Raw genomic sequence first — 41,096 nt, 5'->3', positions numbered from 1 at the left:
CTACCAGCTGAGCTAGTGTCGCGTCATACGAATCTAGTAATTATTAGAATTCGTTAACCTGAACGTCTTCCGTTGTTCAGGGCTGCGAATTATAAGAGCATTTTTTTTTGATGCAAGTGTTAGTTTGCAAAAAAATCAAAATAACGAGTTAATTGATTGAAAAAGAAACACGTAAGCTCTTACATCCACAAATACGTTAAATTTTGAACACTGAAGAACGGTAATATTTCAGTTCAGCGATCGATTCACGAATATCATCTAAAGCTAAATGACTGCCTGCTTTTGAAAATCCGTTCAATAATTCTGGCTGCCAACGACGAGTTAACTCTTTAATCGTACTCACATCAACATAACGATAATGGAAATACTCTTCTAAAGTCGGCATGTGCTTGTACAAGAATCGACGATCTTGACCAATGCTATTGCCACAAATCGGTGATTTTCCCTTAGGTACCCATTTTTCAAGAAAAGCGATGGTTTGAGCAACTGCCTCATCTTCTGAAATTGTACTGTCTTGCACTCGCTTAACCAAGCCACTATGAGTATGAGTATTGGTACACCAATCATCCATTTTAGCCAGTTCTTCTTCTGATTGATGAATGGCTAACACAGGCCCTTCTGCCAGGATATTCAATTCACTATCCGTCACAATAGACGCAATTTCGATGATTTTATGGGTTTCAGGATCAAGCCCTGTCATTTCTAAATCGACCCAAATAAGGTTTTGGTCATTGAAAGACGCATTTAATGACATAGATCTTTGCCTTTTTTATCCAGAAAAGAGGTATCATACTCTGCTAACATACTCTTTGTGAATTTAAAGTATCTTCAATAGGGAATAAGTATAACCTGTGGCAAAAAAGCAAAAACTCACTAAAGGCCAAGTTCGCCGAGTTCGAACCAATCAAAAGAAACGTTTAACCCAAGAAGATTCCATTCAATGGGATGAAAACATGCTAGGCAGCATGCAAAAAGGGTTAGTCATTTCTCGCTTTGGCCAACATGCCGATATTGAAGATTTAGAAAGCGGTGAGATCCAACGCTGTAATTTACGTCGTGGCATTGAAAGTTTGGTATCTGGTGACCGCGTTATTTGGCGACCAGGCCTTGAATCAATGGCTGGTATTTCTGGTGTCGTGGAAGCGGTTGAAACTCGCACTTCTGTTCTCGTTCGTCCAGATTATTATGATGGAGTAAAACCCGTCGCGGCTAATGTGAATCAAATGGTGATCGTCTCTTCTGTTTTACCTGAATTATCATTAAACATTATTGATCGTTATCTTATTGCCGCTGAAACCTTACATATTGCACCTTTGATTGTACTCAATAAAACCGACCTGATTCCGGATGGTGAACAAGAACAGTATCGACAAGCACTAAGTCATTATAAAACCATTGGTTATGATGTGTTGTTCGTTAGTCGAGAAACTGAAGATGGCTTAACTGAACTGCAAGACACATTAAAAGATCGCTTAAGTATTTTCGTCGGGCAATCAGGGGTGGGTAAATCAAGCTTAGTCAATGCATTAATGCCTGAAGTAAAAGTGTTAGAAGGCGATGTGTCCGAAAACTCTGGTTTAGGTCAACACACCACGACCACTGCTCGCTTATATCACTTCCCTAAAGGTGGTGATTTAATTGATTCTCCTGGAGTTCGAGAGTTTGGCTTATGGCACTTAGAAGCCGATGAGGTCACTCAAGCTTTCGCTGAGTTCCGCCCTTACTTAGGTGGTTGTAAGTTCCGAGATTGCAAACATAATGATGATCCTGGCTGTTTAATTCGTGAAGCGGTCGAAAAAGGTGATATTCCTCGAGTGCGCTTTGAAAATTACCATCGCATTATAGAAAGTATGGGTGAAAATAAAGCGAATCGACAATTTTCTAAGAATAAGAAAGATTTATAGCCTTATATTCAACTAACTTGTAACTTGGCAACACTCATTCAACTGCTGACAAGATATTATCTTTTAAGTAAAATCGGCTACCCTTTCCGTAAGACTCTACGGAATGTTTAACAAAAACGGATACTCACGTGATAGATAAAATTAAAGTGACTCTGCAATATTGGATCCCACAACACGGCTTAACGCGTTTAATGGGAAAACTGGCCTCAGCCAAAATGGGCAGCCTCACTACCGCGGTTATTCGCTGGTTCATCAAGCAATATAACGTCAATATGGATGATGCTGTTCATTCTGACCCAGCTTACTTCAATAGCTTTAACGAATTTTTTGTTCGTGAATTAAAAGCTGGAATTCGCCCTATTGCAGAAGGCAACAGCGTGATTGTTCACCCTGCGGATGCTCGCACCAGCCAATTTGGTCCAATCGAAAATGGCCGTTTAATTCAAGCGAAAGGCCATGATTTCTCCGCTCAAGAATTGCTCGGTGGCGATAAAGCCTTAGCCGATGAATTCATTGATGGTGAATTTGCTACTTTATACCTTTCTCCACGCGATTATCACCGTGTTCATATGCCATGTGATGGTGTGCTTCGCCAGATGATTTATGTACCTGGCGATCTATTTTCAGTGAATCCATTAACCGCTGCTAACGTGCCAAATCTTTTTGCACGTAACGAGCGTGTGGTATGTATTTTTGATACTGAATTTGGTCCCATGGCTCAAGTACTTGTTGGTGCGACTATTGTTGGTAGCATTGAAGTTGTGTGGGGGGGAACGATTACACCACCTACTGGTTCTTCGGTTCACCGTTGGAACTATGAAACTGAAGGTGAGAAGGCGATTCGATTCAAAAAAGGTGAAGAAATGGGTCGTTTTAAACTTGGCTCAACCGTTATTAACCTATTTGCTAAAGATCAAATTCGTTTCGATTCAAGTATGGCAGAAGGTGAAGTCACAGTACTTGGTACGCCTTATGCACATCAGTTAGAAGCTAAAAGCACTGCATCAGATAACTCTGAAACAGAGATTCCATCTAACAATCAATAATAACCTTCTCGCTCATTAAATTTTGAAGGGTGGCTATCAATGATGGTCACCCTTTTTTATACCTTTCTTACTTGAAGGTACTTGGGTATATTAAAAATATCTCACTAGCCAAACCATAACCACTTCCACTACTATCGAATTTTAAAGACTTTAAAGAGTGATTTATTATGTTGATCATTGCTCACCGTGGCGCTCGCTCCACCCATCCTGAAAATACACTCATTGCGATCCAAGCAGCAATCGATATGGGCGTTCAAGCAATCGAAATCGATGTGCATGAACATGATGGTCAATTCTGGGTGATCCATGATAAGTGGCTTAATCGCACCACCGATCACATTGGAAAACTTCACTGGTTAAGTGCCGAGAAACTCAAGCAAGTCAAAATCGCCAAAACAGAAAACATTCCGACTTTAATTGAGGTTTTGAAGTTAGTGGATGGTCAATGCGCTTTGAATATAGAGCTTAAAGGTATTAGCCACCATGATTTGCTCTATCAACATTTGAATTTTGCATTAGAGAATTGCCACTTTCAGTTAGAACAATTAATTGTTTCTTCATTTAACCATGATTGGTTAAAGCAGTTAAAAGAAGAGCAATCTCAATGGTTGATTGGCGCATTATCTGCATCAAAAGGCACAGATAAAGCTTCATTTGCAAACAAGATTGGGGCCACCAGCATTAATTTAGACCTAGATGTGATCGATGAAGAGTATGTTCAGCATGCTAAACAATTAGGTTTAGCTGTATATGTCTATACCGTCAATCAACCAGAAGATTGGCAATGGTTGAACGAAATCGGCGTAGATGGTGTGTTTTGTGACTGCCCTGCTAAGGCAATTGAGCACTACCCTCAACCAACGCAATTTATGTGGCAATAACACCGTCCTTTATATTCAAAGAGTAGAACACCATGACCTACGAATGGTTTGCCTTAGCCGCTGCCGCTTTATGGGCAATTTCCAGTTTAATATCAGTAACTCCTGCGCGTCATTTAGGGTCATTTGCTTATAGCCGTTGGCGCATGGGTTGTACTGCGATCATGCTGACTAGCATGGCATGGTTTATGGGAGGATGGGCAACCGTAGAATCTAACCATGTGATCCCTATGGCGTTGTCGGGATTAATTGGCATCTTTATCGGTGATACAGCTCTATTTGCTTGTATGAATCGCATGGGCCCTCGTATGGCAGGCTTACTCTTCTCTTGCCATGCTGTTTTTTCTGCTTTACTCGGCTATTGGCTCTTTCATGAAACATTAAATGGCATTGAGTTATTTGGGGCTATTCTGGTTTTCTCTGGTGTGGTCATCGCCATTTTCTTTGGACGTAAACAAACTAACCAACATACTTGGGAAACCGTACAGGGAAAACTGCATATTGCGATTAGTTTAGGGCTATTGGCCGCATTTTGCCAAGCAATGGGCGGCATCATAGCCAAACCCATCATGCAAACTTCGGTTGATCCGATTGCGGCATCGGCGATACGTATGATTGCCGCGTTTACCGCTCATCTAACCTTAAGAGCCACTGGCGCTAAGATCGCAAAACCATTGCAGCGAATTAATTGGAAAATTTTAGGGGTAACTGCCATTAATGGTTTTCTGGCAATGGCGGTAGGGATGACATTAATTCTCTACGCGCTACAAAAAGGCAATGTCGGTATGGTGGCATTATTATCAGCCACCACACCGATTATGATTTTGCCGCTACTTTGGCTCTACACCAAACAACGCCCCTCTCCTTTTGCTTGGGTTGGTGCATTGCTTGCGGTAATTGGCACCGGTGTTTTAGTGAATGTGTAAATAAAAGATTAAGCTCTAGGAAACGGAAAAGCCGTCACTTGATCAATATGATCACAGCCGATCGCCAGCATAATCAAGCGATCAATTCCTAAGGCCACACCGGCACATTGCGGTAAACCCGCTTCTAATGCCGCAATCAAATGATAGTCAATCGGTTGAGGGGATAATCCCATCTCAACTCGTTGCTGATTATCTCTTTCAAAACGGGATAACTGCTCTTTCGAGTTATCCAACTCATGAAAGCCATTGGCAAGTTCGAGCCCTTTAAAATACACTTCAAACCGGTCTGCAACTCGTGGGTCAGTTTGATTGATTTTGGCGAGTGCTGCTTGTGAGGCAGGAAAATCATAAACCATCACTGGAACTTGTTGCCCAATATTCGCTTCGATGCCAATGCTAAATAACAATTGTAATAACGTATCTCGGTCTTGTTCAGGCTCGGCAATATCAGCCAATCCCAATGTGGCCGCAACTTGTTTTAGCTGCTGCATACTCCCCTCTAGAGGGCATACCTTTAATACCTGCAAAAAAGCATCTTGATAGGTCATTTTTTCGCACGGCTGGCAATCTAATACCTGTTGCAGCAACGCATCCATTTCAGCCATCAGATCATGATGGTCAAAACCAACTCGATACCATTCAAGCATAGTGAATTCTGGGTTGTGATATCGGCCGTTTTCTTCATTACGAAACGCTTTATTTATTTGATAAATAGAACCACTGCCCGCCGCCAATAAACGCTTCATGTGAAATTCGGGGCTGGTCATCAAATACACTTGTTTTCCATGCGCAAAATCAGGGCCAATAAATTCTGTTTTAAAGGTATGAAGATGAATATCCGTCACTGTGGCATGGCTCATCGCAGGCGTATCAACTTCAAGCACCTCTCTTTCTGCAAAAAATTGACGAATAGAAGCAATGAGTTGTGCACGTTGTCGTAATTGAAGAATAGAAGCAGAAGGCTGCCAAGTTTGCATCAAAAGTTCTCACAGAAATGAACGAGGTATGATAATAAAACGGCAATGGTATCAATTAAACTGATATTTATAACCGATGCCTATTTTCTGATCATCGCCATAACTATTGTGTTGAATTTTAGCGTGGATCCCTAGAGATTGATTTTTCGTAATATGGTAACCAGCACCACCACCATACACATACCCAGAGTAGTCATCCGAACCACGCGAATAAGCGGTTGCTGCGATGAGAGTCCAATCTTTATTAAGAGGCTTCATCGCTTTCACTCCCACATAGCCACCAAATGAGGTTGTGGGGATCAAAGCATATTCATCATCAAAGTCCGATCCAACCTCAGCACAATCGTCTTTATTGACTTCACACGCTGCATCACCATCGTTGTAACTCACGCCCCCCATGACAAACATTTGCCAGCCAAACGGTTCAATATCAAAATAACTAAGAGGGATAAATGAACCCACACTATAATTGGTCTGCTCAGCATCATGATCCAGTTGATGCTTACCAAACTTAAAATTCACGATACCAATATCAAATAGCCACGAGCCCCCTAAACGCCATTCACTGCCATCTTTATTTATCCCTGCGTTTAATTTATTTGATTTGCCCAAACTCACCGATCCCATGAGATGCACCGTTCCAGAATAATTAATCCCAGCTTGTGTCACGATTTTGGTTGGGTCTTCCGGTAGTTTGTCTTTTTCAGCAACGACTTCAGCTTGAGCCGAATAAGGCAATAGCGCTAAAGATAATGATAAAGGCGTACCTAAGATGAATGTAAATTTAAGGTTGAGTTTAGACATTAGCTTTAAATATTGACTGGAATATAGGCAGCATACAAGCCTCAGAGAATATCGCCTAGTTTATAGGACGTAAAAAAGTGTAAAGCTTAAATATTTATAGGCTTATATCACTGAGTCAACAAAGTTATTAATACAAAATTAATGCAGTTGTATTAATTAAATTGATACTTATAAGAAATACCTAACTGTTCATCATGCCCATAATTATTATCTTGCAAGAATCCATAAGCCGCTACAGATTGACGTTTGGTTATACTATAACCAGCACCTAACGCAAAAAGATAACCATGGTAATCATTCGAACCAAGAGAGCCTGCCGCAACACTAATGATACGAACTTTTTCTGTAATAGGTTTTAATGCAAAAAAACCAGCATAACCTGCAGAACTAGTACTAGGAACAAAAGCGACGGTACCATTCATATCATTGATATCAAAATCATTACCACATAGCTGTTCTGAAGTATCACAAGCCACTTCACCATCGTTATAGGTGTAGCCTGCCATGGCAAAAACTTGCGTTCCCCAAGGTTCAAATCCAAAGAAACTCAAAGGCATAAAAGTACCAATACTGTAGTTATTCTGGTTAGAGTCATCATCGAACTCCTTTTTCCCAAAATTAACATTCACAATGCCTACATCAAATAACCAAGAGCCACCGAGTCGCCATTCTGAGCCATCAGCATCAACAGAAGCATTAATTTTATTGACTGGACCTAATCCAATTGATCCTGAGAACTTTAGCTGATCACCGCCATAACTTGCGCCTAATTGAGTCACGACTTTAGTTGGGTCTTCTGCCAACTTGTTTTTTTCTTTTTCTATCTCTTGTTGCTTGGTGTTTTCGAGTTGACCATTTTTCTGCTGCTCATTCACTTGAGTGCTATCGGCTGCATAAGCGGAGGACAAAGTCATACTGAGTAGCATACCCGCTAACACTCTATGGCTATCTTTAATTTTCATGTTTCAATCCTTGATGAATAACCTCCTTACTATAACGATTTATGATATTTAATAATAGACATGTCAATCTCATGATTATTACACCATTCACTGTGATCGCTTCTCACAATGTAGCCACGTCCAGATAAACTACCTCTTTAGAGGCATCTATCTTCACTTTTACCCCTTTCAGATCAATTTATTAAAGCGTGTAATTTCCTACACTACAACCAGCAAAACAATTACTCACTTTCCAACCGTGCTCGTGAAACAAAACTCTAATGAGCACACCTACTCTGGAGAATAACTGTGAAAGTCATCACCACAGATATCGCAGTCATCGGCGCTGGCGGCGCTGGTTTACGTACTGCAATCGCGGCAGCAGAAGCAAACCCGGAACTTGAAGTCGCTCTGATTTCAAAAGTGTACCCAATGCGTTCACACACGGTTGCTGCCGAAGGCGGTTCAGCGGCAGTTATCAAGGAAGAAGACAGCTTAGACAATCACTTCAACGACACCGTTGGCGGTGGGGATTGGCTATGTGAACAGGATGTTGTTGAATATTTCGTCGCAAACTCAACCCGTGAAATGATCCAAATGGAGCAATGGGGTTGCCCTTGGAGTCGTAAAGAAAATGGCGATGTCAACGTTCGTCGTTTTGGTGGCATGAAAATCGAACGCACTTGGTTTGCCGCTGATAAGACTGGCTTTCACATGCTGCATACCCTTTTCCAAACATCAATGAAGTACCCTAACATCAAACGCTTTGATGAGTATTTCGTGGTCGATCTACTCGTTAATGAAGAAGCCGACGGTGAAGGTGCTGATTCGAAAGGAAATAGCAAAGAAGCACAAGGTATAATCGCCATTCACATGTCTGAAGGTGAGTTAGTCGCCATCAAAGCCAAATCTGTAGTGCTTGCCACTGGCGGGGCTGGCCGTGTTTATCACACCAATACCAATGGCGGTATCGTCACCGGTGATGGCATGGCAATGGCTTATCGTCATGGTGTACCACTTCGTGATATGGAATTTGTTCAATACCACCCAACCGGCCTACCTGGTACTGGCATCTTGATGACCGAAGGGTGTCGTGGTGAAGGCGGTATCATCGTCAATAAAAATGGCTACCGTTACTTACAAGATTACGGCATGGGCCCTGAAACCCCTGTTGGTGAACCAAAAAACAAATACATGGAACTCGGACCTCGCGACAAAGTCTCTCAAGCCTTCTGGCATGAACAACAAAAAGGCAACACCATTAAACACCCACTGGGCGATGTGGTGATGCTGGATTTACGTCACTTAGGTGAAGAATACCTTAATGAACGTCTACCGTTTATTTGTGAGCTAGCCAAAGCATACGTCAATGTTGACCCAGCCAAAGAGCCAATCCCAATTCGTCCAACCGTGCACTACACCATGGGCGGTATTGAAACCAATGGTCAATGTGAAACCCGCATTAAAGGTTTATTTGCTGTCGGTGAATGTGCCTCTGTTGGCCTGCATGGCGCAAACCGTTTAGGCTCGAATTCCTTAGCTGAGTTCGTGGTATTTGGTCGTGTCGCTGGTGAACATGCTGCAGAGCGCGCCAAAGCATTCAAAGGCTGGAATGACGCGTCAATTGAGGCGCAAATTCAAGCAACTCAAGATCGTATTCAAGCACTTCTCAATCAAGAAGGTGATGAAAGCTGGTCAGATATTCGCACTGAAATGGGTCACTCCATGGAAGCAGGTTGTGGCATCTACCGTCAACAAGATTTGATGCAAGCAACCATCGATAAGCTCACGGAGCTAAAAGCGCGTTATAAGAAAATCAGCATTCAAGATAAAGGCAAAGTGTTTAACACCGATCTACTGTATGCCATTGAAATCGGCTACGGCTTAGATGTCGCAGAAGCGATGGCGCAATCAGCGATTCGTCGCACTGAATCTCGTGGCGCACACCAGCGTTTAGACGACGGTTGCACCACTCGTGATGATGAGAACTTCTTGAAACACACGCTTTCTTTCTATCAAGAAGATGCCGCGCCAATCATCGATTACAGCGCAGTAAAAATCACCAAGTCTCAACCTAAAGCTCGTCTATATGGCGCGGCTGCGGAAGAAGCTGCTGCCAAAGAAGCCGCAGAACAAGCGGCTTCCACTCACTCAGAGCAGGAGAGCAAATAATGTCTGCCAGTATTTCACAATCTACCCATATACAAAAAGTACACATGTCACGCTACAACCCAGAAGTGGATGACTCACCATACTTGCAAACCTTTGAAGTCCCTTGCGATGACACCACATCAGTTTTAGATGCGATTGGTTACATCAAAGATCACCTAGATAAAAACCTGTCTTACCGTTGGTCTTGTCGTATGGCGATCTGTGGTTCATGCGGCATCATGGTCGATAACGTGCCAAAGCTGGCGTGCAAAAGCTTCATGCGTGATTACCCAACCGGTGTCACCATTGAGCCTTTAGCCAACTTCCCTATCGAGAAAGACTTAATCGTCGATATGACGCCGTTCATTGAGCGTCTTGAAGCGATTAAACCTTACATCATTGGTAACGATCGCAAAGTAGAAGATGGCCCGAACAAGCAAACCCCAGCGCAGATGGAAAAATACAAACAATTTGCCAACTGTATTAACTGTGGTCTTTGCTACGCAGCTTGTCCTCAATTCGGTTTAAACCCAGAGTTCATCGGCCCTGCGGCTTTAACACTGGCGCATCGTTATAACCTAGATAACCGTGATAATGGTAAGGCCGAGCGTATGAAGCTGATCAACAGTGAAAACGGTGCTTGGGGTTGTACTTTTGTTGGCTTTTGCTCAAAAGTCTGCCCTAAACACGTCGATCCAGCCGCCGCGGTTAACCAAGGGAAAGTGGAATCTTCAATGGATTTCGTGATCTCTATGTTCAAATCACAGGAGTTCTAGAATGAGCAATCGTAAACCTTACGTTCGTCCTATGAATCGAACTTGGTGGAGCAAACATCCGTTCTACCGCTTTTACATGCTACGTGAAGCAACCGTGTTACCACTGATCTTGTTCACCTTATTTATGTTGTGTGGATTAGCCAGTTTAGTCAAAGGCCCGCAAGCATGGGTAGAATGGCAACACTTTATGCAAAACCCATTAGTGATCGCGATTAATATTGTTGCACTAGCCGGTAGCCTATTTCACGCCGCAACCTTTTTTAACATGATGCCTCAAGTAATGCCTATCCGAGTGAAAGGAAAACTGCTGGCACCGAAGATGATTATTGCCACACAATGGGCCGCCGTTGCGGTGATCTCATTAATTGTACTGATATTGGTGTAGGAGCTAGATATGATTAATCCAAACCCAAGACGTTCTGATGAACCAATTTGGTGGTCTTTATTCGGCGCAGGAGGTACTTGGTTTGCTATGATCACCCCTGTCACCATTTTGGTGCTTGGCATCTTAATGCCACTCGGTGTGTTCGATATCGGCACTTTTAACTTTATACGTGCTCATATGTTTGCAAGTAGCTTTATTGGTGGCTTATTTATTATCGCCAGTATTGCCTTGCCAATGTGGCATGCCATGCACCGTGTTCATCACGGCATGCACGACCTTAAATTCCACACTGGAATTCTTGGGAAAATTACTTGTTATGCATTTGCCGCAATCATGACGGTATTAGCCATTGCGTATGTTTTCCTACTATAAAGTCAACAACCTGCATAATGGGGCGCAGTAATGATGCCTCATTATAGTAGAAAGATTAAAAAAACGGGCCGCTGAATAATCAGCGGCCCGTTCGTTATTTGTTTTACTTTTTCTTCAGATACGAAGAAGATTATTTAACACGACCAACATATTCGCCAGTACGTGTATCGACTTTTACCACTTCGCCAATCGCAATAAATAGTGGTACACGCACGACAGCGCCAGTGCTTAAAGTCGCAGGTTTTCCGCCAGTACCTTGAGTATCACCTTTCAGGCCTGGATCGGTTTCTGTTACTTCAATTTCAACAAAATTTGGCGGAGTAACAGTGATAGGGGTATCATTCCACAACGTTAGAGTACAAACGTCATTTTCAACTAACCATTTAGCCATGTCGCCGACTGCTTTGACATCAGCAGCAATTTGCTCGAAGGTTTCGTTGTTCATGAAATGGTAGAATTCACCATCATTGTATAGGTAGCCTAGTTCAACATCGACTACGTCAGCCAGTTCAAAGCTTTCACCAGACTTGAACGTTTTCTCTAACGTTTTTCCAGACAAAAGTTTGCGAAGTTTTACGCGGTTAAACGCTTGGCCTTTACCAGGCTTAACGTATTCATTATCGATGATTGAGCAAGGCTCATTATCTAACATGAATTTTAAACCGCCTTTGAATTCATTGGTGCTAACTGTCGCCATGATTTCCTCTTACAGATCTTTGAGTTGATTTCAATGCCGCCTATGATAACCCGAAAAGTCATTTCTGTTGAGAAAAACAGTCCTAAATCCTTGTCTTCCTCTTCACAAAGTAACGTGAAAGTCGAAAATACTTGGCTAACTGAATTGTCTAATGCAATTTCTAATCCTCTTGAATTACTCAGTCAGCTTGAAATTGATCCTTCGCCTTGGCTTGAAGGACTGCAAGCACGCCAATTATTTGCTCAACGAGTCCCCCAAAGTTTTGTCGATAGAATGGAAAAAGGCAATCCATATGATCCGTTATTACGCCAGGTGTTGCCTCTCAGTGAAGAATTCGAAATCCACGAAGGTTACTCCACCGATCCATTGGATGAACAAGACAACGTGCTACCCGGTTTGCTGCATAAATACCGCAGCCGAGTATTGATGATCGTCAAAGGTGGTTGTGCAATAAATTGCCGCTATTGTTTCCGTCGCCACTTTCCTTATCAAGATAACAAAGGCAATAAAGCGACTTGGCAACAAAGCTTAGATTACATAGCAGACCATCCAGAGTTAGATGAGGTCATTTTATCTGGCGGCGATCCATTAATGGCGAAAGATAGCGAACTGCAATGGCTCGTTGATGGTATTAGTAACATTGAACATATCAAAACCATTCGTATTCACAGCCGTTTACCCGTAGTGATCCCCTCTCGCATCACCGATAAATTATGCGCAATCTTAGAACAGACTCGTCTTAATATCGTGATGGTCACGCACATTAATCATGCTAATGAAATCAATGATGAATTAACCATTGCATTAACTAAACTCAAGCGCGTTGGCGTACATTTACTCAATCAAAGTGTGTTATTAAAAGGAGTCAATGATTCCGTTGATACACAAGTCAATTTAAGCCGAACCTTATTTCAGGCTGGCGTTCTACCCTACTATTTGCATGTATTAGATAAAGTTCAGGGCGCAGCACATTTCTATGTTTCCGATCAGCAAGCAAGAGCGATCATGCAAGGTGTACTGAAACAAGTGGCAGGTTATTTAGTCCCTAAATTAGCACGTGAAGTCGGAGGGGAAGCCAGTAAAACCCCTCTCGATTTACACTTAGATTAACAAGGGATAAGACCATGGAATTAGAAGATGTATATCGTCGTGATTTAAACCTGCTAGTGGCTCTGCGTGTCTTAATTGAAGAAAGCAGTGTTAGTAAGGCTGCAATTCGTTTGAATTTAAGCCAATCCGCCATGAGTCGAGTGCTCGGTCGTCTACGTCTTTTACTCGATGACCCTCTGTTTACTCGCCAAGGACAAACTCTCATCCCGACTCAAAAAGCACTCGAGATTAACCGTTCACTGGCCGCGCCATTAGAAAGCTTGCGTCATTTATTATCGCCCCAAGACTTTAGTCCTAAACATTGCCGGCAAAAATTCACTATCGCCACCACAGACTATGCAATGCAAACTATTCTCCCTTTTGCATTGCCAAGAATTTATCAAGAAGCACCTAATATTCGACTTGAGCTCGTGCCTTTACAAGATAACCATCTTGTTGAACAACTGACCACTCAAAGAGTCGATATGGCAATCTGTCGGCCAACTTATTCTATTACGCCACTACATAAAGAAAATTTAGGTAAAGTCAGCGTCTTTTGTTTGTTATCACCTAAGCACCCATTAGCCAATACCGAGTTATCGTTAGATGATTATTTAACACATCCGCATGCTATGATCGCTATTAGTGATGGAGTCAAAGCACTCATTGATAACGCTTTATGTGAACATCCTAAACCACAACTAGTATTGCGAGCTTATCACCTAGAAGCTGCTCTCGCTATTATGGATACCCTACCGTTAATCGTTACCGTTCCGGCAGATTTAGCGTATCTGGTCGCCAAGCGTCACAACCTTGTGATTAAAAAGCTACCATTTGAATTAACACCTTTTGACTATTCGTTAATTTGGCATTCACGTTGTGAACATTCATCAGCACAAAAATGGCTACGAACCGTGTTGAAGCAAGAATGTGGGAAGCTAATAGCGGAAAGAATCGAGGTGATGGGAATAGAGTAGAAACGCAAGGCGTTCGCGTTCCTCGTCCTTAATAAAGAACAAAGCCAAGTAGAGATTCATGTCAAAGCACTACCAGGCTTTAAAGATTTATTGTTCTATCAAATAGAAGCCATTGCTTCTATATTTTAACCACCACACGCCCAGTGATTTGACCATTGGTAATATCCTCTGCGTATTTCTCGACCTCTTCCAAGCTAATTTCAGTACAGGCTTGTTCAAAGTAGCTTGCCGGTAGAAGCTCAACTAATTTATTCCATGCTGCAATGCGCTTCTCTGCTGGGCAACTCACAGAATCCACACCTTGCAGGCGCACGTTGCGTAAAATAAATGGCATGACTGTCGTCGGTAAGTCAAAGCCTGCCGCTAAACCACAAGCCGCAACGACTGAATTGTAATCCATTTGAGCCAAGACTTTTGCTAAAACTTTGCTACCTGCTGTGTCAACCGCACCCGCCCATAATTGCTTTTCAAGTGGGCGAGCTGGCTCTTCAAATTCACTGCGTTCAATAAGACGTGATGCACCTAGTTTTTCTAACCAAGGACCATTTTTTTCAATGCGCCCCGTCACTGCTACCACTTTATAACCAAGCTGACTTAGTAAAGTGACTGACACAGAGCCCACGCCGCCACTTGCTCCTGTAACCAGAATCTCACCATCTTCAGGTTTTACTCCTGCATCTAAAATGGCTTGAACACACAACATAGCGGTAAAGCCAGCAGTACCAATCATCATCGCTTGTTTGGTGTCAAAACCTTGTGGAAGTGGCACGAGCCAATCGGCTTTTAGTCGTGCTTTTTCAGCCATGCCGCCCCAATGATTCTCACCAACACCCCAACCCGTTAGTACCACTTTATCGCCTGCGGTGTAACGCTCATCTTGAGATTCAAGCACGGTACCTGAAAAGTCGATACCCGGAACCATCGGGAATTGACGAATGATTTTACCTTTTCCTGTTACCGCAAGGCCGTCTTTATAATTGATAGAAGAATAATCAACCGAAACCAACACATCACCTTCTGGCAACTGGCTTTCATCAACATTTTCAATATTGGCAATTGTACGTTTGTCTTCTTGATCCAACACTAAAGCTTTAAACATAACGTCTCCAAATCTGATGGGGTATTAATAAGATATGCATGCATTATAGGCAAATAACCTTAATGAAAATAGTGAAAACAAATCATTTGATCTATGCATAACATGCATAATGGTGAATAGACTGTACCAGATGAAACTCAGAACCTTCATGAGGGTCATTCATGATGTTCAATCACAATTTACAATGAAAGTTTGCAAGGTCGATTACTCAACTCACAATTTATTAAAAAATCACTATTATTAGTGGGTGTTTTAAATTATCGTTTAAATAACAATTTTATCAATAACAAAAACCAATAAATGAGACGATGACATCAACCCCATCAATAACTCGTTTGTACTGACTATGTAGAGGATAACTATGCTTCCATTTCTAGTTCATGATCACAAAGAACTGCTTACTCTTAATATGAATGAGCAACCTATGTATGAAGATCCACTACCGGGAATTAAAGGCTTAAAAGTACAGCCTTTGTTCCTTGATCCTGCAAGTGGTGTATGGGCATTACGTGTTATCTTCTCACCTGGTGTCATTCTGCCTCGTCATTACCATACCGGTTCGGTTCACTTTTGGACGCTTTCTGGTATGTGGCATTACGCTGAGTACCCAGAGCAACCACAAACGGCAGGTTGTTACTTATACGAACCAGGCAGTTCAATTCATCAGTTTGTTTGCCCAGCATCTAACACTGAAGATACAGATACCATCATGATGGTGACAGGCTCAAACATTAACTTTGATCAAGATGATAATTATGTCGGCATGCTTGATGCTAACTCGATCATGGCAATGTTGATCCACCATTGTATGGAAAAAGGTTTGGAACCAGCAAACTACATTACTCCGGGCCAAGCTGATTACACCGCGAAGTAATCTTTATCGTCTTAACAATGTTTCATAAAAGCGCTAGCCAATTCGGTTGGCGTTTTTTATGCACCATCAAAAACTCTTCTTTTAAAGTCAAAAAAATATCATCAAAAATCCACTGGATAAATGTCTTCATTGTGACATATTGCACCTTTCCTCCCTACTACACACAACAAAGGCAACGTCGACATGAATCCAGAATGGTTCAACATCGATCCATTTAATTGGTGGTCAATTATCGCATGCTCAATTAATGGCACCTTGATTGGTCTTGAACGACAATTACGCGGAAAACCAGTCGGTATTCGTACTGCAATCTTGATCATTTCCGGTACTTACTTATTTATGGCGATGGCAGTATCACTTTCACCTAATACCCTTGATCAAGCCCGTGTACTTGGACAAATCATTACGGGTGTCGGGTTCTTAGGCGCGGGAGTAATGATGACAATGGATGGTAAGATTCATGGTGTCACCTCTGCTGCGGTTATTTGGGTGCTCGCCGCATTAGGGTTAATGATTGGGCTTGGGCATGAAAAACAATCTATTATTTTTACTGTATTAACCTTATTGGTGTTACTGGGTGTTGACCAAGTTGAAAAAAGTTTTCAGAGTTTACGTCGAGGCGTTCATCAAACTTTGCAAAAACGCCGCCGTCCAAAAACAATTGATATGGATCGCGGAATGAAAGAAGAACAAAGTACCGAAGATTAGAAGTCTCGTTCCTAAAATAAGTTTAAGGTAGCAAGACGTTATATACCGAAGTGACTTCAAGATGCGATATTCAATACCTTGAAGTCACTTTGGCTTACAGCAATGAAATGATCATTTTATGGCGGTAAACTTTCAATATCACCTTTAAGTGTTAGGTTCATTTCTGTCGAATATGGACCTCATATCCACTCTCTACATCCCCAACAAAATCCACATAGTTATCAATAGCAGGTAAGGCATCCTCGCTATGATGCGACACATACAAAAGCTGACTTAAGTTTTCCTTGGCAATCATATTCAAGGTATTCATCACCAATTTTCGGTTAATAAAATCCAAGCCTTGGTAAGGTTCATCTAGAATCAACAGTACTGGCTGTTTAATCAATGCTCGACCAATCAATAGCAAACGCTGCTGACCGTAATCGAGCTGCTTAAAGCTCACTTTTTCACATTGGCTCATGTGCAGAATGGCTAGCCAATCTTTCGCCAAATCGACCTGCTTTTTAGTGGGTTTTTGATACAAACCTATCGAATCAAAAAATCCGGATAGTAAGACTTCTATCGCACTGCAACTGACTCGATATTGTAAATGCAACGCTGATGACACTACTCCAATTTGCTGCTTCACTTGCCAAATGGTTTCACCACTACCACGAGGCTGACCAAACAAAGTAATATCGTTGCTATAGCACTGAGGATGGTCACCAAGCACTAAACCTAATAGCGTGCTTTTACCACACCCGTTCGGACCTCTTACTTGCCAATGATCACCATTATTGATGCGCCAATTAACGTCTTTGAAGATCAAACCATCGGTATATTCTACTTTACCATTTTTTAGCTCAACCAAAGGGTCAGGATATTTAGGCTGATAACGCTGAGACTTAATTAAATCCAATACTTCTTGGCTACGCTCGACCGATAACGCCATTAATTGCGCCATCACAGGGTGTGCATGCCATTGCTCAATGGTCATGGTGTCGCTCAGTGTATTGACGATATCGCCTGACTTTTGTATCTCCGAGTTAAACATAGCGACATGAGTAATGCATGGTGGGATCTCATCTTCACGCGAAGTGATGATCAATAATTGCATGCGTTGTGAAAGTTGCGACAATAAATCGGAAAGGTTTTGTTGGTGCTTAATGTCGAGCCCAGCATAAGGCTCATCTAAGATAAGAAGTTCGGGTTCAGTGGCAAGTGCTCTGGCTAACATCACTCGGCGAGTTTCACCGGTTGATAATTGACGGAAACCTCGCTGACGCAAATGCAGCAAATCCGTGAGCGCCAACAACGCTTCAAGTTGTTCTGGATGCACACATACCTCTTGAACCAAGGCCTCGACACTTGACCCATAATCCAAATGATCCATAAAATCGGTATCATCTTGCTCTAATTCTTTATCAAGTAAAAGTTGCTGTTGATACAAAGACACCCAACCAATGCGTTCTGGAAGTCCTACAAAATCACCTTGCTCAATGACCAAATCACCGCTAAGTAAGCGACCAATTAAAGAACCACAATGACTGTAAGTTGAGAAGATCGCCCAATGCTGATTCGGCTCAATCACCCAATCATCGACTTTCAAACCATACTTGTGAACAATGAGATCTTTTATTTGCATCGTCAAAACTATTACTCCCTCATACAAAACAAACCGCTAAGCATCATAAAACAATGTATACCGCTGATCCCCTTTTCTCTCCAAAAAACGAGCACCGTATAACCTAAAAATCACGGAAACAAACATAACCAAATCGGTGAAAACATTAACATGAATTTTATTCATAATGTCATTAGGTAAAATCAATTTCCCTCATTCATATAACAACGTATAAATAGATTAAGTTTTAGACAATATTGTTGTTGATTCTCAATCATCCTTTAGAAGGAAATCAACAGGCAAAGAAAATCAAAAAAGGGAATTAAAAACAAGATGAGTATCAATAAAGAATTTACATTTACCCTTAAGAGCATTTGTCTCGATGAAAACTATCATCCATCTGCCAATACGCGTATCACAACTAATTTTGCTAATTTAGCCAGAGGTGATTACCGTCAATCAAATTTACGTAACGCCTTAAGTATGATTAACAATCGTTTTAATGCCTTAGCGCATTGGGATAATCCCACCGGGAATCGTTATTCTGTTGAGCTGGAAATAGTGTCCGTTGATATTGATGTTGAAGGTAATGGCAAATATTTCCCATCAATCGAAGTATTAAAAACAAATATTGTTGATAGTAAAACCAACAAACGCATCAAAGGGATCGTCGGAAATAACTTTTCCTCTTATGTTAGGGATTATGATTTTAGCGTATTACTTCAAGAGCATAATAAAAACCAAACGAAATTCAGCATCCCGGAACATTTCGGTGCGTTACATGGAAATATATTTAAATCATTTATTAATTCAGATACTTATAAAAGTAATTTTGATAAGCCACCCGTGATATGTTTGAGTGTTTCAGATAATAAAACCTATCATAGAACCGCAAACCAGCACCCGGTATTAGGCGTTGAATATCAGCCCAATGAGTCTTCTTTAACTGAACAATACTTCAAAAAAATGGGATTAAAAGTTCGCTATTTCATGCCACCAAATAGCGTAGCACCATTTGCTTTATATCATATTGGTGATTTGCTTAATGATTATTCTAATCTTGAGCTGATAAGCACCATTAGCACAATGGAAACCTTCCAAAAGATATACAGACCAGAGATTTATAATGCGAATACTGCCGCAGGAGAATCTTATCAACCCAATCTGAAGAATATGGACCATTCTTTAACGCAAATTGTTTATGACCGAGAAGAACGAAGTGCGCTAGCAAATGAGCAAGGTAAATTTGCTGAAGAAAACTTTATCAAGCCTTATCAAACGATCCTTGAGCAATGTTCTGTTGAGCTCACTGAATAGCGATATTGAACCATTACGTGAATCATTTTTTCAAATAGGCGACATTATTTATCATGAAAACTTTATTACCAACTTCAACTGCTGGCAGTTTACCTAAGCCTTTATGGCTTGCACAACCTGAAACACTTTGGTCTCCTTGGAAATTACAAGATGAAGAGTTAGTGGTAGGCAAACACGATGCTTTGCGTCTTTCTCTGCAAGATCAACAACAAGCAGGTATTGATATTGTCAGTGATGGCGAGCAAACACGCCAACATTTTGTGACGACTTTCATTGAACACCTCAACGGTGTTGATTTCGAAAAACGTAAAACCGTAAAAATTCGTGATCGCTATGATGCCAGTGTGCCAACCGTTGTCGGCCCAGTGAGTCGTCAAAAGCCAGTATTCATTGAGGATGCGAAGTTCTTACGCCAACAAACCAAGCAACCAATCAAATGGGCACTGCCAGGGCCAATGACGATGATTGATACCCTTTATGATGACCATTATAAAAGCCGCGAAAAGCTTGCTTGGGAGTTCGCTAAAATACTCAATCAAGAAGCTAAAGAATTAGAAGCTGCCGGTGTTGATATCATCCAATTTGATGAGCCTGCATTTAATGTATTTTTTGATGAAGTTAATGATTGGGGAATTGCGACGTTAGAACGAGCGATTGAAGGGCTTAAATGTGAAACAGCAGTGCACATTTGCTATGGCTATGGCATCAAAGCTAATACAGATTGGAAAAAAACACTCGGTACCGAATGGCGACAGTATGAAGAAGCCTTTCCTAAACTGCAAAAATCCAATATCGATATTATCTCATTAGAATGCCATAACTCACATGTTCCAATGGAGTTACTCGAATTGATCCGAGGTAAGAAAGTCATGGTGGGCGCTATAGATGTGGCAACCAATACCATTGAAACACCGGAAGAAGTGGCTGACACCTTGCGCAAAGCGCTTCAATTTGTCGATGCTGATAAACTCTACCCATGCACCAACTGTGGTATGGCACCTTTATCTCATCAGGTCGCGACAGGTAAGCTTAATGCTCTTAGTGCTGGCGCTGAGATAATTCGTCAAGAGTTAGCGGCTCATAAGTCAATCATTCTATAACATTCCGACTGTTTGATTTAAAAGCTAACACCTATAATTTCAAACGATAAAACAACCAATAAAAAACCCGAATATCACTATTCGGGTTTTCGTTAAGTTAAGAGCTACGGGCTAAAACTAAGGGAGAATAGAGTTAAACTCTATTACATCATGCCACCCATACCGCCCATTCCACCCATGCCGCCCATATCAGGCATAGCAGCAGAATCTTGTGGCTTGTCCGTGATCATTGCTTCAGTCGTGATCATAAGACCAGCTACCGATGCAGCAAATTGTAGTGCTGAACGAGTCACCTTAGTTGGATCCAAGATACCCATCGCAATCATGTCGCCGTATTCGCCAGTCGCAGCGTTGTAACCGTAGTTACCTTCACCAGCGCGAACATTGTTAGCAACAACCGATTCTTCATCACCTGCGTTTTTGGTGATTTGACGAATTGGTGATTCCATAGCGCGAAGTGCAACGCGAATACCCACATTTTGCTCTTCATTGTCACCTACAAGACCACTTGCAGCAACCGTTGTTGCCGCGCGGATAAGGGCAACACCACCACCAGCAACAATACCTTCTTCAACTGCCGCGCGAGTTGCATGCAATGCATCTTCTACACGGTCTTTTTTCTCTTTCATTTCAACTTCAGTTGCCGCGCCTACTTTGATGACAGCAACGCCACCAGCTAGTTTAGCCACACGTTCTTGAAGTTTTTCTTTGTCGTAATCTGAGGTTGCGTCTTCGATTTGTTGACGAATTTGAGCAACACGACCTTGAATGATTGTCTCTTCACCAGAACCATCAATAATCGTGGTGTTTTCTTTGGTGATGGTAACGCGTTTCGCTTGACCAAGATCTTCTAGAGTCACTTTCTCTAACTCTAAACCAATCTCTTCAGAAATCACTGTACCCGCTGTTAGGACAGCAATATCTTGTAGCATTGCTTTACGACGATCACCGAAACCAGGTGCTTTCACTGCAGCTACTTTCACGATACCGCGCATGTTGTTAACAACAAGAGTCGCTAGCGCTTCACCTTCAACGTCTTCTGCAATAAGAAGCAGTGGACGAGAAGCTTTAGCGACTGCTTCAAGTGTTGGAAGCAATTCACGGATATTTGATACTTTCTTATCCACAAGAAGGATAAATGGGCTGTCTAGATCAACACTACCCGCTTCTTGGTTGTTGATGAAGTATGGTGATAGGTAACCGCGATCAAACTGCATACCTTCAACTACATCTAGCTCATCTTGTAGCGCTTGACCTTCTTCAACGGTAATCACGCCATCACGGCCGACTTTATCCATCGCTTCCGCAATGATCTTACCGATAGTCGTATCAGAGTTTGCAGAGATAGAACCAACTTGTTCAATTTCAATGCTAGTAGCACAAGGCTTAGAAAGATTCTTAAGCTCAGCCACAGCCGCTTCAACGGCTTTGTCGATACCACGCTTAAGATCCATTGGGTTCATACCCGCAGCAACTGCTTTAAGACCTTCAGTGATAATAGATTGAGCTAGTACAGTCGCAGTTGTCGTACCGTCACCCGCAACATCGTTCGCTTGTGAAGCCACTTGCTTCACCATTTGTGCGCCCATGTTTTGGAATTTGTCTTCTAACTCGATTTCACGAGCAACCGACACACCATCTTTAGTAATGGTTGGTGCACCGTAAGATTTGTCTAAAACAACGTTACGGCCTTTAGGACCTAATGTTACTTTTACCGCGTCAGCCAGAACGTTAACACCTTCTAGCATTTTAATTCGTGCGTCATTACCAAATTTAACGTCTTTTGCAGCCATGTTTGTATTCCTTTTAAAATCTATTGAATGCTTGGTTTTGAATTAAGAAGTGAATAAGCGAATGTGCTTACTCAACGATGGCTAAGATAGAGCTCTCAGACATGATCAATACTTCTTTACCATCGATTTTTTCAGACTTAGCATAGCCTTCTGCAAAGATCACATTATCACCCACTTTTACGTCAAGTGGCTGTACTGTGCCATTTTCTAAAATACGACCTTTGCCAACGGCTAAAATTTTGCCGCGTGTTGATTTCTCGGCAGCAGAACCAGTTAAAACGATGCCACCGGCAGACTTTGACTCAACTTCTTGGCGCTCAACGATAACTCGGTCGTGTAAAGGACGAATGTTCATCTGTTCATTTCTCCTGATAGATGTTCATAGAAAATTTTATGTGGGCCGAATCGTTCGGCTTGTTTAGATATGTTGGGGGGAAAGGTTGATAACCCAAGGGGGGAGTCGAAAAAAAATGTGATCGAAGTTTTATTTTTCGAGTTTAGTAAGTGAACACTTCACGGCTCACCATTCAAAAGTAAATACAAAACAGGCGTCATTCCTGAGTAGTTGTAGGCGATAACAGGAACCTTCCACAGCTACAAACAAAGCAGATACTGAATAACTCGTTCCTATTTCTGCATGACGAGGATGAGTGCATCATTGTCAAACTCATAATGACCGTCACTTTTAGTCTCGGCTCTTTTCTCTTTTTCCTGTATCCTAACGTCTTCGTCACTAACGATAAAATCGCCATGCAAGACAAACACGGTCTACTTTCTTCTCCCATTCCTCACCTATTAAAAACCATGACTCTACCGATGGTTGTGGGGCTATTTGCGATCTTAACGTTTAATCTCGTCGATACGTTTTTCATCTCACTACTCGGTACTCACGCACTTGCTGCCATCAGCTTTACTTTCCCGGTCACTTTTGGTGTGAGTTGTATTACCTTGGGCATTGGAATGGGACTATCAGCTAATGTTGGGAGATTACTTGGTCAAGGTGACACTCAAAATGCTGCCCGTTTCTCGACTCATGGGTTATTACTAGCGGTCTTATTAGTTGCCTTAGCTTCTACTCTAGGGTTACTTCACTATCGAGCCGCTCTTTAGCTTGCTCGGTGCGACAGATGATCTACTGCCATTAATCAATCAATACATGCAAGTGTGGTATCTCACTATCCCACTTCTGGTTGTTCCCATGGCAGGTAATAGCGTGATCCGCTCAACTGGGGATACTAAAACCCCCGCCAAGATCATGATCACTGCTGGATTAATTAACGGTACATTAGACCCACTATTGATCTTCGGTTATGGACCTTTCCCTGAACTGGGCATTCAAGGCGCGGCGATCGCCAGTGCCGTAAGTTGGTTCGGTGCATTAGTGGCCGCGCTCTACATTCTTATAAGAAGGGAAAAGTTAGTAGCCCCACCAGCATTGAGTCGTATGTGGCAAGATTGGGCACAAATATTAAAAATTGGCACTCCTGCTGCTTTTTCTAGTGCGATGAATCCACTTTCAGGTGCTATTTTAATGATGATGCTCGCCAGTTTCGGCACCGAAGCCGTTGCAGCTTATGGCGCTGCGCAACGTGTGGAATCCATAATGATCATTGTTTTAATGTCATTAGGATCGGTACTTACCCCTTTTATCGCTCAAAATAATGGCGCTAACCAACCGGAACGCAGCTTTTCAGCATTATTTATTACCATGCGTTTCGCCGTAGTATTTCAATTGGGGTTATTTATTTTAATGGTGCCATTGAGCATGCCAATTGCCGCTTTATTTAGTCAAGAACAAAGCGTACAAGATACCTTATGGCATTTCTTATTAATTGTGCCGATTAGCTATGGCTTTCAAGGACTCGTGATGATGGTAGTCAGCTGCTTAAATGCGATGCACTTACCACTCAAAGCCTTTATGTGGAATTTCTCTCGCTTGTTTATTTTTACTCTGCCAAGTGCATGGGTAGGAAGTCAATTTTATGGCGTTGAAGGGCTTTTTATCGGGATTGCCGTTGGGAATGTCATCGGTGGCATCGCAGCGTATGGGTACGCATTGAAAATGAGAAGCGCAGCAACCTAGCCACGCAACACTCAATATATATGTCGCAATTTATATGCCAGCACCATCAATCAACTTATGACCATTACCATTAAAGCCTTGATCCATATCTTCAGACGGTTTACTGGTTTGAGGTCGACCGACTATTTTAGCGGGAACCCCAGCAACGGTAGTGTGAGGTGGGACAGCTTGAAGTACCACGGAACACGAACCAATCTTAGCCCCTTCACCGACTTCAATATTACCAAGGATCTTAGCACCCGCACCAATCATAACTCCTTCACGGATCTTAGGATGGCGATCACCACAATCTTTACCCGTACCACCTAATGTCACATCCTGAAGAATCGATACATCATTTTCAACAACCGCTGTTTCACCAATCACAATCCCAGTAGCATGGTCGAGCATAATACCTTGACCAATTTTAGCTGCTGGGTGGATATCGACTTGGCATGCCACAGAAATCTGATTTTGCAAGTAAGTAGCTAGAGCAAAGCGACCTTGCTTCCATAGCCAATTCGCAACGCGATACCCTTGCAGAGCATGATAGCCTTTAAGGTAAAGTAACGGTGTTGAATACATAGAGACCGCAGGATCACGATTCACAATCGCACAAATATCACACGCGGCACTGTCAGTAATAGATGGATCATCTTTAAATGCTTCTTCTACCACTTCACGCACAGCCATCGCCGGCATCGATGCCGTTTTGAGTTTATTGGCAAGTATGTAGCTCAATGAAGCGCCAAGACTATCGTGATTGATAATCGTCGAATGATAAAAGCTCGCCAACATTGGCTCTTGTTCTGATTGTTGTTTAGCTTCACTAACAATCGAGAGCCAAACTTTTTGTTTTTCGCAGTGTTTCATTTGAGTGTTCCTAGTTTCTGGTCCCTAGTCCCTAGAGGCAATAGCCGTAAGTGCTTTTTATATTTTAGGGTTCTGTCTAAATATTGATAAGCCGTCAATCAACCACAACCTGCCTAAAAGTTAGAGATAAGGAAGCCCTTTTTCTTATCCTTCCGACTTTTTCTGTCTAGCCAATAGATCTTGAGCGGCTTGACGGGCATCTTTTCCTTTATATAACACTTCATAAATCTGCTCTACAATAGGCATTTCAACGCCCATTCGGTTAGCAAGCACCCACACTTCCTTGGTATTACGATAACCTTCAACAACCTGACCAATTTCCAACTGTGCATTTTCCACGTCTTTTCCTTGGCCTAACGCCAAACCAAAACGACGGTTACGAGACTGGTTATCGGTACACGTTAGCACCAAATCACCTAAACCCGCCATGCCCATAAAGGTTTCAGGTTGAGCGCCAAGCGCGGCTCCTAAACGGCACATTTCCGCCAAACCACGCGTGATTAAAGCAGTGCGAGCATTTGCGCCAAAGCCAATACCATCAGACATTCCAGCGCCAATTGCAATTACGTTCTTCACTGCCCCACCTAATTGCATCCCAATAAAGTCGCTATTAGCATAAACTCGGAAGGTTTTACTGCAATGGATGGTCTCTTGTAAGTCATCGACAAATTGTTCATCAGGAGATGACACCGAAATAGCCGTTGGCATTCCAGCCGCTAATTCTTTAGCGAAGGTTGGCCCAGATAAAACAGCTAATGAAATATCAGTGCCTAAGACTTCTTCCGCTACGTCTTTCAATAAACGACCAGTTTCAGGTTCTAACCCTTTCGTTGCCCAGCAAATACGAGAATCATCACGTAAATGAGGCTTAACATTTTTTAATACCGTTCCAAATACATGACTTGGCACAACAACCAACAGATCACGAGCAGACGACACAGCTACTTCTAAATCAGATTCAATAATTAAAGATTCTGGGAAGTCGATACCCGGTAGAAATTCTTCATTAGAACGGTCATATTCTAAAGCTGACATGTGATCAGGGTTATGACCCCATAAGATAACCTTAGAACCATTACGCGCTAAAGCGATAGCAAGAGAGGTTCCGTAAGAGCCGGCACCAATGACCGTCATGACAACATCATTATGTATTGTAGAGTTTGGCATGGTTACAACCTAAGGATTGAGTGGAAAAGAATTGATATACCTAAAGAACTTGAAAAATCAGTCTTCACGTTATTTAGGTATAGCTTAAAGGCATAAGCCCTTTTTTGATAATAAAGATGATAAAAATAAGAACCTCGTACTCAAACGAGTTACGAGGCTCTCAATAAACTTAATACCATCTGTCAGCAATTACGCGTCTTGTGGTGCTTGTTCAGCTTGGCTTTGTAGGTAGTTCATGAACAATGCATCAAAGTTAACTGGTGCTAGGTTCAATTGAGGGAACGTACCTTTAATCACTAGGCTTGAAATCGTTTCACGTGCGTATGGGAAAAGGATGTTCGGGCAGAAAGCCCCTAAGCAATGTGCTAATTGACCTTGTTCCATGTTTTCAGCAGTGAAGATACCACCTTGTTGAATTTCACAAAGGAAAGCTGTTTCTTCTTCGTTCTTCACCGTTACGGTTAAACGAAGTACCACTTCGTAAACATTTTCACCAAGCTCACGGCTTTGTGTATCAAGATCTAACTTCACATCTGGATTCCAATCTTTTTGGAACATTTGTGGAGAGTTTGGCGCTTCAAAAGAAAGATCTTTTAAGAAGATACGTTGAATAGTGAAGTTTTGTTGTTCTTGAGGTGCTGCTTCAGCCATGAGGAATTGTCCTTATTAAATTTAATATAAAATTCTGATTCCTAGTACCTATCCACTCGTCAAGGTACAGGGTCTAAATTATTTCTTACCTTTTTTACTTACTGATTTTTCAGAAACCAAAGGTAAATTCTTGTCATTCCAAGCAGTCATACCATTTTTCAATATGCTCACTTTTTCAAAGCCGGCTTTGCTTAATGCATTGGCATTTTCATGTACCGTTTGACCGGTCTTACATACCACAATGATTGGGGTGGTTTTGTATTTTTCAATAGTCGCAATTGAGCCAGATTTAATTTCTGTTGGCAAAATGTGAACTGCGCCAGAAATATGACCACGCTTATATTCATCTTTTGTACGAATATCAATCACCACACCATCTTCACGGTTGATCTGTTGGGTTAATTCACTTACACCAATGATTTTGTATTTTGCTGTAGATGACTTAAAAATGCTGCCTATTAACGCGGCGAACACACCAACCCACACCAACACCAGAATCATATTATTTTGAAAAAACTCAGTATACTCTTGCATGCCTACACTCTTAAATGCATTGACTGGGATCATCCACAGCCGAAATTGGAAAGGCAAGAGTATAACCGCCTAAACGATAAGTGGCGAGAGTAAAGGCGCAAAAGAGGATTTAGGTCTAGTTATTTGGGGATTTAGGTCGGTGGATAACAATAAGATACCAACACGACGATGGGTTTATATTTCCGACATGACGGTAGTTGGGTATTTTCAGCGTGACAGTGCTGGCCCGTCATTCCAGCCGAGCCTAAGCGAGAGCGGGAATCTAAGAGATTTACGCTCAAACAATGATTACATCGCTTTCTTCTATTAATCCCATCAATGAATTCGATTTTCATCTCGATTAATAATTAGGCATAATGCACATCATCAAATGAAAATTTGCACCAGATTAATGTGACACCAAGGTGGAGAGGTAAGTTAAATTGATCTTACCCTACAGTTTAAAGTGAAATATGTAGTAAAATTACGCTAAATAAAATTCTTTGTATTTTAAACGAGGTTTGAACATGTCAAATAAGAAGCCAATGGCTCTAGTGATTCTTGATGGTTGGGGTTACCGCGAAGACAACAGCGACAACGCTATCGCAAATGCAAACACACCAGTTTTAGATGGTTTATTTGCTAACCAACCCAATACCCTTATTTCAGCTTCAGGCTTCGATGTAGGCTTGCCTGACGGGCAAATGGGTAACTCAGAAGTTGGCCACACCAACATTGGTGCCGGTCGCGTGGTATATCAGGACTTAACTCGTATTACTAAATCAATTGCCGATGATGAATTTAAAGACACACCAGCGCTAGCAAACGCGATTGATAAAGCCGTCGCTGCTGGTAAAGCCGTTCACATCATGGGTTTGATGTCTCCAGGTGGCGTTCATAGCCATGAAGATCATATTTATGCTGCGGTACAAATGGCCGCTGAGCGTGGCGCAAAAAAAGTGTATGTACATGGTTTCCTAGATGGCCGTGATACACCACCACGTAGTGCAAAAAATACCTTACAACGCTTCCAAGATCTATTCGCAGAATTGAGTCTAGAAGAAGGTCGTATCGCGTCTTTAATTGGCCGTTACTTTGCAATGGATCGTGATAATAACTGGGATCGTGTACAAAAATCTTACGACCTATTAACGCAAGCGAAAGCAGAGTTCACTGTCGATTCTGCAGTAGAAGGCTTAGAAGCGGCTTACGCTCGTGAAGAAAATGATGAATTTGTTCAAGCGACTGAAGTACGTGCTGAAGGCCAAGCAAGCGCTGCAATCGTCGATGGTGATGCGGTTATCTTCATGAACTACCGTGCTGACCGTGCGCGTGAAATTACGCGTACTTTCGTTCCGGATTTCGATGGTTTTGAACGTGAAGTATTCCCAAGCATTGATTTTGTAATGCTGACTCAATACGCAGCAGACATCCCACTGCTTTGTGCATTCCCACCAGCCTCTTTAGAAAACACTTACGGTGAGTGGTTATCTAAATGCGGTAAAACTCAGCTGCGAATTTCTGAAACGGAAAAATACGCACACGTAACTTTCTTCTTCAATGGCGGTAAAGAAAACGAGTTTGAAGGCGAAGAGCGTCAATTGGTTGCTTCGCCAAAAGTGGCAACGTACGATCTTCAACCAGAGATGAGCGCACCAGAACTGACTGACAAATTAGTTGCTGCTATCAAATCTGGCAAGTTTGATACCATCATCTGTAACTACCCAAATGGCGACATGGTTGGTCACACGGGTGTTTATGACGCTGCCGTTAAAGCCTGTGAAGCCGTTGATGAATGTATTGGCCGTGTCGTAGAAGCAATTAAAGAAGTCGATGGTCAAATGCTGATCACAGCCGATCACGGTAATGCTGAAATGATGATCGATCCTGAAACAGGTGGCGTTCATACTGCACATACTAGCCTACCTGTCCCACTGATTTATGTGGGTAACAAAGCGCTGGAATTCAAAGCAGGTGGTAAGCTTTCTGATCTTGCTCCAACCATGCTTGAGCTAACAGGAATGGAAATCCCTGCAGAGATGTCTGGTCAGGTTATTGTCAATCTGAAATAATCCCCTTATAGGGCACGGTGATTCAAGCTATCATAGCAATATCACCTGCCCGATTTACGAATGATCGTGGTGGTCATTCGTTCTTGTATAAAAGGGAAAACTTCAAAACATGACACTGTCTAAGCCTCAGGCTAAACATACTCACAACGCCATCACAGGCTCATTACAACCCAGCACCGTTGTAAAACAAGCATGTGCTGGCGTTTTTCTATGTTTCTCTCTCACCCTTGTTTTGTTTCCTATCAATGGGTATGCCGCCTCTAAAGAGGATTTAAAAGGCGTTTCTGCTGAGATTTCTCGTCAAAAGTCCTCAATCAGTGGGCAACAGAAGAAACTCAATGAATTACAAAGTGAACTGAAAAATCACGAAGTCAGCATCTCAAAGTTAGGGCAAGAGATTAACCATACCGAACAAGAGCTGCGTAAAGTTCAAGGCAATCTAATCAACTAAAAAACCAGAAAAAAGAATTAGAAGCCACTAAAAAGCAACAAACCCAAACCCTCGAAAAACTCATCAAAGCCTATTACATCACCAGTAAAAGCAACGCAATGCCAGCACTCATTCAAGGTGGTGATGCAGAAAGAATGGACCGTATCAGTCAATACTTTCAACATTTAGCCAAATCACGAACTGAAGCCATTGAAGCCCTTGCACTAACTCAATCTCAATTAGATGAAAAAGAAAGGCAATTATCAGAAGAAGAAACCCGCCAATCAACGCTTTTGGCTCAACAAAAAAGCAAACGAGATGACTTACAAAAAAATCAAAGTCAGCGTAAAGGCACTCTTACCAAAATTCGTAGCAATATCCGTAGTAATGAAAGCGCTTTAGCCGAACTTCGACGCAACGAAGCACGTTTAAAAGCAGAAATCGCTAAAGCGGCCAAACGTAATGTTTCCCCAATGAACGGCCTTGCAGCTTATCGCGGAAAACTCCCTTGGCCAATCAGCGGGCAAGTACTGCATAACTTCGGCTCGTCACAAAGTGGTCAAGTAACTTGGAAAGGCATCGTCATTAACGCTCGCCAAGGTGAAGCAGTAAAAGCTGTTCATTCCGGTAAAGTCGTCTTTGCTGAATGGCTACGTGGTTATGGGCTAGTGATTCTATTGGATCATGGTAAAGGAGACATGACCTTATATGGTTATAACCAAACCTTGCTGAAAAAAGATGGGGATATTGTAGGCGCTGGAGAAACTATTGCACTGGCAGGTAATACTGGTGGCCAATCTAGGCCTTCTTTATACTTTGAGATCCGCCGAAATAGTCAAGCGCAAAATCCTAAAAGTTGGCTGAAATAAATATTTAACCATATGAAAAATAAAAGCTAAGTGACTATCTCTTAGCTTTTTTTGATTAAATAAGTATTTATAACAATAACCTTAATAATTAAGATGTTTTAATTTCAATATCATATAACTATAATCAATGTAAATACCACAAAGAAACTCATAACCTAGGAAAATGTCTCTTCATGACTCAATTTGATCACGATCCCGCTCTAGAAGAGGACGTACTCCATGATAAAAGTTTATTAAAAAATGTCATGATACGTTTCATGATCACTCTTAGTATTTTTACACTTATATTTGCGGCTTTAGGCTTCTACTGGTATCAAGAATATACAAAAAACTTAGAAGAAAAGTTACTGTCACAGGAAGAAGCTTTCATCGCAACTACAACACACTCTCTTCAAAAAGAGATGCAAGTACAATTGATTGTATTGAACATGGTCTCAAAATCTAAAGTCGTCACGGGATATTTTGAAAACAATATTAATCCAGCAGACAAAGCAAGTTTAGTTGAGCTATTTAGAAACCTCACCAATGCTTTTGAACATTACGGCCAGATCCGTTTATTCGATCTCAATGGTGAGGAGCTTATTCGTGTTAACTATAACGACGGCACACCAATTCAAGTACCTAATTCTCAATTACAAAATAAATATAATCGCTACTATTTTCAGCAAGCATTATCATTAGCACCAGGAGAAACATACGTTTCTAAAATGGATTTGAATGTTGAAAATGAAAAAATTGAAATTCCTTATAAGCCAACATTACGCTTCGCTACACAAATTTTAGATAATAATGGTCAGCCCATTGGTATCGTAATGATTAATTACTTAGCAAATGAATTATTAGAAAACTTTCGCCATCAAATTAAACTGCGCATCAATGGACAAGGCATGCTTATTGATGAACAAGGTTATTGGTTGAGTAATCATGATAGAAGCAATGAGTGGGGAGTGAGCTTAGGGAAACCAAAAAATAATTTTGAACAACGTTACCCACTAGCTTGGCCAACCATCAAAAAAAGTAATAGTGGCACCCTAAAAACCGAGAAAGGATTATTTCGCTATCAATCCATTACACCATTGGACTTTAGTGCAATAAATAGCCCTAAACATACAACACACAGTAAAGTTAACTTCCCAGTATCAGAAGAATCGACTCATAACACCAATTGGAAGTTGGTGATATTTCTGCCAAATGAAACCATTCAAGAATCTTCATTATTTTATAAACCCTCTAGCCACATAATCATCGTGCTACTATATGTGTCCATTGCCTTTATTATGTTAATGCTTATAAGTAATTCAGAACAAAAAAAAGCACGTCGTACACATCACAAACGAATCAGCTCAGAGCTAAAAGACTTATATGAAAATGCACCTTGTGGTTACCATAGTTTGGATGCTCAGGGGATCGTAACCCGTATTAACCAAACTGAACTTAACTGGTTAGGTTATGAAAGAGATGAAGTGATTGGTCGATCTTTTTCCAACTTTATTACTCCAGCAAGCCAAGAAACCTTCAAAGCATTTTTAGACCATTTACCGAATGAACAAGAAATTGATGGTGTCATTTTAGAAGTGCAAACCAAACAAGGTAACACCTTCTTTGTTTCCACCTCTGCCGTTGCCTTATTTAATGAAGGCAACTTTGCTATTGCTAGAACATCAGCTTTCGATATTACCGACAGAATAGAGCTAGAAAAACGTTTGGAGTACATCGCCCATACCGATGTATTAACAGGTATAAGCAACCGCCGACACTTCTTTGAACAAGTAACGCCAGTATTTATCGACCATCAAAAGAGTCAAAAACCACTTTCGTTATTGATGATCGATGTTGATCACTTTAAGCAAGTAAATGATGTTTATGGCCATGATGCTGGTGATATTGTACTTCAACAGTTAAGTGAAATCGTAAAACACAACATTACCAATTCTGACTTATTAGCCCGTTTAGGCGGAGAGGAGTTTGTTGTCGTGATGCAGAATACTCAAGATAAAGGGTATGCTTTAGCGGAACATATTCGAAAAACAGTTTCGGCGACCAGTATTCAGATTTCAGATAGTACACAATTAAATATTACTCTCTCAATCGGTGTGTCCGTGAATCAACCACAATGTACTGATATTGACGATATGATCAAACAAGCGGATATCGCATTATATAAAGCGAAAACCAAAGGGCGCAATAGAGTGGTATTGTTCAATAAAGAAGAGATGCAAAAGGAATGTGATGACGATATATAATCGTTAGAAAAAGAAATTAGGATCAAAAAAGAGGAATTCATCATTCCTCTTTTTCTATTTTCCGTTTAATTATTTAATCGATAAGTATCAACGATATCTCAACGTCAAAGCTTGAATCAATTTATCTCGTTGCTCAATAGGTAACTGATTAATCCCAGCGGCGGCTCTTCGCCCTCCACCTGTTGAAAATTGATTACACACCTCATCCGCGCCTTCACGCCTATTTAATGGCGCTCGAACACTAACCGTATAATCCAAGTGGTTTTTATTTAAAGTTAATACCGCAAAGGCTTTATCAGGATTGTCATTAGCCAGTTGATTACCAAAGACACCACTGATCCGCCTTGCCCATGCAGCATTTGGCAATACATAGACTTCACACGTTGTCGTATTTAATAATGGCGTCAGCTCACTTAAATGCGCACTGTCTTGGGCATAGCCTGTCTGAAGTTGGTAAAAAACCGAGGCTTTATCCTCTAATAATTCAAACGGATCGGGGTATTGCAATAAAGTCTGAAATAACCTTGTAGGTGTAAAGTGCAAATCATCAATACTGGCCCCATAACCGTTATAATTCAACAAGGTGCCTAGCTCTTTTAAGGCCTCGATTTGTTTAGGTAACAATTGAGATTGCTCAGACAAAGCCAACGCACGCTTGCTCATGTTATCGCCAAAAGCCCCGGCAATAGCCCAAGTTTGAAACCGACCTTTTAACCGTTGATTGATCAACAAACTGGTACAGGTTTCTGCATCTAAATTAATCAAGGTTTCAAGGAAAGGAGAAGCTGGAACCTCACCACTTTGGTGATGATCGCAATAAAAAACAGGGACCGAACGGTCAAGTAATTGCATTAAAGCATTCGCGTTTTTCTGCAACGATATATCCAATACCGTGACAGAAGACACATTATCTGCCTGCGCCACTTGAGATAACAATTGAATGTCTCGCTTTACCCCAGTAACCAGTTGGCTTTGTTTAGGCTCGGCTAAACGCAGTTGGAGTAAAGCGATGATCCCATCAGCATCGCCATTGAATACATCGTAATGCATATAAATCCTTTTTAACGCACTCTAAAGATCAAAAACTCTAGTTTAATTAATCACTTCCAAACAGATCGCGAGTGTAAACTTTATCAGCAACATCGGCCAACTCTTCAACCATACGGTTTGACACGATCACATCCGACACCTGCTTAAACTCATTAAAATCACGGATCACGCGAGAACGGAAAAACTCATCCTCTTTTAATACCGGCTCAAACACCACCACTTCAATGCCTTTCGCTTTTAAACGTTTCATGATGCCTTGTATGCTAGACGCGCGGAAATTATCCGAACCCGCTTTCATGATCAAACGATAAACCCCAACGATTTTCGGGTTGCGCTTAATAATTGAATCGGCTACAAAGTCTTTACGTGTACGGTTAGCATCGACAATTGCACCAATAATATTATTTGGTACAGAATCATAGTTTGCTAATAACTGCTTAGTATCTTTCGGCAAACAATAACCACCATAACCAAACGATGGGTTGTTGTAATGGTTACCGATGCGAGGATCGAGCCCTACGCCTTCAATGATCTGGCGAGCATTCAGGCCATTTGCTTCTGCGTACGAATCAAGCTCATTAAAGTACGCCACACGTAAGGCTAAAAAAGTATTAGAAAACAACTTAACCGCTTCCGCTTCAGTAGAATCAGTAAACAGTACGTCAATATCTTGTTTTACAGCACCTTCAGCAAGCAAGCCTGCAAATATTTTGGCTCGCTCAGATTGCTCACCAACAATAATGCGAGATGGATGCAAGTTATCAAACAATGCACGCCCTTCACGTAAGAACTCTGGTGAAAACAAAATATTGTCACACTCCATCTCTTGCTTGATATTCGCGGTATACCCTACAGGCACTGTTGATTTAATCACCATCACCGCATCTGGGTTAATCGACATCACATCACGAATCACCGCTTCAACCGAAGACGTATTAAAGTAATTCGTTTGTGGATCGTAATCGGTAGGTGTAGCAATCACCACAAATTTAGCGTCTTTATACGCGGCTTCTTTATCCAAGGTTGCAGTTAAATTCAATGTCTTTTCAGATAAAAACTGCTCAATTTCGACATCAGAAATTGGTGACTGCTTACGGTTAATCATCTCCACTTTTTCAGAAATGATATCCACTGCCACTACTTCGTGGTGTTGAGACAGTAAAACGGCATTAGAAAGGCCAACATAGCCAGTACCCGCAATTGCAATTTTCATAACACGTACTCGATAAAATCAAATTGAAGTTAAGACTATTGTAAAGCATGGAATACTCAATACCACAAGAAAACCGCTAAAGTAGCCATAACATTAATAATGTTGATTTAGTCTGAACATTATTCTCACCAATAAGTTTTGTATTATCACATTTAATATCCACCAAAACCTAATAGCTTGAGAATTTAAAAATGTAATGAAAAAATGCCAATACCCAAAGTACCAGAAGCTACCATGAAAGCACCAAGGAAACTCCCTACAACCTTAAATTTACAAAACCCTGAAAGTAGGCAAACATAGCCCAAAAACCGACTACGACAAGAAAAAACGCATATTCATCAATAAAATAATTTTATAATCACATAACCTTGAACTTTATTTATTTTATATAGCGACATTCTCAAAACTGACTAAATTAATGAGCTTAATTATTTATTTATCACAAGAAATAAAGTACCATCATCGACGAAATTTATTATAAATTTAGCCTACGATGTACACTTTATTGGCCGCTTTCGTTTCCGTAGCCTAAATTTAATAATTTTTTACAAATGCGTATGTTTTTCATCAGCATCTATTGGTCATTATAGCTAATAGATATACCCAATAGCCGTTGAAATTACAGTAAGATGGCAGGTAAATCCTATATCGTTATCTTAGCTCTGCTAAGTAATAGGTATTATTGAAAAGCCAACAAAGCTGAAAAGTTCAAGCTTAAGAAGGGTATACGTTTTTCCACTTGTCATACATTATGACTCTGACAAAAATGACGGTTTAAATGGAACTTAAAACAAAAGCAATGGCAGCACTATTGGCAAGTACCCTACTTGCAGGTTGTACTATCCCCGGTTCACACATCAGCTTAGATGGCAAAAACGTGATTCAACCTGAATCCAATTCCAATGATGATAACCAGTCTAATGATGATATATCAAACCGAGTCAATGTTTATCCTCTAACGCCAAATACTGTCAACCAGTTCAAGCCAGAACAAGTTACCTCACGTAGCAATCCAGCTCTTGATACTGAAGTGTCAAAATACCAATACTATATTGGCCCTGGTGACATTTTAAATATTACTATTTGGGATCACCCTGAATTAACCATTCCGGCAGGTTCATACCGTAGTTCAAGTGAATCAGGTAACTGGGTACATTCAGATGGCAGTATTTTCTACCCCTACATTGGCACGGTTCACGTTTCAGGTAAAACCGTGACAGAAATTCGTGATGAAATTTCCAAACGCTTAGCCAAATATATCGAAAGCCCTCAAGTAGATGTTAACGTTGCCGCTTTCCGCGCTCAAAAAGCTTACGTAACCGGTGAAATTAATAAGCCCGGACAACAAGCGATCACCAATGTCCCTCTAACCATTTTAGATGCCATTAACCGAGCTGGCGGTTTAGCCCAAGATGCTGATTGGCGTAACATAACCCTTACTCGTAATGGACAAGAAGAAAGCATTTCTTTGTACGCCCTTATGCAACGTGGTGATCTAACACAAAACCGACTATTAAAAAGCGGAGACATTATTCATGTACCGCGCAATGACGGACAAAAAGTTTTTGTGATGGGCGAAGTACAAGAGCCAAAACTGCTCAAAATCGATCGTTCAGGAATGAGTTTAACCGAAGCGTTGAGTAGTGTTGGTGGGATCAATGAACTTGAAGCTGACGCGACAGGTGTGTTTGTTATACGAAGCATCAAACAAGATCCTCAGCTTGTTCAAACTACATCGTCGACAGATACGGCAAACTCAGAAACTGAGAAAAAAGAACTACCACCTATTGCCAATATTTATCAGTTAAATATAAAAGATGCGACCGCATTAGTGATTGGCACTGAATTCCAAATGCAACCTTATGATATTGTTTATGTTACTGCAGCGCCAATAGCTCGTTGGAACCGTGTGGTTAGACAATTACTTCCAACCATAACAGGGTTCAACAACCTATCTGAAGGTTTGAATTACTACATGGAATTAAAGTAAAGGTTACTTTATAAAATACAACTACGTCTCCATATCTGAATATTGAGTTTAGATAAAGACAATGTGAACGACACTCAAGTAAGCGGGTACATATCCAAATAGTTGAAGTTGCAGTGAGGCGACAAATAAGCGAAGCCCCATGAGTGCATGTAGCCAACAAAACTGCAACTTCAAAGAAGAAGGGGACAGAGATAAACATGTTCAACAAAATTTTAATCGTTTGTGTGGGTAATATCTGTCGCTCACCTACAGGAGAACGATTATTACAACAAATGGCACCCCATAAACAGGTATCATCCGCTGGCATTGCCACTAAACGAAGCCGTTTAACCGACAAACCTGCAGATGATATGGCCTACAGCGTTGCTGAATCTCATGGTCTTTCATTAGAAGGTCACAAAGCTCAGCAATTAACCAGCCAGTTGTGTCGAGATCATGATTTAATTTTAGTCATGGAAAAAGGTCATTTAGAAGCCGTCCATGAGATAGCCCCTGAAGCAAGAGGCAAAATTATGCTATTTGGCCAATGGATCGGACAAAAAGAAATCCCCGATCCTTACCGTCAAAGCAAAGAAGCTTTTGAGCATACTTTTGATTTAATCAAACAGTCATCAGAAGCTTGGGCAAAGAAGATATAATATAACCAAACGCCAACAGCAATAGTCTGAAGCCAATCGCAATGACATGGATAAGTTGACGCTGTTGAATATGAATTTAACGTTTATAACTGATTGGAATACGCATGAGTGTTAACCAGAACAACACGCAAAAATCACCATCAAGTAACAACGATGTGATTGATCTAGGGAAATTATTTGGCATCCTTTTGGATCACCGTTGGTTTATTATTCTCACCACCTTTGTGTTTGCTGTTTTGGGTGTAAGTTATGCCCTTCTCGCTACCCCCATATATAAAGCAGATGCCTTAATTCAAGTTGAACAAAAAAATACAGGCATGCCAGCTCTAAACAGTGACATGGCAGATTTGTTCAGCTCTGAATCAGCCGCATCAACGGAAATCGAGATTTTAAAATCACGTATGGTTCTCGGTGAAACCGTTGACAAGCTGAACTTAACCACCGTTGCCAATGCTAATCATTTCCCTATTATAGGCAAAGGCCTTTCTCGTTTAATGGGCAATGCTCAACATATCGAAATTAGCCGATTTATTTTACCGGAAAAGAGCGAGCTAGAAGCCTATACCTTAACGGTTCTTAACCAAGAACAAGGTACTTTCTCACTGACAGACAGTGAAGATAACCTTATCCTAAACGGTAAAGTTGGTGAATTATCACAACAAGGTGGTTTTTTATTATTTGTTACTCAAATTCAAGCTAACGATGGCGATAGCTTTACTCTCGCTAAAGTTAGCCGTTTAGACGCGATTCAAAACCTTCAACAAAACCTATCCGTAAGTGAACGCGGTAAACAAACAGGTATTTTGCAATTATCGTTAACCGGTGAAAACCGAGATGACATTCAAGCAATGCTCAATAGCATTAGCCAAAACTACTTACTACAAAATGTTGAGCGTAATTCAGCAGAAGCCGAAAGTAGCTTAACCTTCTTGAGAAAGCATTTACCTGAAATCAAAACCCAGCTGACTATCGCAGAAGACAAACTCAACCGTTACCGTCAAAATAACGAATCGGTCGATTTAAATATGGAAGCGCAATCCACTCTAGATGTCATGGTAACGTTGGAATCACAATTAAATGAACTTACCTTTAAAGAAAGTGATATTTCACAACGCTTTACTAAACAGCATCCGGCTTACCAAGCCTTATTAGATAAAAGACAAACACTCTTATCTGAAAAAGCACGTTTGAATGGCCGTATTGAAAAGCTGCCAAAAACACAACGTGAAGTTTTACGTTTGACTCGTGATGTTCAAGTAACCCAAGAAATTTATATTCAACTGCTTAATAAAGTACAAGAACTCAACATAGTAAAAGCCAGTACTGTTGGTAACGTTCGTATTATTGATGGCGCGCAAAGCTATTCCCGAGCGGTTAAACCGAAGAAACCATTAATTGCAGTTTTAGCCACTTTGTTAGGTGGAATGCTATCAGTGGCCTTAATCTTATTGAAAACCGCAATGCACAAAGGTATTGAAAGCTCAGAACAAATTGAAGCAATTGGCTTGCCAGTTTACGCTTCTATTCCGTTATCTGAATATCAAAGCACGGTAAGTAAAAAGCATAAGACTCAAACTCAGACGATCCAACAAACACTATTAAGCATAGCGAACCCGGCAGATTTAGCAGTGGAAGCCATTCGAAGCCTACGTACCAGTTTGTACTTCGCCATGATGGAAGCTAAAAATAATGTATTGATGATTTCCGGGCCAAGCCCATCGATCGGTAAATCCTTTGTATCTGCCAACATGGGAGCGGTGATCGCCAAAGCGGGGCAAAATGTATTAGTAATCGATGCCGACATGCGAAAAGGTAAGATTGGGCGACAATTTTCAGTCAGTGAGAAGCCAGGGCTATCCGATTATCTAAGCGGACAAATGGACATGCAAAGTCTTATTACCAAGCTCGATGTCGAAAAACTAAGTTTTATGGCTCGCGGTGAAGTACCACCAAACCCATCGGAATTACTGTTACACCCTCGTTTTAAAACACTGCTGGACTGGGCTAGTGAGCATTACGACATCGTAATCGTCGATACCCCACCAATCCTTGCAGTGACCGATGCTGCGATTGTCGGCGCGCATGTGGGTACAACCTTAATTGTCGGTCGTTTTGAACAGAACTCAGTGAAAGAAGTCGAAATCACTAAACAACGCTTTGAGCAAAATGGTATTGAAGTAAAAGGCTTTATTCTTAATGCGGTCGAGAAAAAAGCTTCTAATGCTTACGGCGGCTACGGTTATTACCAGTATGAATACAAGCAAGATACAAAAGATTCTTAACGTTTTTTGATTCCATTTTCAATTACTACTAAACAGATCAGTATAGTCATCTGTTTAGTAGTAACCTTTCTCACTATCAGCATACTCATCTAGCCTAAACATGTAACTCATCACCTAGTTTTATAGTTCCTCAAACAAGTCTTCATAATTAGGATTCATTGACTCAATCAGGGTGTTTTTCCAGCCTCTTTTCCAACGCTTTAATTGCTTTTCTTTATAAATTGCGTCTTGCATCGTTTCATGTATCTCATAATAAACTAAGATATTCACGTCATATTTCTGAGTAAAACCATCTACTTGCTTCTTTTTATGCTGCCATACTCTTATCTTTAACTGACTGGTTACTCCAATATAGAGCACTTTTTTGTTCGGAGAAGAGAGAATGTAAACACAAGGCTGCTTGTCCATGAGTATTACCCTTATTTAAAATAAAAAATAATACTGAATTTTAGTGTGAACAATGTATTAAATTAGATACCGGATAACTCGTGCCTCGTTTCCGGCATGACGGGAGGGGGTGCCAGATCTATCGTGGACTGCAAGACACCACTTATTCCTGCGGGTAGCTCATTTTCCATCATTCCCGAAAGCCGCCAACTCCAACGTCATTCCTGAGGAGCCCCACT

General features: G+C 41.2%; 37 protein-coding genes and 1 pseudogene. 22 read left to right on the top strand and 16 right to left on the bottom strand.

Going from position 1 to position 41,096, the window contains the following annotated elements:
• Positions 1-196: 196 nt before the first annotated feature.
• On the bottom strand, positions 197-754 hold the full coding sequence (gene orn / locus A1QC_RS14660; RefSeq protein ID WP_017026726.1) for an oligoribonuclease: 558 nt from the start codon (positions 752-754) through the stop codon (positions 197-199).
• Positions 755-851: 97 nt separating this feature from the next.
• Between orn and rsgA the strand changes: the two genes are divergently transcribed.
• From rsgA to A1QC_RS14640, 4 genes are all read left to right on the top strand, one after another.
• The gene (gene rsgA / locus A1QC_RS14655; protein WP_017026725.1) at positions 852-1,904 is read left to right on the top strand and encodes a small ribosomal subunit biogenesis GTPase RsgA; all 1,053 of its coding nucleotides are present in this window, start codon (positions 852-854) and stop codon (positions 1,902-1,904) included.
• Positions 1,905-2,035: 131 nt separating this feature from the next.
• On the top strand, positions 2,036-2,950 hold the full coding sequence (asd, locus tag A1QC_RS14650; protein WP_026026033.1) for an archaetidylserine decarboxylase: 915 nt from the start codon (positions 2,036-2,038) through the stop codon (positions 2,948-2,950).
• 167 nt (positions 2,951-3,117) lie between these two features.
• On the top strand, positions 3,118-3,831 hold the full coding sequence (locus A1QC_RS14645) for a glycerophosphodiester phosphodiesterase (protein WP_017026723.1): 714 nt from the start codon (positions 3,118-3,120) through the stop codon (positions 3,829-3,831).
• Between the two features lie 32 nt (positions 3,832-3,863).
• Complete coding sequence (locus A1QC_RS14640) at positions 3,864-4,754, top strand: DMT family transporter (RefSeq protein ID WP_017026722.1); 891 nt, start codon at positions 3,864-3,866, stop codon at positions 4,752-4,754.
• Between the two features lie 8 nt (positions 4,755-4,762).
• Here A1QC_RS14640 and epmA read toward each other — a convergent pair whose 3' ends face one another.
• The 3 genes from epmA to A1QC_RS14625 form a co-directional block, all read right to left on the bottom strand.
• Positions 4,763-5,731 carry an elongation factor P--(R)-beta-lysine ligase gene (epmA, locus tag A1QC_RS14635; protein ID WP_017026721.1) on the bottom strand — a complete coding sequence of 323 codons (969 nt, stop codon included), beginning with the start codon at positions 5,729-5,731 and terminating at the stop codon, positions 4,763-4,765.
• A 51-nt stretch (positions 5,732-5,782) separates the two neighbouring features.
• Positions 5,783-6,535, bottom strand: a complete 753-nt coding sequence (locus tag A1QC_RS14630) for a hypothetical protein (protein WP_017026720.1) — start codon at positions 6,533-6,535, stop codon at positions 5,783-5,785.
• A gap of 152 nt (positions 6,536-6,687) precedes the next feature.
• Positions 6,688-7,497 (bottom strand): hypothetical protein, encoded by an 810-nt coding sequence (locus tag A1QC_RS14625; RefSeq protein ID WP_017026719.1) that lies wholly within the window; start codon positions 7,495-7,497, stop codon positions 6,688-6,690.
• A 288-nt stretch (positions 7,498-7,785) separates the two neighbouring features.
• On the opposite strand from A1QC_RS14625, the gene frdA reads away from it, so the two are divergent.
• The 4 genes from frdA to frdD are packed head-to-tail and all read left to right on the top strand — an operon-like array spanning position 7,786 to position 11,160.
• Positions 7,786-9,648 carry a fumarate reductase (quinol) flavoprotein subunit gene (gene frdA, locus A1QC_RS14620; protein WP_017026718.1) on the top strand — a complete coding sequence of 621 codons (1,863 nt, stop codon included), beginning with the start codon at positions 7,786-7,788 and terminating at the stop codon, positions 9,646-9,648.
• The gene (locus A1QC_RS14615) at positions 9,648-10,403 is read left to right on the top strand and encodes a succinate dehydrogenase/fumarate reductase iron-sulfur subunit (RefSeq protein WP_017026717.1); all 756 of its coding nucleotides are present in this window, start codon (positions 9,648-9,650) and stop codon (positions 10,401-10,403) included. Before frdA ends, A1QC_RS14615 begins: the two co-directional genes overlap by 1 nt.
• A gap of 1 nt (position 10,404) precedes the next feature.
• Positions 10,405-10,788 (top strand): fumarate reductase subunit FrdC, encoded by a 384-nt coding sequence (frdC, locus tag A1QC_RS14610; protein ID WP_017026716.1) that lies wholly within the window; start codon positions 10,405-10,407, stop codon positions 10,786-10,788.
• Between the two features lie 9 nt (positions 10,789-10,797).
• Positions 10,798-11,160 carry a fumarate reductase subunit FrdD gene (gene frdD / locus A1QC_RS14605; protein ID WP_017026715.1) on the top strand — a complete coding sequence of 121 codons (363 nt, stop codon included), beginning with the start codon at positions 10,798-10,800 and terminating at the stop codon, positions 11,158-11,160.
• 130 nt (positions 11,161-11,290) lie between these two features.
• On the opposite strand, the gene efp is transcribed toward frdD, so the two are convergent.
• Entirely contained in the window at positions 11,291-11,857 is a 567-nt protein-coding gene (efp, locus tag A1QC_RS14600) for an elongation factor P (RefSeq protein WP_017026714.1), read from the bottom strand.
• A 33-nt stretch (positions 11,858-11,890) separates the two neighbouring features.
• Between efp and epmB the strand changes: the two genes are divergently transcribed.
• Together epmB and A1QC_RS14590 are read left to right on the top strand one after the other, a co-directional pair.
• Positions 11,891-12,967, top strand: a complete 1,077-nt coding sequence (epmB, locus tag A1QC_RS14595) for an EF-P beta-lysylation protein EpmB (RefSeq protein WP_017026713.1) — start codon at positions 11,891-11,893, stop codon at positions 12,965-12,967.
• 14 nt (positions 12,968-12,981) lie between these two features.
• Positions 12,982-13,923 carry a LysR family transcriptional regulator gene (locus tag A1QC_RS14590; RefSeq protein ID WP_017026712.1) on the top strand — a complete coding sequence of 314 codons (942 nt, stop codon included), beginning with the start codon at positions 12,982-12,984 and terminating at the stop codon, positions 13,921-13,923.
• 118 nt (positions 13,924-14,041) lie between these two features.
• Here A1QC_RS14590 and A1QC_RS14585 read toward each other — a convergent pair whose 3' ends face one another.
• A complete protein-coding gene (locus A1QC_RS14585; protein ID WP_017026711.1) occupies positions 14,042-15,022 on the bottom strand; it encodes an MDR family oxidoreductase in 981 nt (326 codons plus the stop codon).
• A gap of 361 nt (positions 15,023-15,383) precedes the next feature.
• Between A1QC_RS14585 and A1QC_RS14580 the strand changes: the two genes are divergently transcribed.
• Positions 15,384-15,896 carry a 2,4'-dihydroxyacetophenone dioxygenase family protein gene (locus A1QC_RS14580; protein WP_017026710.1) on the top strand — a complete coding sequence of 171 codons (513 nt, stop codon included), beginning with the start codon at positions 15,384-15,386 and terminating at the stop codon, positions 15,894-15,896.
• Between the two features lie 183 nt (positions 15,897-16,079).
• Positions 16,080-16,604, top strand: a complete 525-nt coding sequence (locus tag A1QC_RS14575) for an MgtC/SapB family protein (RefSeq protein ID WP_017026708.1) — start codon at positions 16,080-16,082, stop codon at positions 16,602-16,604.
• Between the two features lie 157 nt (positions 16,605-16,761).
• Here A1QC_RS14575 and A1QC_RS14570 read toward each other — a convergent pair whose 3' ends face one another.
• A complete protein-coding gene (locus tag A1QC_RS14570; protein WP_017026707.1) occupies positions 16,762-18,228 on the bottom strand; it encodes an ATP-binding cassette domain-containing protein in 1,467 nt (488 codons plus the stop codon).
• 318 nt (positions 18,229-18,546) lie between these two features.
• On the opposite strand from A1QC_RS14570, the gene A1QC_RS14565 reads away from it, so the two are divergent.
• Positions 18,547-19,524 (top strand): DUF1852 domain-containing protein, encoded by a 978-nt coding sequence (locus A1QC_RS14565; RefSeq protein WP_026026031.1) that lies wholly within the window; start codon positions 18,547-18,549, stop codon positions 19,522-19,524.
• Positions 19,525-19,577: 53 nt separating this feature from the next.
• Positions 19,578-20,624, top strand: coding sequence for a methionine synthase (locus tag A1QC_RS14560; RefSeq protein ID WP_017026705.1), 1,047 nt, complete (start codon positions 19,578-19,580; stop codon positions 20,622-20,624).
• Between the two features lie 143 nt (positions 20,625-20,767).
• On the opposite strand, the gene groL is transcribed toward A1QC_RS14560, so the two are convergent.
• The gene (gene groL, locus A1QC_RS14555) at positions 20,768-22,417 is read right to left on the bottom strand and encodes a chaperonin GroEL (RefSeq protein WP_017026704.1); all 1,650 of its coding nucleotides are present in this window, start codon (positions 22,415-22,417) and stop codon (positions 20,768-20,770) included.
• Between the two features lie 67 nt (positions 22,418-22,484).
• Positions 22,485-22,772 carry a co-chaperone GroES gene (locus A1QC_RS14550; protein ID WP_017026703.1) on the bottom strand — a complete coding sequence of 96 codons (288 nt, stop codon included), beginning with the start codon at positions 22,770-22,772 and terminating at the stop codon, positions 22,485-22,487.
• A 395-nt stretch (positions 22,773-23,167) separates the two neighbouring features.
• Between A1QC_RS14550 and A1QC_RS14545 the strand changes: the two are divergent.
• Positions 23,168-24,500: pseudogene (locus A1QC_RS14545) on the top strand (MATE family efflux transporter).
• Positions 24,501-24,530: 30 nt separating this feature from the next.
• Here the strand turns inward: A1QC_RS14545 and cysE are convergent.
• The 4 genes from cysE to A1QC_RS14525 all read right to left on the bottom strand — a co-directional run bounded on the left by cysE (position 24,531) and on the right by A1QC_RS14525 (position 27,704).
• Positions 24,531-25,352, bottom strand: coding sequence for a serine O-acetyltransferase (gene cysE / locus A1QC_RS14540; RefSeq protein WP_017026700.1), 822 nt, complete (start codon positions 25,350-25,352; stop codon positions 24,531-24,533).
• Between the two features lie 144 nt (positions 25,353-25,496).
• Positions 25,497-26,519, bottom strand: coding sequence for an NAD(P)H-dependent glycerol-3-phosphate dehydrogenase (gene gpsA, locus A1QC_RS14535; protein WP_017026699.1), 1,023 nt, complete (start codon positions 26,517-26,519; stop codon positions 25,497-25,499).
• Between the two features lie 189 nt (positions 26,520-26,708).
• Positions 26,709-27,170 (bottom strand): protein-export chaperone SecB, encoded by a 462-nt coding sequence (gene secB / locus A1QC_RS14530; protein ID WP_017026698.1) that lies wholly within the window; start codon positions 27,168-27,170, stop codon positions 26,709-26,711.
• Positions 27,171-27,248: 78 nt separating this feature from the next.
• Positions 27,249-27,704: a rhodanese-like domain-containing protein gene (locus A1QC_RS14525; protein WP_017026697.1), complete on the bottom strand. Its 456-nt coding sequence runs from the start codon at positions 27,702-27,704 to the stop codon at positions 27,249-27,251.
• Between the two features lie 506 nt (positions 27,705-28,210).
• On the opposite strand from A1QC_RS14525, the gene gpmM reads away from it, so the two are divergent.
• The 4 genes from gpmM to A1QC_RS14510 all read left to right on the top strand — a co-directional run bounded on the left by gpmM (position 28,211) and on the right by A1QC_RS14510 (position 33,297).
• Positions 28,211-29,755 (top strand): 2,3-bisphosphoglycerate-independent phosphoglycerate mutase, encoded by a 1,545-nt coding sequence (gene gpmM, locus A1QC_RS14520; protein ID WP_017026696.1) that lies wholly within the window; start codon positions 28,211-28,213, stop codon positions 29,753-29,755.
• A gap of 109 nt (positions 29,756-29,864) precedes the next feature.
• A complete protein-coding gene (locus A1QC_RS15730) occupies positions 29,865-30,206 on the top strand; it encodes a hypothetical protein (protein ID WP_241796615.1) in 342 nt (113 codons plus the stop codon).
• A 98-nt stretch (positions 30,207-30,304) separates the two neighbouring features.
• Entirely contained in the window at positions 30,305-31,054 is a 750-nt protein-coding gene (locus A1QC_RS15725) for a murein hydrolase activator EnvC family protein (protein WP_241796613.1), read from the top strand.
• Positions 31,055-31,227: 173 nt separating this feature from the next.
• Positions 31,228-33,297 carry a sensor domain-containing diguanylate cyclase gene (locus tag A1QC_RS14510; RefSeq protein WP_017026695.1) on the top strand — a complete coding sequence of 690 codons (2,070 nt, stop codon included), beginning with the start codon at positions 31,228-31,230 and terminating at the stop codon, positions 33,295-33,297.
• A gap of 87 nt (positions 33,298-33,384) precedes the next feature.
• Here the strand turns inward: A1QC_RS14510 and A1QC_RS14505 are convergent, their stop codons facing one another.
• A complete protein-coding gene (locus tag A1QC_RS14505) occupies positions 33,385-34,347 on the bottom strand; it encodes a hypothetical protein (RefSeq protein WP_017026694.1) in 963 nt (320 codons plus the stop codon).
• A 46-nt stretch (positions 34,348-34,393) separates the two neighbouring features.
• Positions 34,394-35,560 (bottom strand): nucleotide sugar dehydrogenase, encoded by a 1,167-nt coding sequence (locus A1QC_RS14500; protein ID WP_017026693.1) that lies wholly within the window; start codon positions 35,558-35,560, stop codon positions 34,394-34,396.
• Between the two features lie 778 nt (positions 35,561-36,338).
• Between A1QC_RS14500 and A1QC_RS14495 the strand changes: the two genes are divergently transcribed.
• The 3 genes from A1QC_RS14495 (at position 36,339) to A1QC_RS14485 (ending at position 40,470) form a co-directional block, all read left to right on the top strand.
• Positions 36,339-37,550 (top strand): polysaccharide export protein, encoded by a 1,212-nt coding sequence (locus A1QC_RS14495; RefSeq protein WP_017026692.1) that lies wholly within the window; start codon positions 36,339-36,341, stop codon positions 37,548-37,550.
• Between the two features lie 197 nt (positions 37,551-37,747).
• Entirely contained in the window at positions 37,748-38,188 is a 441-nt protein-coding gene (locus A1QC_RS14490; protein ID WP_017026691.1) for a hypothetical protein, read from the top strand.
• Positions 38,189-38,292: 104 nt separating this feature from the next.
• Positions 38,293-40,470: a polysaccharide biosynthesis tyrosine autokinase gene (locus A1QC_RS14485; RefSeq protein WP_017026690.1), complete on the top strand. Its 2,178-nt coding sequence runs from the start codon at positions 38,293-38,295 to the stop codon at positions 40,468-40,470.
• A gap of 120 nt (positions 40,471-40,590) precedes the next feature.
• On the opposite strand, the gene A1QC_RS14480 is transcribed toward A1QC_RS14485, so the two are convergent.
• Positions 40,591-40,878 carry a GIY-YIG nuclease family protein gene (locus tag A1QC_RS14480; RefSeq protein WP_017026689.1) on the bottom strand — a complete coding sequence of 96 codons (288 nt, stop codon included), beginning with the start codon at positions 40,876-40,878 and terminating at the stop codon, positions 40,591-40,593.
• Positions 40,879-41,096: the final 218 nt, after the last annotated feature.

Origin of the sequence: Vibrio rumoiensis 1S-45, assembly GCF_000286955.2 — a bacterium.
Taxonomy (GTDB): Bacteria; Pseudomonadota; Gammaproteobacteria; order Enterobacterales; family Vibrionaceae; genus Vibrio; species Vibrio rumoiensis_A.
Note: the sequence above shows the minus strand (reverse complement) of the source record. Positions and strands in the feature narration are given on the sequence as shown.

Excerpts from the sequence above, each read along its gene's own strand:
- A1QC_RS14580 (WP_017026710.1), top strand. The coding sequence starts at position 15,384 with ATGCTTCCATTTCTAGTTCATGATCACAAAGAACTGCTTACTCTTAAT.
- A1QC_RS14570 (WP_017026707.1), bottom strand. The coding sequence starts at position 18,228 with ATGCAAATAAAAGATCTCATTGTTCACAAGTATGGTTTGAAAGTCGAT.
- A1QC_RS15730 (WP_241796615.1), top strand. The coding sequence starts at position 29,865 with ATGACACTGTCTAAGCCTCAGGCTAAACATACTCACAACGCCATCACA.
- A1QC_RS14480 (WP_017026689.1), bottom strand. The coding sequence starts at position 40,878 with ATGGACAAGCAGCCTTGTGTTTACATTCTCTCTTCTCCGAACAAAAAA.
- frdD (WP_017026715.1), top strand. The coding sequence starts at position 10,798 with ATGATTAATCCAAACCCAAGACGTTCTGATGAACCAATTTGGTGGTCT.
- efp (WP_017026714.1), bottom strand. The coding sequence starts at position 11,857 with ATGGCGACAGTTAGCACCAATGAATTCAAAGGCGGTTTAAAATTCATG.
- groL (WP_017026704.1), bottom strand. The coding sequence starts at position 22,417 with ATGGCTGCAAAAGACGTTAAATTTGGTAATGACGCACGAATTAAAATG.
- A1QC_RS14640 (WP_017026722.1), top strand. The coding sequence starts at position 3,864 with ATGACCTACGAATGGTTTGCCTTAGCCGCTGCCGCTTTATGGGCAATT.
- gpmM (WP_017026696.1), top strand. The coding sequence starts at position 28,211 with ATGTCAAATAAGAAGCCAATGGCTCTAGTGATTCTTGATGGTTGGGGT.
- secB (WP_017026698.1), bottom strand. The coding sequence starts at position 27,170 with ATGGCTGAAGCAGCACCTCAAGAACAACAAAACTTCACTATTCAACGT.
- A1QC_RS14585 (WP_017026711.1), bottom strand. The coding sequence starts at position 15,022 with ATGTTTAAAGCTTTAGTGTTGGATCAAGAAGACAAACGTACAATTGCC.
- A1QC_RS14500 (WP_017026693.1), bottom strand. The coding sequence starts at position 35,560 with ATGAAAATTGCAATTGCGGGTACTGGCTATGTTGGCCTTTCTAATGCC.
- A1QC_RS14625 (WP_017026719.1), bottom strand. The coding sequence starts at position 7,497 with ATGAAAATTAAAGATAGCCATAGAGTGTTAGCGGGTATGCTACTCAGT.
- A1QC_RS14505 (WP_017026694.1), bottom strand. The coding sequence starts at position 34,347 with ATGCATTACGATGTATTCAATGGCGATGCTGATGGGATCATCGCTTTA.
- A1QC_RS14485 (WP_017026690.1), top strand. The coding sequence starts at position 38,293 with ATGAGTGTTAACCAGAACAACACGCAAAAATCACCATCAAGTAACAAC.
- gpsA (WP_017026699.1), bottom strand. The coding sequence starts at position 26,519 with ATGCCAAACTCTACAATACATAATGATGTTGTCATGACGGTCATTGGT.
- orn (WP_017026726.1), bottom strand. The coding sequence starts at position 754 with ATGTCATTAAATGCGTCTTTCAATGACCAAAACCTTATTTGGGTCGAT.
- epmA (WP_017026721.1), bottom strand. The coding sequence starts at position 5,731 with ATGCAAACTTGGCAGCCTTCTGCTTCTATTCTTCAATTACGACAACGT.
- frdC (WP_017026716.1), top strand. The coding sequence starts at position 10,405 with ATGAGCAATCGTAAACCTTACGTTCGTCCTATGAATCGAACTTGGTGG.
- cysE (WP_017026700.1), bottom strand. The coding sequence starts at position 25,352 with ATGAAACACTGCGAAAAACAAAAAGTTTGGCTCTCGATTGTTAGTGAA.
- A1QC_RS14575 (WP_017026708.1), top strand. The coding sequence starts at position 16,080 with ATGAATCCAGAATGGTTCAACATCGATCCATTTAATTGGTGGTCAATT.
- A1QC_RS15725 (WP_241796613.1), top strand. The coding sequence starts at position 30,305 with ATGCCAGCACTCATTCAAGGTGGTGATGCAGAAAGAATGGACCGTATC.
- A1QC_RS14495 (WP_017026692.1), top strand. The coding sequence starts at position 36,339 with ATGGAACTTAAAACAAAAGCAATGGCAGCACTATTGGCAAGTACCCTA.
- A1QC_RS14630 (WP_017026720.1), bottom strand. The coding sequence starts at position 6,535 with ATGTCTAAACTCAACCTTAAATTTACATTCATCTTAGGTACGCCTTTA.
- A1QC_RS14490 (WP_017026691.1), top strand. The coding sequence starts at position 37,748 with ATGTTCAACAAAATTTTAATCGTTTGTGTGGGTAATATCTGTCGCTCA.
- epmB (WP_017026713.1), top strand. The coding sequence starts at position 11,891 with ATGCCGCCTATGATAACCCGAAAAGTCATTTCTGTTGAGAAAAACAGT.
- A1QC_RS14560 (WP_017026705.1), top strand. The coding sequence starts at position 19,578 with ATGAAAACTTTATTACCAACTTCAACTGCTGGCAGTTTACCTAAGCCT.
- A1QC_RS14550 (WP_017026703.1), bottom strand. The coding sequence starts at position 22,772 with ATGAACATTCGTCCTTTACACGACCGAGTTATCGTTGAGCGCCAAGAA.
- A1QC_RS14645 (WP_017026723.1), top strand. The coding sequence starts at position 3,118 with ATGTTGATCATTGCTCACCGTGGCGCTCGCTCCACCCATCCTGAAAAT.
- A1QC_RS14615 (WP_017026717.1), top strand. The coding sequence starts at position 9,648 with ATGTCTGCCAGTATTTCACAATCTACCCATATACAAAAAGTACACATG.
- A1QC_RS14525 (WP_017026697.1), bottom strand. The coding sequence starts at position 27,704 with ATGCAAGAGTATACTGAGTTTTTTCAAAATAATATGATTCTGGTGTTG.
- A1QC_RS14590 (WP_017026712.1), top strand. The coding sequence starts at position 12,982 with ATGGAATTAGAAGATGTATATCGTCGTGATTTAAACCTGCTAGTGGCT.
- A1QC_RS14510 (WP_017026695.1), top strand. The coding sequence starts at position 31,228 with ATGACTCAATTTGATCACGATCCCGCTCTAGAAGAGGACGTACTCCAT.